Origin of the sequence: Bacillus sp. JJ634 (genome assembly GCF_036962285.1) — a bacterium.
GTDB classification, from domain to species: Bacteria; Bacillota; Bacilli; order Bacillales; family DSM-1321; genus Peribacillus; species Peribacillus asahii_A.
In genome coordinates, this window is record NZ_JBALMU010000098.1 from 1 (window position 1) to 48,828 (window position 48,828).

40 protein-coding genes, 2 pseudogenes and 1 riboswitch are annotated in these 48,828 nt (G+C 37.9%); of the genes and pseudogenes, 8 read left to right on the forward strand and 34 right to left on the reverse strand.

Annotation, left to right across the window (positions count from 1 at the left end; all coding sequences use genetic code 11):
• The first annotated feature begins 1 nt into the window (after position 1).
• On the forward strand, positions 2–1,552 hold the full coding sequence (locus tag V7068_RS14595) for an FMN-binding glutamate synthase family protein (RefSeq protein WP_499713389.1): 1,551 nt from the start codon (positions 2–4) through the stop codon (positions 1,550–1,552).
• Between the two features lie 130 nt (positions 1,553–1,682).
• Here the strand turns inward: V7068_RS14595 and V7068_RS14600 are convergent, their stop codons facing one another.
• The gene (locus V7068_RS14600) at positions 1,683–1,949 is read right to left on the reverse strand and encodes a YiaA/YiaB family inner membrane protein (RefSeq protein ID WP_119116400.1); all 267 of its coding nucleotides are present in this window, start codon (positions 1,947–1,949) and stop codon (positions 1,683–1,685) included.
• Positions 1,950–2,236: 287 nt separating this feature from the next.
• On the opposite strand from V7068_RS14600, the gene V7068_RS14605 reads away from it, so the two are divergent.
• From V7068_RS14605 to V7068_RS14620, 4 genes are all read left to right on the forward strand, one after another.
• The gene (locus V7068_RS14605) at positions 2,237–2,818 is read left to right on the forward strand and encodes an AEC family transporter (protein ID WP_499713390.1); all 582 of its coding nucleotides are present in this window, start codon (positions 2,237–2,239) and stop codon (positions 2,816–2,818) included.
• Between the two features lie 425 nt (positions 2,819–3,243).
• Positions 3,244–4,677 (forward strand): Ig-like domain-containing protein, encoded by a 1,434-nt coding sequence (locus V7068_RS14610; protein WP_499713391.1) that lies wholly within the window; start codon positions 3,244–3,246, stop codon positions 4,675–4,677.
• 149 nt (positions 4,678–4,826) lie between these two features.
• A complete protein-coding gene (locus V7068_RS14615) occupies positions 4,827–4,964 on the forward strand; it encodes a hypothetical protein (protein ID WP_164853163.1) in 138 nt (45 codons plus the stop codon).
• 701 nt (positions 4,965–5,665) lie between these two features.
• Positions 5,666–5,755: riboswitch (cyclic di-GMP riboswitch) on the forward strand.
• A gap of 436 nt (positions 5,756–6,191) precedes the next feature.
• Positions 6,192–6,362, forward strand: a complete 171-nt coding sequence (locus tag V7068_RS14620; protein WP_182480545.1) for a hypothetical protein — start codon at positions 6,192–6,194, stop codon at positions 6,360–6,362.
• A 154-nt stretch (positions 6,363–6,516) separates the two neighbouring features.
• Here the strand turns inward: V7068_RS14620 and gltD are convergent, their stop codons facing one another.
• Both gltD and gltB read right to left on the reverse strand, forming a co-directional pair.
• Positions 6,517–7,998 carry a glutamate synthase small subunit gene (gene gltD, locus V7068_RS14625; RefSeq protein WP_499713392.1) on the reverse strand — a complete coding sequence of 494 codons (1,482 nt, stop codon included), beginning with the start codon at positions 7,996–7,998 and terminating at the stop codon, positions 6,517–6,519.
• A gap of 16 nt (positions 7,999–8,014) precedes the next feature.
• Positions 8,015–12,568, reverse strand: coding sequence for a glutamate synthase large subunit (gene gltB / locus V7068_RS14630; RefSeq protein WP_499713393.1), 4,554 nt, complete (start codon positions 12,566–12,568; stop codon positions 8,015–8,017).
• Positions 12,569–12,841: 273 nt separating this feature from the next.
• On the opposite strand from gltB, the gene gltC reads away from it, so the two are divergent.
• Positions 12,842–13,744, forward strand: a complete 903-nt coding sequence (gltC, locus tag V7068_RS14635) for a glutamate biosynthesis transcriptional regulator GltC (RefSeq protein ID WP_499713394.1) — start codon at positions 12,842–12,844, stop codon at positions 13,742–13,744.
• 70 nt (positions 13,745–13,814) lie between these two features.
• On the opposite strand, the gene V7068_RS14640 is transcribed toward gltC, so the two are convergent.
• From V7068_RS14640 to V7068_RS14735, 20 genes are all read right to left on the reverse strand, one after another.
• Positions 13,815–14,999: an ABC transporter substrate-binding protein gene (locus V7068_RS14640; RefSeq protein ID WP_499713395.1), complete on the reverse strand. Its 1,185-nt coding sequence runs from the start codon at positions 14,997–14,999 to the stop codon at positions 13,815–13,817.
• 79 nt (positions 15,000–15,078) lie between these two features.
• Complete coding sequence (locus V7068_RS14645; RefSeq protein WP_402917830.1) at positions 15,079–15,786, reverse strand: ABC transporter ATP-binding protein; 708 nt, start codon at positions 15,784–15,786, stop codon at positions 15,079–15,081.
• Positions 15,779–16,543: an ABC transporter ATP-binding protein gene (locus V7068_RS14650; RefSeq protein ID WP_402917833.1), complete on the reverse strand. Its 765-nt coding sequence runs from the start codon at positions 16,541–16,543 to the stop codon at positions 15,779–15,781. Before V7068_RS14650 ends, V7068_RS14645 begins: the two co-directional genes overlap by 8 nt.
• A 3-nt stretch (positions 16,544–16,546) precedes the next feature.
• The gene (locus V7068_RS14655) at positions 16,547–17,560 is read right to left on the reverse strand and encodes a branched-chain amino acid ABC transporter permease (RefSeq protein ID WP_499713396.1); all 1,014 of its coding nucleotides are present in this window, start codon (positions 17,558–17,560) and stop codon (positions 16,547–16,549) included.
• Positions 17,557–18,423, reverse strand: a complete 867-nt coding sequence (locus V7068_RS14660) for a branched-chain amino acid ABC transporter permease (protein ID WP_127759865.1) — start codon at positions 18,421–18,423, stop codon at positions 17,557–17,559. The genes V7068_RS14655 and V7068_RS14660 overlap by 4 nt, the downstream gene beginning before the upstream one ends.
• A 31-nt stretch (positions 18,424–18,454) precedes the next feature.
• Positions 18,455–20,125, reverse strand: a complete 1,671-nt coding sequence (locus V7068_RS14665) for a long-chain fatty acid--CoA ligase (RefSeq protein WP_499713397.1) — start codon at positions 20,123–20,125, stop codon at positions 18,455–18,457.
• A gap of 74 nt (positions 20,126–20,199) precedes the next feature.
• Positions 20,200–20,628 carry an acyl-CoA thioesterase gene (locus V7068_RS14670; protein ID WP_499713398.1) on the reverse strand — a complete coding sequence of 143 codons (429 nt, stop codon included), beginning with the start codon at positions 20,626–20,628 and terminating at the stop codon, positions 20,200–20,202.
• A 34-nt stretch (positions 20,629–20,662) separates the two neighbouring features.
• The gene (locus V7068_RS14675) at positions 20,663–21,226 is read right to left on the reverse strand and encodes a TetR/AcrR family transcriptional regulator (RefSeq protein ID WP_499713399.1); all 564 of its coding nucleotides are present in this window, start codon (positions 21,224–21,226) and stop codon (positions 20,663–20,665) included.
• Positions 21,227–21,318: 92 nt separating this feature from the next.
• Complete coding sequence (locus V7068_RS14680) at positions 21,319–22,488, reverse strand: thiolase family protein (RefSeq protein WP_499713400.1); 1,170 nt, start codon at positions 22,486–22,488, stop codon at positions 21,319–21,321.
• 16 nt (positions 22,489–22,504) lie between these two features.
• Complete coding sequence (locus V7068_RS14685; protein ID WP_499713401.1) at positions 22,505–23,278, reverse strand: SDR family oxidoreductase; 774 nt, start codon at positions 23,276–23,278, stop codon at positions 22,505–22,507.
• A gap of 18 nt (positions 23,279–23,296) precedes the next feature.
• Positions 23,297–24,502 carry an acyl-CoA dehydrogenase family protein gene (locus V7068_RS14690; protein WP_499713418.1) on the reverse strand — a complete coding sequence of 402 codons (1,206 nt, stop codon included), beginning with the start codon at positions 24,500–24,502 and terminating at the stop codon, positions 23,297–23,299.
• Between the two features lie 160 nt (positions 24,503–24,662).
• Positions 24,663–25,070, reverse strand: a complete 408-nt coding sequence (locus V7068_RS14695) for a MaoC/PaaZ C-terminal domain-containing protein (protein WP_499713402.1) — start codon at positions 25,068–25,070, stop codon at positions 24,663–24,665.
• Positions 25,067–25,516: a MaoC family dehydratase N-terminal domain-containing protein gene (locus tag V7068_RS14700; RefSeq protein ID WP_499713403.1), complete on the reverse strand. Its 450-nt coding sequence runs from the start codon at positions 25,514–25,516 to the stop codon at positions 25,067–25,069. The genes V7068_RS14695 and V7068_RS14700 overlap by 4 nt, the downstream gene beginning before the upstream one ends.
• A 13-nt stretch (positions 25,517–25,529) precedes the next feature.
• Entirely contained in the window at positions 25,530–26,294 is a 765-nt protein-coding gene (fabG, locus tag V7068_RS14705) for a 3-oxoacyl-ACP reductase FabG (protein WP_127759858.1), read from the reverse strand.
• 20 nt (positions 26,295–26,314) lie between these two features.
• Complete coding sequence (locus V7068_RS14710) at positions 26,315–27,490, reverse strand: acyl-CoA dehydrogenase family protein (protein WP_252290311.1); 1,176 nt, start codon at positions 27,488–27,490, stop codon at positions 26,315–26,317.
• Between the two features lie 40 nt (positions 27,491–27,530).
• Positions 27,531–28,280 carry a 2-phosphosulfolactate phosphatase gene (locus V7068_RS14715; RefSeq protein WP_499713404.1) on the reverse strand — a complete coding sequence of 250 codons (750 nt, stop codon included), beginning with the start codon at positions 28,278–28,280 and terminating at the stop codon, positions 27,531–27,533.
• 12 nt (positions 28,281–28,292) lie between these two features.
• Entirely contained in the window at positions 28,293–29,360 is a 1,068-nt protein-coding gene (locus V7068_RS14720; protein WP_499713405.1) for a phosphotransferase family protein, read from the reverse strand.
• Positions 29,361–29,540: 180 nt separating this feature from the next.
• Complete coding sequence (locus V7068_RS14725) at positions 29,541–30,926, reverse strand: MATE family efflux transporter (RefSeq protein ID WP_499713406.1); 1,386 nt, start codon at positions 30,924–30,926, stop codon at positions 29,541–29,543.
• A gap of 271 nt (positions 30,927–31,197) precedes the next feature.
• On the reverse strand, positions 31,198–31,974 hold the full coding sequence (locus V7068_RS14730; RefSeq protein ID WP_499713407.1) for a 3-hydroxybutyrate dehydrogenase: 777 nt from the start codon (positions 31,972–31,974) through the stop codon (positions 31,198–31,200).
• A 294-nt stretch (positions 31,975–32,268) separates the two neighbouring features.
• A complete protein-coding gene (locus V7068_RS14735) occupies positions 32,269–32,862 on the reverse strand; it encodes a hypothetical protein (protein WP_499713408.1) in 594 nt (197 codons plus the stop codon).
• Positions 32,863–33,390: 528 nt separating this feature from the next.
• Here V7068_RS14735 and glsA point away from each other — a divergent pair.
• Positions 33,391–34,320, forward strand: coding sequence for a glutaminase A (gene glsA, locus V7068_RS14740; RefSeq protein WP_252283296.1), 930 nt, complete (start codon positions 33,391–33,393; stop codon positions 34,318–34,320).
• 571 nt (positions 34,321–34,891) lie between these two features.
• On the opposite strand, the gene V7068_RS14745 is transcribed toward glsA, so the two are convergent.
• The 10 genes and pseudogenes from V7068_RS14745 to V7068_RS14790 form a co-directional block, all read right to left on the reverse strand.
• Positions 34,892–34,981 (reverse strand): DUF1064 domain-containing protein, encoded by a 90-nt coding sequence (locus tag V7068_RS14745; protein ID WP_499713409.1) that lies wholly within the window; start codon positions 34,979–34,981, stop codon positions 34,892–34,894.
• Positions 34,982–35,123: 142 nt separating this feature from the next.
• Positions 35,124–37,019, reverse strand: a complete 1,896-nt coding sequence (mutL, locus tag V7068_RS14750; protein WP_499713410.1) for a DNA mismatch repair endonuclease MutL — start codon at positions 37,017–37,019, stop codon at positions 35,124–35,126.
• 19 nt (positions 37,020–37,038) lie between these two features.
• A complete protein-coding gene (gene mutS / locus V7068_RS14755) occupies positions 37,039–39,639 on the reverse strand; it encodes a DNA mismatch repair protein MutS (protein ID WP_499713419.1) in 2,601 nt (866 codons plus the stop codon).
• Between the two features lie 217 nt (positions 39,640–39,856).
• Positions 39,857–40,393, reverse strand: coding sequence for an outer spore coat protein CotE (cotE, locus tag V7068_RS14760; protein ID WP_499713411.1), 537 nt, complete (start codon positions 40,391–40,393; stop codon positions 39,857–39,859).
• 348 nt (positions 40,394–40,741) lie between these two features.
• Positions 40,742–41,170, reverse strand: coding sequence for a YlbF/YmcA family competence regulator (locus V7068_RS14765; RefSeq protein ID WP_499713412.1), 429 nt, complete (start codon positions 41,168–41,170; stop codon positions 40,742–40,744).
• A 1-nt stretch (position 41,171) separates the two neighbouring features.
• A pseudogene (locus V7068_RS14770) lies at positions 41,172–41,648 on the reverse strand (TRAM domain-containing protein); the annotation flags it as partial.
• A gap of 336 nt (positions 41,649–41,984) precedes the next feature.
• Positions 41,985–42,854, reverse strand: a pseudogene (locus V7068_RS14775) (DEAD/DEAH box helicase); the annotation flags it as partial.
• A complete protein-coding gene (locus tag V7068_RS14780) occupies positions 42,851–43,762 on the reverse strand; it encodes a HamA C-terminal domain-containing protein (protein ID WP_499713413.1) in 912 nt (303 codons plus the stop codon). The gene V7068_RS14780 and the pseudogene V7068_RS14775, both read right to left, overlap by 4 nt.
• A gap of 178 nt (positions 43,763–43,940) precedes the next feature.
• On the reverse strand, positions 43,941–45,152 hold the full coding sequence (locus tag V7068_RS14785) for a site-specific integrase (RefSeq protein ID WP_499713414.1): 1,212 nt from the start codon (positions 45,150–45,152) through the stop codon (positions 43,941–43,943).
• 89 nt (positions 45,153–45,241) lie between these two features.
• A complete protein-coding gene (locus V7068_RS14790; protein ID WP_499713415.1) occupies positions 45,242–45,535 on the reverse strand; it encodes a hypothetical protein in 294 nt (97 codons plus the stop codon).
• Positions 45,536–47,200: 1,665 nt separating this feature from the next.
• On the opposite strand from V7068_RS14790, the gene V7068_RS14795 reads away from it, so the two are divergent.
• On the forward strand, positions 47,201–48,307 hold the full coding sequence (locus tag V7068_RS14795; RefSeq protein WP_499713416.1) for a hypothetical protein: 1,107 nt from the start codon (positions 47,201–47,203) through the stop codon (positions 48,305–48,307).
• 261 nt (positions 48,308–48,568) lie between these two features.
• On the opposite strand, the gene V7068_RS14800 is transcribed toward V7068_RS14795, so the two are convergent.
• A partial coding sequence (locus V7068_RS14800; protein WP_499713417.1) for a CPCC family cysteine-rich protein occupies positions 48,569–48,828 on the reverse strand: 260 nt, incomplete at its 5' end.

The window sequence follows — 48,828 nt, forward strand, 5'->3', positions numbered from 1 at the left end:
TATTTTTATAGTGCTTGTTATTTTTCTAATTTATCTAATCTTATTTGACCGCAACCAAAAACGACACGCTATTTTAAGGAATTATCCTGTACTTGGTCGGGTCCGCTATTTTTTTGAGAAAATTGGCCCAGAAATGCGACAATATTGGTTTAACAGTGATACTGAAGGCAGACCATTTTCACGAGATGACTACGAACATATTGTCAAAAGCGCCAAATATAATCGCGATGTCATTGGGTTTGGTTCAAAGCGTGATTTTGACGAAGAAGGTTTTTTTGTTCGAAATGATATGTTTCCAAAATTAGCAGAAGAAATAAAAATGGATAAAGAAACAAGGGTTTTAACGAAACGATATATTTTATTAAAAGACCCGCTTCTTTCACAAAGGGAAGAAAAATGGGAAGATGAGGAGTCATCTGCTCATTTATTGCACGACGATGAAGCAATTGTCATTGGTCCAAATACAAGACATCCATTTATTTTAAAGGGTCTCATTGGTATGTCCGCAATGAGTTACGGTTCATTAGGACATCATGCAATCACTGCCTTATCAGAAGGTTTAGGGCTAGCAAAAGGAACATGGATGAATACAGGGGAAGGCGGACTCTCGCCCTACCATTTAAAAGGTGGAGTGGATATCATCATGCAGATTGGTCCCGCTATGTTTGGTATACGTGATAAAAACGGGAACATAGATTGGGATGAATTAAAAAGAAAAAGTGAAATTCCACAAGTAAAAGCATTTGAACTTAAACTAGCCCAAGGTGCTAAAACACGCGGTGGGCATATCGATGCTGAAAAAGTAACACCAGAAATCGCTGAGATTCGTAAAGTGGAGCCGTACAAATCAGTTGATAGCCCAAACCGCTTTCCTCAATTCGGAAATATAGCCTCCTTACTGGATTTCGTTGAAAAAATTCGGGAACATACAGGAAAGCCCGTTGGCATAAAGATTGTTGTCGGCGGAAATGATAGTGTGGAAGAACTAGCAAAGTATATGAAGGAAACCGGTAAAGGACCTGACTTTATTACAATTGATGGTGGTGAAGGCGGCACAGGCGCTTCTTATCAAGAACTAATTGATAGTGTAGGACTGCCAATTAAATCTGCTCTCCCTATCGTTGTATCTACTCTCGAAAAATACGGTGTACGTGATCGTGTAAAAATTATCGCCTCTGGTAAGCTATTTACTCCTGATCGAATCGCTATTGCTTTAGCGATGGGAGCAGACCTAGTAAACATTGCTCGCGGTTTTATGATTGCTGTTGGCTGTATTCAAACATTAAAATGTCAATCCAATGCCTGTCCTGTTGGAGTAGCAACGACTGATCCAGATTTGCAAAAAGCTCTTGTTATTGATGAGAAGAAGTATCGTGTAGTTAATTTTCTTGTTACATTAAGAAAAGGACTATTCCGTATTTCAGCAGCCGCTGGTTTAGATTCACCTGTTCATTTTGAGCCAAAACATATTATGTATAAAGATGATAAAGGAGTTGTTACTTCTTTAGAGCATATCCTTCATGATATCAAGCATCAAATCGGTGCAAGTTAACAAGCTCAAAGCTTCAACCAGTCTATTATCTAGGACATCGCTGTTCTATGATTTTCAATAAAATGAAATACCACAGCTCACTGAGGCTGCGGTATTTCATTTTTACTTTTATATTCCTCCATTTATATCACTAATCGTCTAACTTCATCGATTGATTTTGCCTTCTTTCCTGTTCTGCCATTATCTCGTTATCTTCAGCATTATCCCTCGTTACTTTTTGTGTCAAGATTGCACCTACTGCCACTAATATCATCACAGCAATATAATATCCTTTTTCATTTAACTGCAAACTGTCTTCATTATAAAGGCCAATACTGAATAAAAATACCCCTGCAAAAAAAGTGAAATAAGCTAATACTGTAAAAGCCGTTGTATTCCTTCGTCTGTATCTCTGCACGTCCATTTCCCCTAAACAGTCATTCTTAACTAAATTACTACTCATTGTGCCTCAATTATTCATTAAATCTGGGGAATTTGCCTAACAATCACTATAATAATTCTTGATGTACCATAGTATCAGATACGGAATGTCTTAATGCCTATTTAATACAGTCTAATTGGTTATTAGAAGTTTCTTTTCACCCTTAATTTTAGAAAATAGTTACAATATGGATTGGTTTATTCTCAATATAGTAGTATTTTTAATTGTATACTATTTTTCTATAATTAGAGGTGTCATACTGTATGAATCAGGAATTTCTATTTTTACTGCTATTAATCATAGTTGGCTATGTTTTCAAGCGATTAAATCTTTTAAAAGAGAAAGATGGAGAAGCGATGGGAAGGATTATTTTTAACATCACTCTCCCTGCTCTCATTATTGTTACTTTTGATACGGTGAGGATCGAGCCTTCCTTGCTGCTACTAACCGTCATTGTGTTAATTTATGGAATAATCTCACTTTGTCTCGCCTGGCTTGTCTTCAGAAAAGAGGAAAAGGAACTAAAAGGGACTTTATTGATGCTTGCTCCTGGCTATAATGTTGGAATTTTTGCCTTTCCACTTGTTCAAACCATTTGGGGAGCAGAAGGATTAGCCTATTTTGGGATGTTCGATGCTGGAAATGCATTCATCCTATTCGGAATCGTTTATATTATCGGAAGTTATTATTCAAAAGAGGGGCTAACGCTTAAGCCAAAGATCATCCTTAAAAAGTTTGGTACATCGATTCCACTAATGACTTATTTCATCGTTAGTATTTTAAACTACTGTCATCTGCATTTACCGTCTGCAGTCATTGATTTTGCTACTATTCATTCTATCTAAAGCGAATATGCCTTTGTCTTTCTTATTGCTAGGACTTTATTTAAATTTCAAGTTTGAAAAGCTGTACATCAAACCTATGATAAAATTTCTACTTTTCCGGTATGGTACAGGTCTGCTTTTTGGGCTTATTCTCTATTTTCTGCTTCCATTCAATGAAATGTTTAAATATACTATTCTAATCGGTCTTCTATTACCTATTGGAGCATCCATTTTACCATTTGCCCTTGAATTTAAATATAGCACCACACGTTTTATTGGTACGCTCACAAATGTGACCATTATCATTAGTATGCTGATTTTATATCTCTTTGCAAATTTTATACTTTAATCCTTATACATACTATTTCACATAAAATAATATCCTATTATGGTAGAATATAGTTTATGAGTAATGAAGATTAAGTAGATTGGAGAATCGGAGAATAATGAAACGATATTTATTAAAAGCAGGAGTACTTACTTGTTTAACGCTCGGCTTATTTTATGAAGAAGCTTCTGCGGAATCTACGCTAGCGTCTAAGTGTGAAGCGTACGGGGAAATCCAACCAAATCAAAACCCCTCTTTTCAACATATGAACTGCTTACTGACGAACGCAGCTTTAGAAGCCAATATTCCGCCTGAAGTTGTAAAAGCCATTGCGACACAGGAATCAGGTGGATGGCGACAATTTGATGAAAACGGCAAGCCTGTAATTTCTAATGATGGCGGAATCGGTCTTATGCAAATTACGAATCAAGCAAAGTATGATCAACAAAAGTTGCAAACTGACCTATCATACAATATCGAAGCAGGCATTGAAATTCTTAATAGTATGTATAAGCGTACAGATCTTCCCAAAATAAAAGGAGCAGACAAACAAGTTATTGAAAATTGGTATTTCCCTGTTATGGCTTACAATGGAATTAAGCCTGTAAACAGTCCGCTTGTGCAGCTTACTGGAGCAAAAAACCAAAATGCCTATCAAGAAAAAGTATTTCATCACATCGAAGAAGACGGTTTCTTAGGAGATACAACATTAGGGAAATTCCCTTTTAAAACGGATGACTTTGAATATGACCCTACTAGTAATAAAAATATTGTTTTCAGAAAAGTGGAATACAGCCTCACTGATGAAATCCATCCTTCTGCCTACTTTTTTAAAAAGGGAGATAAAGTTGTCGTAACAAAGAACAATGCTAACTTTCGGTTAAAACCTAGTACTCTCGCGACTTCACAAACAAAACTAAAGGAAAATACTACCTTAATCATCAACGGTACTTTCAAATATGATTTGTCCGCAACTAGTCAAAACCAATTTGTCTGGTATCCTGTTCAGACTGCAGACCAAAAATTAGCTGGATATATTCCATCTGCTTACATTACAAAAAAGCTAGATAAACCTTCTGTTAATACGATAGATGATAATGATACATATCTTTCCGGTAAAGCAGAAGCCAATGCCATCGTAGAGATAAAACGGAATAATAAAAAGTTTGAGCGCACACAAGCTAATGCCAACGGAAACTTCAAAGTCAAAATTGGTGTTCAAAAGGCTGGTACAAGCTTGACTGTAACGTTCAAGAATGAATTTAATGCAACAAGTTCTGCAACGACCGTCAAAGTAGTGGATAAAACACCACCTACCAAGCCAACGATCAGTACAATCAAAAAAACAACGAAAACCGTCACAGGCAAAACTGAAGCGTATGCAACAATTCAGTTAAAAGTAAAACAGAAAGTCATCGGAAGCCGGAAAGCGGATAAGTCGGGGAAATATACAATCAAAATCACACCGCAAAAATCCGGAACAACAGTAACCGCAACAGCAACGGATAAAGCGGGAAACAAAAGTAAACCAGCTACAAAAACAGTACAGTAAACGAAAGAGAAACGGCAGCAATTGTCGTTTCTCTTTCGTTTATTTTTTTCAATAAAAACGAAAACATATAATATTGACAGAATTTTAAATCTGTTATATATTATTAACAAATAAACATTAATTGTTATATAACAAAGGAGGAGAACAAAATGGAAATGTATCGCGAAGCATATGAATATTATAAAATGGCTTGTGAAAACTACGGAATGGAATCGGTGAATTTTCACCACTTTGTTAAACATTTAACAACAGAACAATTAAATGAATACAATAAGAAAGCTTACTAATTAAAAAGGACGTGATGACTACGGATCTCCACATAGAAGTCAAATAGAAACCCTGCCCGTTATATAGAAAAACAGGCAGGGTTTAATTATGTTTTAAAATAGTTTCTGCCTTTCACTAATCAAAACTTTAATCTGCAATAAAAAAAGACGATCAATTTCTTTTGAAGGGAATTGATCGTCTAAATGAGTAAAAAGAAAACAATCATCGCAACACGATTGCTTCCTATCTATACTATAAGGAGTTTGTCGTTTTTCGTCGATATGCAAATAATCATAGGAACTTAGTTGCACACTCTCATTAAACTGTACAATAATGTTACTCTTCCCCTATTGAATAAAGGATAATTATAAAAATCATCGAATTATTTATATGTATATACTTTCGAAAGGACTGTTGAATATGTACAAGTTTTTTGAATGTATAACATATATCTTTTTTGTTCTTTTAGGAATCATTACTCTACTGGAACTTACGTTTGACGTTAAGCTAATCGATAGCAATCAACCTCTATTCCTCCCTGTTCTAGCTATTTTTTCAATCCTATTTATCGTGACAGAAATTAATCGATTTACTGCAAAAAGAAATAATAAATTAGAATAGTATCACTCTTAGATGTTTTAACCATTTTCTCTTCTCCTATGATTAAAATTAGTATTTTTGTCACATTTATTTGTTCGAGTGTTATTTTTATATGTTATTATACCTATAAGGGCAAATTTTACGAAAGTAAAAGACGCAAAGCCACGGGCCTAAAGCAACAGATAGTTGTCATGGCAGCCGGGTTGCCAAGATATATTCTTGATTAAATTGAAGATTAAGAGTTTTTGGCTCCTTTTAAATTTGCCTAAATTTAGCAAACTAAGGAGAGAGTTATGTTTTATCCAACTGTATTAATTAACGAAACAAATGAAAGACACATTGTGAAGGACAAAAACTATTGTGTATGCGGCGCAAAATATAATGGTTTTTTCATGTTCACAAGAATCGACCTTAGAAAAATTAGGTTCAAACAAGATCAAGAAATCACTTGTCCAACATGTAAAGCACTCGCAAACCAGAAATGTTAGCCACATATTTTTAGTTCAGTTCATTTCTCCACGCATGTCTCTTTTGTAGCATTTGAATGCTCGTTGATTTTTTATCGTATGAAGTTCTTGAAATCGTAAAGACTAACTTAAGTAAACGTGTCTTGCTTAAGTTATCGATGAAAGAATGGAGTGGCAAATATGGAGAAAAAGAAAAAGCCTGTTGTAAATGAAGCAGAATTAACGATTCGTGCGAATTTGAACAATTTAGAGCCTGGGGATTCTGTTAAAGAGCATCGTACAGTAGAAACAGGAAACTTAATTTTGGCTGAAAAAGAAATCGGGCAGCAAAATCAAAATAATAATCTATAAAGTTTCCTTACCAACGAAGCTTCTCACGCTCTCCTCTTGAGCTAGTGGCTTCGTTTTTTACAGTTTCACCGCTGACAATACATAATAGAAAAAGCACCTTAATTTCGCTATTTGAAATTAAGGTGCTTTGAGTTTTTTTGTTATAACTTTATATTTAAGGTAAAACTGAACTTCCCATCAAATAACGATCTACTTCACGTGCTACTTCACGACCTTCATTGATTGCCCAAACGATTAAGCTTTGACCTCGTCTTGCATCACCTGCAGCAAAAACACCTTCAACGTTTGTTCTATACTCACCATAAGCTGCGGCAATTTTTTGATTTGTCGTTTCCACACCAAACTGCGTAAGAAGTGGTTGTTCTGTTCCTTCAAAACCGATAGCAATAAAAACAAATTGTGCTGGCCATACTTTTTCAGTTCCCGGAATTTCCTTGAAAATATATCCGCCGTTTTCGCCTTTTACTTTTTCCATTTGAATCGTATGAAGCTCTTTCACGTTTCCATTGTCATCTGCAACAATTTTCTTCGTTTGAATGGAATATTCACGTGGATCATTTCCAAATTTCGCTTCTGCCTCTTCATATGCATATTCAAGCGTAAAGACATTTGGATATGCAGGCCACATATTGTCAGATGTACGTGCTGTTGGCAATTTAGGATGTTTACCAAATTGAACTACACTGCGGCATTCTTGACGGAGAGCAGTAGCTACACAGTCAGCTCCTGTATCCCCTCCTCCAATTACAATAACATCTTGACCTTTTGTATCAATAAATTGGCCATCTGCAAAGTTAGAGTCTAGTAAACTCTTCGTTGTTGTTGTTAAATAATCCATTGCTAAATGAACACCTTTTGCTTCTCTACCTTCTATTACCAAATCACGCTGCTTTTGAGCACCAGTACAAAGAATTACGGCATCATACTGATCTTGAAGCTCTTTAGCTGTGATATCTTTTCCAACTTCTGTGTTTGTAATAAAGTCGATACCTTCTTGATTCAATAAACGAACTCTACGCTCAACCACTTCTTTTTCTAACTTCATGTTTGGAATACCGTATGTTAATAGCCCGCCAGCGCGATCTGAACGCTCATATACTGTTACTGTATGTCCGGCTTGATTTAATTGATCAGCACTTGCAAGCCCTGCAGGACCTGAACCGATAATCGCGATTTTTTTCCCTGTTCGTTTTGTTGGAATACGCGGGGTAATCCAACCATTTTCGAATCCTTTATCAATAATTGTTCGCTCAATGCTTTTAATCGTAACCGCTGGATCTGAAATACCAACTGTACAAGAGCCTTCACATGGAGCTGGACAAACACGACCTGTAAATTCAGGAAAATTATTCGTTTTTAGAAGACGATCTAACGCTTCCTTCCATCTTCCACGATACACTAAGTCGTTCCATTCAGGAATTAAATTATGAATAGGACAACCTGTTGTCACCCGATTGATTTCTGTTCCCATATGGCAGAAAGGAGTGGCGCAGTCCATGCACCGCGCTCCTTGCTGACTTAACATATCATCCGAAAAACAATTTGAATATTCTTTCCAATCATTTAACCGTGTGAGAGGATTTCGCTCTTCTGGTTTTTGACGAGTATATTCCATAAATCCTGTTGCTTTTCCCATGTTCCTCTCTCCTTTCCTATTGCATAACTGCTTCTAATTTTTTAACAGGTGCTTTTTTCTCTTGTGCAGCATTCGCTTGAAACGCACTCATAACCGCTTGTTCATCCGTTAAGCCTGCTTGCTTTTGTTCTTCAATACTTTTCATCATGCGCTTATAGTCTTTCGGGATAATTTTGACAAACTTCTCTGCAAGCTCTTCCCAATTTTCAAGAACATAAGCTGCTTTTGCACTGCCTGTGTAAATATAATGACTTAGTACCATTTCCCATACTTCACCAATATCATTCTCTGTTTCAAGTGACTCAAATTCAATCATTTCTGGATTGCATAAAGCTTTAAATGCCTCACGATCATCAGCTAGAACGTAAGCAATTCCACCAGACATACCTGCTCCAAAGTTTTTCCCTACTTCTCCTAAAATCACGACACGTCCACCAGTCATATACTCTAGACCATGATCTCCAATTCCTTCAACAACAACATTTACACCGCTGTTTCGAACAGCAAAACGCTCACCCGCACGCCCATTAATATAAGCTTCACCACTTGTTGCCCCAATTAAAGCAACATTTCCAGCAATAACATTGTCAGACGCTTCAAATGAAGATTCAGCTGGTGCCTTAACAATTAACTTTCCACCAGATAATCCTTTTCCAAGATAGTCATTCACATCACCTGTTAAATGAAGTGACATACCATTCGGGATAAAAGCACCAAAGCTTTGACCAGCCGAACCTGTAAAACGAAGGGTAATTGTTTCTTCAGGTAAACCTTCTTCCCCGTAGCGTTTAGAAATTTCACTACCAACAATTGTTCCTACAACACGATTTACATTCGTAATCGGCAACGTAATATCAACTGGGATTTGATTATCTAAAGCCGGCTGTACTGCTGGCAAAATTTCTTTCATATCTAATGATTCATCAATTTTATGATTTTGAGGCGTTTGGAATGTACGAATCCCTTCCGGTTGATATAAAAGAGTAGACAAGTCTAGATGCTTCGCTTTCCAATGTGCTTTAGCACGTTCACTTACTTGTAAAACATCTGTACGTCCAACCATTTCCTCTACTGTTCTAAATCCTAGTTCCGCCATTAACTCACGTACTTCTTCTGCAACGAAGCGCATATAGTTAACAACATGATCTGCATTTCCTGTGAATTTCGCACGAAGCTCAGGATTTTGTGTTGCCACCCCAACAGGACATGTATCTTTATGACATACACGCATCATTACACAGCCTAAAACAACAAGCGGCGCTGTCGCAAAACCAAATTCTTCTGCTCCAAGAATAGCAGCCATAACAACATCTTTACCTGTCATCAGCTTTCCGTCCGTTTCTAATACAACACGGTCACGTAAGCCATTTAACATCAATGTTTGATGAGCTTCTGCAAGTCCAAGCTCCCAAGGTAATCCTGTATGCTTAATACTTGTTTTTGGTGATGCTCCTGTACCACCGTCATATCCACTAATAACAATTACATCTGCAGCACCTTTTGCAACACCCGCTGCGATCGTTCCTACACCTGCTTTTGATACAAGCTTAACGCTAATTCGTGCATCACGATTCGCATTTTTTAAATCATGAATTAATTGTGCTAAATCTTCAATCGAATAAATATCGTGATGCGGCGGTGGAGAAATCAATCCAACACCTGGTGTCGATCCACGTACTTCCGCTACCCATGGATATACTTTTTGTCCTGGAAGCTGTCCGCCTTCCCCTGGTTTTGCACCTTGTGCCATTTTAATTTGCAGCTCATCCGCATTTACTAAATAGTGGCTTTTTACACCAAAACGGCCTGAAGCAATTTGCTTAATTGCACTTCGACGATTGTCTCCATTCTTATCTAAAGCGTAACGTTTTGGATCTTCTCCGCCCTCACCGCAGTTGCTTCTTGCACCTAAACGATTCATCGCAATCGCTAATGTTTCATGTGCTTCTTGGCTTAGTGAACCAAATGACATGGCACCGGATTTAAAGCGGCGAACAATTGAATCCACAGACTCCACTTCTTCAAGCGCTAATTTCGGACGCGTTGAATCAAATGAGAATAGATTACGTAAGAATCCAATTCTTTCTTCATTCGCAGCTTGAGAATATTTTTTATATAATGCATAGTCATTATTGCGGCTTGCCCATTGAAGCGTATGAATCGTTTCTGGATTAAACGCATGATGCTCACCATGCTTTCTCCATTGGAAGTCACTTCCAGTTTCTAACGTATCATCGTATGAATCAGCATAAGCTGCGTTATGACGAATCAGTGCTTCTTCAGCAATCGTTTCTAATCCAATTCCATCGATTTGTGAAGCTGTTCCAGTGAAATAGCGCTCAATGACATCAGAGCCAATTCCAACTGCTTCAAAAATTTGAGCTCCACGATAACTTTGTACTGTCGAAATCCCCATTTTAGACATTACTTTTACAACGCCTTCAGTCACGCCGTACACATATTTTCCAACTGCTTCTTCATAGCTAACCGTTAAGCTTCCATCTAAAGCAGCTTGTTTATATGTCGCATAAGCAAGGTATGGAACAATTGCATCGACCCCATAACCAATCAGTGCCGCAAAATGATGAACTTCTCTTGCTTCCCCTGTTTCGATAATGATGCTCGCTTTACTGCGATTTCCTTGACGAATTAACTCTTGATGCAGTGCGCTCACAGCAAGTAAAGCTGGAATAGCTGCTTCTTGTTTATTCGTATTACGATCAGAAAGGATTAACAAACTTACTCCTTCTTCAATCGCTTGTTTAGCTTTTTGGAACATATTGTTTAAAGAAAATTCTAAATCCTCCGAAAATAATGTATCGATGATGATACTTTTAAATTCTGGATAAGCATTCTCTTTTAATTGTGTTAACTGACCATTTGTTAAAATAGGCGTTTTAAGTTGAACTCGATGACAGTTTTCTTCAGTCGGGTGAAGTAAATTCCCTTCTGCACCTAAGAATGTCATAGTAGACGTCACAATTTGTTCACGAATCGAATCAATTGGAGGATTCGTTACTTGAGCAAATGACTGTTTAAAGTAATTAAACAGAGATTGCGGACGATCTGATAAAACAGCAAGTGGCGTATCGTTCCCCATTGATCCCAGCGGATCTTTTCCTTCTGTTATAAAAGGAAGCAAATATTTTTGAACATCTTCATATGTGTAGCCAAATGCTTTTTGACGAACAACCAAATCTTCCATCGGCTCTTCTTCGCCCACTTCATTGTTCAGTTGTACAAGTTGTTCATCTAACCATTGTTGATAAGGATAAGCCGCTGCCATTTCGTTTTTAATCTCTTCATCCGAAATAATGCGTCCTTCTTCTAAATCAATTAATAGCATTTTTCCTGGACTTAAACGCTCTTTATATAATACATTCTCAGGCTCAACGTCGATTACACCGACTTCTGAAGAGAAAATAATATAATCATCTTTTGTTACATAATAACGAGCTGGACGTAGACCATTTCGATCTAAAATCGCCCCAATTTGTTTCCCATCTGTAAAGGAAATCGCTGTTGGACCATCCCAAGGCTCCATCAGGCAGCTATGATACTCATAAAAAGCTTTCTTTTCTTTTGGCATATGAGGATTTTCTGACCATGGCTCTGGAATTAACATCATAGCGGCATGTGCAGGTTTCCGACCAGCTAAGACAAAAAATTCTAAAGCGTTATCTAGAATAGAAGAATCACTTCCATCTTTATTTAAAATCGGAAGTACTTTCGCTAAATCCTCACCAAAAACTTCTGACACAAACTGCTGCTCACGTGCTTTCATCCAGTTAATATTGCCTCGAAGCGTGTTGATTTCTCCATTATGAATCAGGTAGCGATTTGGATGTGCTCTTTCCCAGCTTGGGAATGTATTTGTACTAAAACGAGAATGTACTAAAGCAAATGCTGAAACAAAAGACTCATCTTGTAAATCTAGATAAAACGCATCGACTTGCTCTGGTGTTAGTAGTCCTTTATAAACAATCGTTCTAGTGGAAAGACTTGCAAAGTAAAAACGTAGTTCACGTTCTTCCGCCCAATGTTCTGCTTGTTTACGAATGATATATAATTTACGTTCAAATGCTAATTCCTCTTCAATGTCTTTGCTTGCACCAATAAATATTTGACGAATAGTCGGACAAGTTGCTTTTCCGCCTTCTCCAAGGTGTTTAGGATCAACAGGCACCGTTCTCCATCCAAGAACTGTTTGTCCTTCTTGTTCAATTAGTTGATTCACTTGATTTTCAATTTCTTTTTGTTCACCTTCATCGTTCGAGAAAAATAGCATTCCAACCCCGTAACGTCCTTTTTCAGGCAGGTTCATTTCTGGACATACTTGTCGGAAATAATGGTCTGGAATTTGTACCATTAATCCAGCTCCATCCCCTGTAAGTGGATCACTTCCTTGTCCACCTCGATGATCTAATTGGCAAAGCATATTCAGTCCTTTTTTCACAATTTCATGTGTTGCTTGTCCTTTTAAATGAGCGTATAAGCCGATCCCACATGCATCATGTTCAAATTCAGGACGGTAGAGACCTTGCGCTTTTGGTATTTGATTATAAGTCATGATTTATCTCCCCCGTTTCATTTTCTGATCTTAATTAATATTTTAAGTTTTCAAAACGATATAAACAATATATCATTTAGATAGAAACCATCTATTTTGTGAATGAATTAGCAAAAATATGTATATATTCTATCGTTTTCATACTCTAATTAGTTGAAGTGAAGGGTTTTTATCCCTCTTTATCCATTTTAGAATGCGATATTGATATAAATGATCCCTTAATGAGATTGTTTATATCTTATATAGATATAAAGGAAAAGTGAGGAAAATAATATGGAACTACGACAATTACGTTATTTTATAGAAGTTGCTGAACGAGAGCATGTCACATCTGCTGCAGAACATCTGCATGTAGCTCAATCAGCCATCAGCCTTCAGATTACGAAGCTCGAAGCAGAACTCGGTGTAACATTGTTTGAACGAGTGGGAAGAAATATTAAATTAACAGAAATCGGAAAGATTTTTTTAACGCATGCGAAATCAGCGATTAAAGCAATTGATTATGCCAAAGAAAAAATTGACGAATACTTATCTCCAGAAAGCGGGACCATTAAAATCGGCTATCCGACAAGCCTTGCTAATCACTTGCTGCCAACGGTTATTTCCGCTTTCAAATCGAATCAGCCAAACGTTTCTTACCATCTACGACAAGGTTCCTATGCCTTTTTAATTGAGGCTGTTAAAAATGGTGATATCGGTTTAGCACTTCTTGGCCCTGTCCCAACAAACGAACTCGATTTGGAAACGCATATTTTATTCTCAGAGGGTATTTCCGCTTTAGTTCCTTCTAGCCATCCTTTAGCTGAAAGAGAAAGCCTAGCACTTAGCGATTTAAGAAATGATGACTTCGTATTATTCCCAAAAGGTTATGTTCTTCACCAGATTGCCTTTAATGCATGTGAACAAGCAGGCTTCATACCGCATATTACAGCGGAGGGAGAGGATATGGATGCGATAAAAGGGCTCGTTTCAGCCGGCATTGGCGTTAGCCTTTTACCTGATGGAACGCTCTATAATACAACTCCTCCCTCTACAGTAAAAATAAAAATCGATGCACCGCGAGTAAAACGAACCGTTGGAATCATTACTTCTAAACATAGAGAACTAGCACCAACCGAAAAAGTATTTTATGAGTTTGTCAAAAAATTCTTCTCCATGCTGGAGCAGTATCAGTAATCAAAAATCAAAAAAGAGATGTAAAAGTAATGGAACCTCATTACTTTTACATCTCTTGCTTTTTTATCCTTTATTCAGCTTCCATTTCCTTGACTTCTCCATCTTCAACGACACCAAAGTGTAATTCATAATCAAATGAACCTGCTTCTGTAATCTTCGGAACAAGGTATGTTTTTCTTTCTTCTGGAATGGCATCCAATCCATCTTGGACATGTTCATATATTTTTTTCGGATCATCTACAGTTCCTGCTGCTTTCATTGCTTCAACAAATGCATGTAAACCTATATAATGAATACCTGCTTCTGATCCTGGATTTTCTTTGTATTTAGCATTATATTTTTCTTTAAAACTTGGAACCCCTGGTGCTTTCGAATAAATAAGAGGTAATACGCCTACTGCACCTTCTAGTACTTCATAGGAACCTGTTATTTTTTCCATTTCATTTAGTTTTGCTTGATCCATGACGATGAATCCACCTTTAAAGCCAAGTTCTCGTGCTTGTTTAGCTACTTTGGCCGTTGGCTCGGACGCACCACCGATAAAAAGAACATCTGGTTTCTTCTTCAGCGCATTCGTAATCACTGTAAAGAAATCTGTATCTTTCGCAAAGTTAATCGAAGACTCATAGACAACCTCTCCACCTTGTTTCTTCCAATAAGGTAATAAAGTTTCTGTCCAATCTTTTCCGTACTGTGAACTAGTTGGCAATGCCGCGATTTTGTTGCCAAATCGCTCCATCGCATAGTTTGTAAACGGCTCTACATATCCATCATATTTAGGGGGAATTTGTACAGTTAATTTGTTGCCCCCTTCTGTTACACTTGGTTCAGATGTATAAGCACCAATAATAAAGTTATCGACTTCATTAAATACTTGCAGAGCTAATACTCCGCCGCTATGTGGTGTAAAAATAATCGGTGTCTTATGCTCTTGAACTAATCGTTTTGCATTGGAGGCCGTTTCATTAGGGAGATATTTATCATCTAATGGCACAAGATTAATCGTATATGTCTTCCCATTCACTTCAAATCCGCCTTCATCGTTAATTTCTTCAGCAGCCATTTTTAAACCATTTAATGTTCGTTCTCCATAAAAAGCAGCAGCCCCACTAAGCGGACCACTATACCCAATATTGACGACCCCTTTTTTGCCGTCTTTTCCAGATGAACCACCTGTTGTTGAGTCACTGCACGCCGTTACAAATACTAACATAACGATTACACTGAGTAAAAACAAACCTTTAAATCGTTTCATAAGCTTCTCCCTCCATAACGATTAGTTGATTGCGGACTAACAGAGATGAACATTCCCTACTGATAGAAACTCCACCTTATTAAGCACCGATGTAAGCTTTACGTATACGATCATTCGCAAGCAGCTGTTCTCGCGTTCCCTCTGTTACAATCGAACCACTTTCAAATACATAACCTTTTGAAGCAATTTTTAAAGCCGCATTCGCATTTTGTTCCGCAAGTAAAATCGTCATGCCTTCCTGATTGATTTGCTGAATAACAGCAAACATTTGCTCAACAATAAGCGGCGCTAATCCAACAGAAGGTTCATCCAGCATCATTAGCTTTGGCTTAGACATTAATGCACGTCCAATTGCGAGCATTTGTTGCTGGCCCCCACTTAATGATCCCGCTGCGTCATGGCGCTTTTCATGAAGGATTGGAAATAATTCATATACATGTTCCAGCGACTGTTTAATTTGTTGTTTTTTTCTCCGATGAATATAGGCACCCATTTGCAAGTTTTCTTGTACACTCATCGCAGAAAATAAATTCCTTCCTTCCGAGCATTGAACGATACCAGCTTGTACAATTTTATCAGCAGAAAGCTTCAGGATAGAACAGCCTTGAAAAAGAATATCTCCTTGATGCGGTTTACTTAAGCCGCTTATCGCCCGAAATGACGTACTTTTTCCAGCTCCATTCGCTCCTAGCAAAACAACAATCTCACCGGACTTCACCTCGATATTCACATTTGAAATCGCTGTGAATTCGCCATATTTAATCGAAACATCTTGTAGTCTAAGCAATCGCACTCCCTCCTAGATACGCTTTGATGACCGCTTCATTATTTTTAATCTCATCTGGCGTTCCTTCTGCAATTTTTTCACCATAATTCAATACCATAATCTTCTGAGCTAATTTCATCACCATTTGCATTTTATGTTCAATCAGACAAACAGTTAAACCATAATCGACCATCTTCTGCATTAACTCGGCTAGTCCCTCTGTTTCATCTGGATTCACTCCCGCTGCCGGTTCATCAAGAAAGATAATTTCCGGGTCTGTTGCGAGAGCTAAAGCAAAGGCCACTCTTTTTTTCTCTTCTTGCGAGATATTAGTAATCATTTTATGTGTAATATTTTGTAACCCAACAAAGGTAAGCACTTCCATCGCTTTTTCCCTGCATTGCTTCTCCTCACGCTTCAAGCGCTTTGTTCTAAAAATGGCATCGAACAAATTCGACTCTGTTCGTAAACGATGACCAACCATAACGTTATCTAAAACGGTTGCTTGTTCGAAAAGATTCGTTGTTTGAAACGTTCGTGATATCCCTAATTTAGCAATTTGATTAGCTGGCAGTGTCGTAATATCAGTCCCCTTAAATATTACTTGTCCAGATGTCGGAGGATGAAAACCACTAATCAAGTTAAAGAAAGTTGATTTCCCCGCTCCATTCGGACCAATAATCGCATTAATTTTCCCTTTTTCAATCGAAAAATCAACATTATTCACCGCTACTAACCCACCAAATCTCTTCGTTAACTGTTTTGTTTCTAAATACATGGCTCATCCCTCCTCTATTTGTTTTTTCGTTGGTGTCAATGACTCATTAACGATGGGAACTTTCCTCTTTTTTGCTTGCGCTCTAGTCTTTAGACTGATGAAAGCCCCCACAATGCCCCGTGGATAAAAAATAATAATGAGCGTTAAAAGAGGACCGAATATAAGCATGCGATATTCTTGTAAAAATTGTAGCTGTTGTGAAACCCAAACAATGACAATCGCTCCAGCAACCGGTCCGGCAATGGTACCAATCCCACCTACTAAAAGATACATAAGCAAATCAAACATTACAGACGTATAAGCAATTTCCGGACCAATAAACCGAATCACTGAGGCATACAAGGCCCCAGACATACCTGCAAAAAAAGTAGACAATACAAACGCAAGCAATTTATTTTTCATCGTTGAAACCCCAATTGTTGTCGCTAACTGCTCACTATTTCGAATAGCAATAAATGTTCTTCCCGTTAAAGAATGAACAATTCGATAAATAATCAACAGAGAAAGAAGCATGAAAAACAACACTAAATAATATTGGGAATGTACACTATCAAAAGCAATCGGTCCTATATTCGCTGGTGTAGGGATGCCAATTAAGCCACGAACTCCCCCTGTTAGCCCTTCCCACTTATCAATAACCAAATAAATAATATAACCGACACATAATGTGTAAATAGCGAAAAAGTGTTCCTTTGTTCGTAAAGCAATTAAGCCAACCAATAATCCGATTAGCGAAGTAATCCCTAATGTTAAAACAAAGGCGATCCAATAATTCATTTCAGCCTTAACAGTCAGCAGACCTAGAGAATAAGCCCCAATAGCAAAGAAACCAGCATGTGCTAACGATAAATAGCCTGTATAGCCAGCAAGTATATTTAAACCAGATACGGCAATAACCCATATAAAAGCCGTTGTCATTAAATATAGAAAATAGTCGTTTGGCACAACAGCTGGAAAGATAAGAGAAAGAAGGACAAAGAAAATGATACTGTTTCTTTTGTTGAAGATTGAAGTCATGTATGTCCCCCCTTAACAAATAATCCCGTTGGTTTGATCGTTAAAATCAGCACGAGAAGTATGAAGGCAATAATATCTTTATAATCATTCGAAATATAGGTTGCACCTAAGCTTTCGCTAAATCCTAAAATATAACCACCTAGAATGGCTCCAGGAATACTGCCCATCCCACCCAAAATGATAATGACAAAAGCCTTTAGGATTACTAAGTGCCCCATACCTGGAAAAACAAGATTAATTGGTGAGGCCAGTGAGGAAGCAAGTGCTGCCAGCCCACCTGAGATAAGAAATGTCAGCATCGCCACTTTTGTTGTATTAATCCCAACTAAATTCGCTCCTTCTCGATTTTGCGACATTGCAATAATCGTTGCTCCTGTGAACGTCTTTTTTAAGAACAAATTTAGAGCAATCATAATAACGATTGCAGCGACAATAATTAACAAACGTTGCATTGTAAAGGTTAAGCCGAAAATCGAAACCACTTGGTTATATGGTGTAGGCATCGTTAAATAATCCCCACCCCATACTAATTGGGCAAAGGATTCAAGAAACAAGAGAATTCCAATTGCAGCGATTTTATCATGTAATGGAGGAGCGTTTCTTAGTGGATGAAACACAAACCGCTCCATTAACACACCAAGCAGACCTACAGCCACAACAGCAATAAGAATCGCTAGCCAATAATGAAAGCCGAACTTCGTCATCATCGTAAAGGTCATATACCCGCCCATCATATATAAGGCCCCATGTGCAAAATTAGGAATGTGCAAAATACCATATACTAACGTTAAGCCTAATGCGACCAAACTGTAAACGCTTCCAATGGTTAGCCCATTAAATAACTGTTGTATAAGAATATCCACTTGTTCTCCTCCTTTTCCACCCATCATCTCATTAGGCGTTTTCTAATTTGGACAACTCATCTTCTTGAAGCTTTCTCCAAAGAATTTTGCCGCTGCTTGTAGTCGGAAAACTTTGCTTGAACTCAATAATTCGAGGATATTTATACGCAGCCATATGCTCTTTTGCCCATTGTTTAATTTCACCCTCACTAATTCTACCAACATATTCATCTTGTAAAATGACGAAAGCCTTCACCGTTTCTCCTCTTCTTGCATCCGGGACACCGACAACACATGCTTGTTTAACAGCTGGATGTTTATAAAGAAACGATTCAATTTCGGTCGGCCATACTTTATAGCCGGACGCATTAATCATTCGTTTTACACGATCAACAATGAAAAAGTACCCTTCCTCGTCATAACGACCGATATCCCCTGTTCTAAAAAAGGACTTGCCATCCAGCTCAATAAAAGCGTGTTTATTTTCTTCTTCACGGTTATAATAGCCAGTCATAATTTGTGGTCCATGTGTAACGATTTCTCCTACTTCATTTGCACCAAGCTCTTTCCCCGTCGCAGGATCGATAATTCTTGAATCCACATCGAAAGTTGGCACACCTAAACATTGGAGCTTTGGTCGATCTGGCGGATTAACATGTGTCTGGGCAATCGTTTCAGATAGTCCATACCCTTCTACAAATCGAATACCCGTTAACTCCAACAATTTTTGACCTATCGCTTCTGGTAAAGTTGCACCACCGCCTGAAATAGAGAGGAAAGAAACTACATCTTCAGCCCTCAAATTTGGATTCGATAAAAAATCGACCAACATCGTACTAATCGTCACCCAATGCGTACATTTATACAATCGAATGAATTCAAGCGCATGCTCACGATCCCATCTCGTCATAATGACAATCGTACTTCCCGTATAAATAGGCGTATGCATACTTTGAACCATTCCTGTTACGTGAAAGAGAGGAAGCGTCATTAAATGAACTGTATTGGGTGTTGGTCTGGAAAAATGAAATGAACCGAGAATATTGGCTTGAACCGTTTTATTCGGATGCATACACCCTTTTGGCAAACCTGTGGTGCCAGACGTATAAGGGATTACCGCTAAACTATTCGCATCTACTGTATGAGCAGTTGGTACATAATTAGCTGCAATGGCATCCTGCCAGTAAACATGCTGATTTCCCTCAAAGCTTTTTCGCGGCTCTGCTACTTCTTTTGGCAAACGAATCACTTCGTTAGCCGTGAGATAATCTGAATAAGCTGCAATAACAAGATTGTTTAATGTTGTAGATTGTAATAAAGGAGCTACTTGATCATAGAGTTCTTGACCGATGATGGCCGTTTGAATCTCACAATCTTTTATATAAAATTCAAGCTCTGAAGCCGTTAACATAGGGTTAATCGGAACAACAACGGCATCTGCACGATTAATAGCATAGTACGCAGCAATAAACTGAGGAGAATTTTGCATAAATAGCAATACTTTCTCACCCTTTTGCACTTCAAATGCTTGTTGCAAAAAACCCGCTAAAGCAATTACTTCATCATGCAATGTTTTATAGGTTATGGTAGTTCCATAAAAAATTAACGCCGTTTTATCTGGATATCTTTTAGTAGTAACAGAGAGGTTATCGTACAGAGAAGTTTGTGGCAAGGTTAATGAGGTCGGAATTCTTGGCCAAAATTTGTAATGATTAGTAAGCATCTTCATCGCTCCCTTTTCATGAAATGATGCAGCAAATCTAAAGAAAGAACCCCTATATAGTGTATTCCATATCGTTACGTGCTCGGATTAATAAACTGATTATTGGATTCATATTGTTTAAGTCCCTCATATAACGCATCGGGTACGGCTACAGATTGTTTATTTTGATGATTAAAACAGACGACAACTGATTGTGCCTTCGCAACGAGGCCTCGGGTCGCTCGATCAATAATTTGATGCTGCAGTGTATAGCTTTTCGTCCCAATTTTACTGACAGTTGTCTCAACCTGTAATATTTGGCCAAAGAATACCTCTTGTAAAAAATCACAATAACAAGAGGCTAAAACAAAACTCATCTGCTGTTCACCGCTACCAAAGCCTACTGCATCAAAGAACTGTGACCTTGCATCATCTAGATAAATGTAATAACTCGTATTACTTACATGTCCAGAAGCATTCGTCTCGGACATGCGAATATGAATATCGATAATATGTGAATTCATAAAAACCTCACCTCCTTACTAAGGAAATCTCTATTTACCGTTTAATGCCGTTTAAGATGACATCTAAATAAAGTTTCGCTAATTCTTCAACAGATACTTCACCTTCAGGATTATACCAATAGTAACCCCAATTCGTAATTCCCAGCATACCTAGAGTGATTAAATTCAGATGTACATTTTCTTTAAATTCCCCATTCTTCATGCCATCTTCCAAAATTTTTTGATAATTCAGACGGAAGCGATCGCGCATTTGTTTAATTTCTTCTATATGCTCCTCCTTGATATTTCTTATTTCTCGAAAAAAGATACGCGCTTCATTTCGTTCTCTTTCAATTCGGTCGAGAAGCATATAGATAATATCATGTAATTTCTCTGTATTTGTTTTCATTGGATGATGAATGATTTCTTCTTGATGCTGCACAAGATTTTCAATATAAGCTAAGCAAATAGCTTTTAATAATTCTTCTTTGCTAGAATAATAATAATAGAATGTTCCCTTCGTTACACCAAGTGAATCAACGATATCTTGAATAGAAGTTTCTCGATATCCTTTTTGGTCAAAAAGAGTGAGGCTTGTTTGAAGTATTTTATCTTTCATACGTATTTGTCCTCTCATTTAGCAGAATTTTTTACCATTATAACATACAAATATAAGGCTCTACTTTCTACTAAATAACGTACGAATTCACGCTATTCTCTTTCAATAATCGTCGCAATCCCCTGACCGCCGCCAATACATGCTGTAATTAATGCATACTTCCCTTGGCTTCTCCTTAATTCATAGATAGCCTTAGTTGCTAGAATAGCTCCTGTTGCTCCTAGTGGATGACCATGAGCAATCGCTCCTCCATTGACATTGACTTTCTCCGGGTTCATCTGAAGCTCTCGATCACAGGCAATAACTTGCGCTGCAAACGCCTCATTAATTTCGATTAAATCGATATCATCCAGTACTAATTTTGATTTTTCAAGTACCTTTTGTGTAGCCGGAACAGGACCAATTCCCATAATATTCGGATCCACGCCTGCTACAGCATATTCACGAATCGTTGCAAGCGGGTTAAGACCTAAATGTTCAGCTTTTTCTCGAGACATGATAACAAGCGCTGAAGCCGCATCATTTAAACCCGAACTACTTCCGGCTGTGACCGAACCACCTTCAAGAAAAGCGGGAGAAAGTTTTGCTAAAGCGTCTAGTGTCGTTTGCGGTCTTGGATGTTCATCACGATTAAAAATAGTCAGCTCTCCCTTCCTATTCGGAATCCCAATGGCCACAATTTGCTCATCAAAGCGTCCTTCCTGCATAGCCGCTGCCATTCGTTGCTGACTACGAAGAGAAAAAGCGTCTTGTTCTTCTCTCGTAATCTCGTATTTCTTCACAAGATTTTCAGCTGTAATGCCCATAGGCGGATCTCCTATCTCTTTCGGTGAAAGCTGTGATTTACGAAAAGCAGGCGGAGCAGCACTATAGGCCTTTGTTGGTCGATTCATCAAGTATGGAGCTTGGCTCATGCTTTCTGTACCACCAGCGATATAAATATCTCCATCTCCTGCGCGAATCGCTTGCGCTGCCAAATTGATGGCATTAAGACCGGAACCACACTGGCGATCAACTGTAATACCTGGTAGTTCAAGCGAAAGCCCAGCTTGCAAAGCCGTTAGTCGTGCAATATTCCCTCCACCGCTCAATACATTTCCCAAAATGACATCATCAATCATATCTGGAGTAATATTCGCTCGTTTAATTGCTTCTTTCAGTACCTCTGCCCCAAAAACATGGGCTGGAACCGTTGCAAGCGCACCTCCTTGACGACCAATAGCTGTACGGACAGCTGATACAATAACCGCATCTCTCTTCATTTTTTCCCTCCTCCTTTTAGGTAGCATTTGTACCGCCATCTACGACAAGAATTTCACCAGTAATAAAATCAGAAGCTTTAGAAGCTAGAAATACAGCGGCTCCTTTTAAATCATTTTCTGTACCAAATTTTCGAAGTGGTGTTCCTTCTAAAAATTGTTCGGAGCCCTTTTCCATCGTTACTTTAGACATTTGCGTTGGAAAAAATCCTGGGGCAATAGCATTTACATAAATCCCGCGCGGTCCCCATTTCACTGCTAAATCTTTCGTAAATGTAATGACGGCACCTTTACTAGAATTATAGCCAATCGTATCCATCAACTTTGGATTGCTTCCTTTTAATCCGGCTACAGAAGCGATATTAATAATCTTTCCATATTGTTGCTCTAACATCACTTTTCCAACAGCTTGTGACATTAAGAATGTTCCAGTAACATTTGTATTCATTACTTTTTGCCAAGCAGAAAGCGGCATTTCTTCCACGGGAGCTCCCCATGTTGCTCCGCTATTATTGACTAAAATGTCAATTCGTCCAAACTTCTCAAGCGTTTTTGCAACAAGATTTTCAATGTCTTCAGGATTCGTAATATCACATTTCAACGCCAGTGATTCTACCCCCATTTTTTTCAAGTGTTCACTTACTTCCATACAGGCCGCTTCTTTTCGCGAACAAACAACAACATTTGCTCCTGCCTCAGCAAAACCTTCTGCTATTTGCTTTCCGAGTCCGCGACCACCACCAGTTACGACTGCTACTTGTCCTGTTAAATCAAACAATTCTTTTACATGCATCTTTCGTTCCTCCTTTATTTAACGGTATTTTTGCAGTTCATATTTGGCTATTGCTCTACGATGAACTTCATCTGGACCATCTGCTAATCGTAATGTTCGAATATTGGCGTAGCTTGCTGCTAAAGTGAAATCATCACTTACACCAGCACCACCTAGTGCTTGAATTGCACGATCAATTACCTTTAAAGCCATATTGGGAGCGACGACTTTAATCATTGCAATTTCTGCTTTGGCCTCTTTATTTCCAACTGTATCCATCATATAAGCCGCTTTCAATGTAAGAAGTCTCGCTTGTTCAATTTCAATCCTGGATTCGGCAATCCACTCTTGAATAACACCTTGCTCAGCTAGTTTCTTACCGAAAGCCTGTCGATTTTCTACTCGTTTACATAGTTCTTCTAACGCTCTTTCGGCGGCACCAATTGTTCGCATACAATGATGAATCCGGCCAGGTCCTAATCGACCTTGAGCAATGGCAAATCCTTTCCCCTCATCCCAAATCATATTGGAGGCAGGCACCCTTACATTTTTATACTCAATTTCTGCATGACCATGTGGAGCATGATCATAACCGAAAACAGGTAACATTCGTTTAATCGTTACTCCTTCTGTATCTAAAGGTACAAGAATCATTGACTGCTGCTCATATTTATTCGCTTTCGTATCACTTTTACCCATAACAATCGCAATTTTGCAGCGCGAATCTCCTGCACCCGATGACCACCATTTTGTTCCGTTAATGACATATTCATCACCCTCACGAACAATACTCGTGCGAATATTCGTCGCATCTGAAGAAGCGACATCAGGCTCTGTCATCGAAAAACAAGAACGAATTTCACCATTTAGTAAGGGATGGAGCCATTGTTGCTTCTGTTCTTCTGTCCCATAGCGGACGAGCACTTCCATATTTCCTGTATCAGGGGCCGCACAGTTGAACACTTCAGACCCAATGCTAGAGCGACCCATTATTTCACAAAGAGGGGCATATTCCAAATTCGTTAATCCTGCCCCATATTCACTGTCAGGTAAAAATAAATTCCATAAGCCTTGATCTTTCGCTTTTTGTTTTAGCTCTTCCATAATCGGGGGCGTTTTAGCAAAACGATTATGCGGATCTAATTGTTCCTTATATAATCGTTCATTGGGATACACATAATCGTCCATAAAACGCAATAGTTTTTGTTCGTATTGCTTCACCTTATCTGAATATGTGAAATTCATCATAAACACACCCTTTTATGATTTTTAATTAATACTAACTAGTCAGTATGTTAGTTCATGTTTTATTTCAATTGACTAGTCTTATGCTTATCTATCTGTCTATAATCTATTATGTAACTGTGATGGCTCTTTGTTAGAGAACCATCACTTTTGTATCCGTTTACAATTCATACAGAGCATACATCACTTCTCCTGCTATCACATCTTCTCCATGTTGATTGACAGCTCTAACTTGGAACCGCAATGCTTGTGGTGATTTTTCAGCTAACGTAGCCTGTAAGCGAATCACATCATGTAGAAATACCATACCTTTAAATCGAATCGAGAAGGTTTCAATAAATCCTTCCTCATAATATGAGGTGAATAACTTGGATAAATTGCCCATGGTCCACATACCGTGAGCAATGACCCCTGGTAACCCCGTCGCTTTCGCTTCTTCATCAATCGTATGAATCGGATTGTAATCTCCAGAAGCTCCTGCATATTTAATTAAATCTAACCGTGATACAGGCTCTAATTGGATATCGGCTAACGTTTCCCCGACTTCTAATTGTTGAAGTAACGTCATACAGAAATCTCCTTTCGAACCGTTTCTGTAATAATAACCACTTGCTTAGCTTTAAATAGAAATTCACCATTACGGTCTTCACCGGTATTGTGTAACACTAAAAAGCCCATTTTTCCGTTTTTCCCAGATTTCTCGTAATAATCCATAATCTCTGTATAGCAATATACTTCTTCCTCTACTAATAACGGGCGTTTGAACGTATATGTTTGTTCACCATGAATTAATCCTTTTGCTGGAAGGTTTAATCCATCAATCGTTCCATAGTCGAACACTCGTGAAAAAGTGGGCGGGGCAATATTTTGTTTGTACCGAGATTTTCTTCCTGTTTCCTCATCTATATAAATAGGATGAAGATCTCCAATCGCAGCAGCAAACTTCTTTACCGCTCCTCTTTCAACTCGATTTTTCACTTTATCCGAGCATGCACCAATAAATGATTGAAACATCTATATCCCTCCCTTATGTTTTTGGTCCCCCAGCTACATAAATCACTTGGCCATTCACAAAAGAGGATTTTTCATCTGCAAAGAAAGCGACAGCGTTAGCAATATCAGCTGGTCGGCCACTTCGACCAACCGGAATATTAGCCACACTTGCTGAAACGAGTTCATCAAAGGAAATACCAATCCGGCTTGCGGTTTCTTTTGTCATATCTGACTCAATGAAACCAGGTGCAACAGCATTAGCTGTAATCCCGAATTTACCTAATTCTATTGCTAACGTTTTCGTAAATCCTTGTAAACCCGCTTTTGCCGTTGCATAGTTTGCTTGTCCACGGTTACCAAGTGCAGAAGTAGAAGAGATATTAATAATTCGGCCATATTTATTTTGAACCATATACTCTTGAACAGCTTGAGTCGCATTAAATGCGCCTTTTAAATGAACATCCATAACGGTTTGCCAATCAGAATCAGTCATTTTAAATAATAGATTGTCGCGAATAACACCCGCATTATTCACTAAAATATCAACCGAACCATATAAGTCATATACTTCTTTGACAGCCGCTTTCACTTGCTCTGAATCTACGACATTCGCAACCTTCGCATAAATCGTATAGCCTTTTTCTTTAAACTCATTCGCAGTGGACATTAACGCCTCTTCATTCACATCAATGACAGCTACAATTGCTCCTTCTTCAGCAAATTGCTCAAGCACTGCTTTCCCAATTCCCCTGCTGCCTCCTGTAATAAAAGCGACTTTCCCTTCAAATCGTTTACTCATCTGAACTCTCCCCCTTTGTTTTAGACGTACTGACCTACTTTCACATGACCTTTTAATAAATTTCTTGAAATAACAAGACGTTGAATTTCATCTGTTCCGTCATATATTCTCCACAATCTCGCTTCACGGTACCAACGTTCAATTGGCAATTCCTTTGTATACCCCATGCCTCCATGAATTTGCAGTACGCGGTCTACGACTCGATTTCCCATATTCGCCCCATATAATTTGGCCATCGAAGCTAAATGACGATTATCCTCTCCTTGGTCCAACGTAAACGCTGCATTTAAAACTAACCATTTAGCCGCTTCAATCTCAACTGCCGAATCAGCAATTTTCCATTGAATTGCTTGTCGATCAGCAATTGGTTTACCGAATGTATATCTTTCTTGTGAATAATCAATAGCCATTTGTAACAGTCGTTCTGCTGTTCCAACCGCACGGGCCCCTACAATCCAGCGAGCAAAACCAATCCATTCTAAACCTAATTTGTAGCCGCCATGCAATTCACCTAAAATATTCTCTTCAGGTACTCGTACATTATCAAATACTAAACCAGCAGGTCCCCAGTCGCCCATTGTATGAATATATTCCGATTTCCAGCCCATATCGCGATCTACAATAAAACAGGTTACTCCATCGCGTCCTGTTTTCGCGTGTTTTTCTTTATCTGTAATCGCAATAACCATAACAAAATCTGCTTCATTCCCACCTGTGATAAACGTTTTTTCTCCGTTCAATACCCACTCATTTCCATCTTTAACAGCCGTCATCTTAATCCCTCTTGTATCGGATCCTGCATCTGGTTCTGTCATCGCAAAGCATGATTTTTTCTCTCCATTAATCGTTGGAAGTAAATACTTTTTCTTTTGTTCTGCGTTGGCATAATATAAAATATTATCCGCCGAACCTCCAAATGTGAAAGGGACAAATGTTTTCGATACTTCCATATAAACAAGCGCCATCATCATTTGTCCAAGATCCGCCCCGCCATATTCCTCGGGTGTATTAATTCCCCAAAAACCAGCTTCTTTCGCCTTTAATTGAAGCTCTTTTAATTTCTCAGGAGCTAAGGAAGGTTTCCCTTCTCTTTCATTTCGAAGTACATCATTTTCTAATGGAATAAGCTCCTTTTCAACAAATTTTCGAATCGTCTTTTGAACCATCTTTTGTTCATCTGATAAACGTAAATACATATGATCAGCTCCTATTTTTTATTTTTCTCAAGAGATAGGCTTACTTCACAATATGTTGTTCTTCTGCGATGACTCTAAAATCATTGGTAAGAACCGGAACAGTAGGGATTATTCCCTCGCTTGCCACAAAGTTTATTTCATCTTGCAGCCCGTATTGTTTCAACAGTTTTCCTACTCGAGATTGATTCAACAATGAGCTCCCATTCTTAGGCGAATGTGTATAAAAAGCTAAGGCAGCCTGTGCAGCATCGGAAAGCTCCCACTTCATTTGTTTTTGTTGAAGGAGCTCATATAGAAAATAACCCGCTCCATAAAAATCTTCTAAACAAAATTCATTTGATGAGCCAGAGCAGACGACAATAATTGTTTCATCATGTAACGCAGCAGCAAGTCTATTGGCGACGGCTTGCCCATTTAACAAAGAACAAATGTACACCTTTTTTGCGGATGAACTTTTTCGAATGGCAACGGTTCCATTTGTTGTTGATAGGATCAGCGACTTTTGAAAAAGTGACGATTGCAGCTGCAAAGGATGTGGACCTAGAAAACCGTCAATCACTTTCCCTTCATATTCCCCTGCTAAAATGCAGCTATCATCTTTTCGTTTATTTGCTTCGAATAGCGCCTGTTCCGCATTTAATACCGGAATCACTTCTTTTGCTCCATGATAGAGGGCTGATGTAATCATTGATGTAGCTAGCAGTACATCAAATACAACAGCAATTTTATTGTCGGCCATTTTCGCACAATCAATTTCTTCTTTTTTCATTAATAAGTGAATTTTTGTCAAACGTGCACCCCCTTATTCTTCAGTAGAAATATTAATGGCATGTTGAATAATACTGTTCACAGTTCGATGAAGATGCTCGAATCTCGGATCATTCGTTTGTCCTTTATAGTAGCGATAAAAAATCTGCTGACAAATGACGGCTAATTTGAAATACGCAAATGTTAAGTAAAAATGAATATTGCTTACATCTCGTCCACTCTTCTTCGCATATAATTCGATAAATTCATGACGAGTGAGAAAACCATCTTGAACCGTAATCGGCGTTTTTCCCAATCCTTGAATTAATAAATCCGGATCATCTGCCTGTGTCCAATAGCTCATCGCTGCACCAAGATCCGCTAAAGGATCACCAACTGTGGACATTTCCCAATCAAATAAACCAATCATTGAAGTTAAATCTTCGGAAAACATCGCATTATTAAATTTATAATCGTAATGGATAATCGTAGCAGTAGAAGGGGTTGGAATTTCTTTAACAAGCCATTTTTGAAGCTGTTCAACTCCTTTAATATCATGAGTTTTAGCTCGTTCATATCGAGCAATCCAGCCATGTACTTGTCGTTCCATAAACCCATTAGGTCGGCTAATTTCAATAAGGTGTGTTGTTGTGTAATCAATATTGTGAAGGGTAACTAGTTGATCTACCATCATCTTAGATAGCGATTGACGTAGTTTGGCAGTAGATTGAATATGTGACGGAAATTGTGAATCAATTACAATGCCTTTTTTTCGTTCCATAATAAAAAATGGGCTACCGACAATTGAATCATCTACAGAAAAGAGGTAAGGTTTTGGAGCTAATGAATAAATCGGATGAATTTCAGACAAAATTCGAAATTCTCTCCCCATATCATGGGCCTTCGGAGCAACTGGACCTTTAGGCGGCCGACGTAAAACGGCTTCCCACTCTCCTATTTTTAAACAGTATGTAAGATTCGATAGTCCTGTTCCAAACTGTTCAATTATTAAAGTTTCATCCGGCAGTTTATCTAGATGTTTTCTCAAGAAGGTTTCCAGTACATGAGCGTTTAATTCTTCGCCCTTTCGTACTGGCTTTGTATCGATGATTTTATGACTCATCCATTTTCCCTCCTATTCTATTTGAATCCGCTTTCATTAACTAACTAACCGGTTGGTATGTTATAGATTTATTGTACAATAGATACATGAAAAATTTCAAGTGTTTTCCATTTTTATTTTTTCGCACAATAAAAATGACTCAAAAGGAATACACCTCTTGAGTCATCGCTTTTTACATCTTTATGCCGCTTCCGAACTTTCAGGCTTTACAAGAGAATGCTTTTCCCAAGTGCGGCTCTTCCAGCGAAAAGACATAATAATAGCCCGCGTCCATTCATCCGCTGCAATTGCTAGCCAAATTCCTACTAATCCAAGATTCAACTGAAACACAAGAAAATACCCTAATGGCAGACTCATGCCGACCATTGAGATTAAACCAATATATACAGGATATTTTGCATCTCCAGCTGCTCTTAGCGAATTAATAATGACAATATTAAGAGTCCGTCCTGTTTCTAACAAAATGCTGAGAATTAAAACACTCGCTCCCATACGAATAATCTCAGGATCGTCTGAAAATAAACGCATAAATTGTTCACGAAACACAATGACGATGACTACCATGACAAGAGTTACCCCACTTGCCCATTTTGCACTTTTCCATACTCTAATGTACGCTTCATTCTGCCGATTTCCACCAACTAAATGACCGACAATAATCGCCGTTCCCATGCCAATAGCTAAAGCAAATAAATAGATAAACATCGATATGTTCATCGCATACTGTCTAGCCGCTAAGGAACTAGCTCCTAAATACGTTACATAATATAAAAACACAACTTGACAACTCTGATACATAATTTGTTCAAAGGCAGAAGGTACACCGATTTTTAAGATTTTTCGAATATACTCCCAGGACAATGAAACATAATAAGCGAGCTTTACACGCACTTCCATTACGCGATACAACAGCCAGAAAAACACAAATATAGCAAGAAAACGACTCACGACAGAAGAAATCGCCGCTCCTTGAACGCCCCATTCAGGAAAACCAAATTTCCCAAATATCAGTACGTAATTACCGATAATATGAAAAATATTCATACCAAGCGATACAAACATCGCTTGTTTTGTAAAACCATGCACCCGAATAATAGAAGCTAAGGAATTAATTATTGCTTGAAGGAAAATCGCTCCGCCAACAATCGTTAAATAACTTTCCGCATAATACAAAATGTCACCAGACAAATGCAATGCACGCATCATCCTGCCGCTGAAAAAAATAAATACAGCACTCAAACATAAACCAACAAGTAGATTAAGCACAATAGCTAAAGCAGAAATCTTGGCAACTTCCAGCATTCTACGCGAGCCGATATACTGAGCAACAACAATCGCAGCCCCATTCCCAATCACTTCTAAAATTAAAATAGCAATATGCAAATATTGATTAGCTGCACCGACCCCAGACACCGCATTATCTGATATCGCACTCAACATGAACGTATCGACAATTCCCATTAACATAAATAGAAAGAGTTCTAAAAAGATAGGCCATGTAAGGAAAAACAAATGATATTCTTTAGAGGTTTGTCCCTCTTTTTTTGCGTCTATGGAGTTACCCATAAGCTGTCACCTTCTTACAATTACTTCTCTATTTTTAAGACAAATGGTATCATACCACAAATTTACACTCGTCATATGAATTTTTATTTAAATGAATTTTCCGAAAATAGTTCATTAACAACTCTAAGTCAATAAATGTAGAGATTAATCATGATTTATAGCACATATTAAAAAGCACCTTCTCTGCAAAAGAAAAGGCGCTTCCTATCTAATTAGCTCTCTTTCATATTCATTTATTGTCCATGAATCCGATTACATTTTCGCTTAATCATTATTGTGCTGTATATCCTCCATCTAGTACAACCGCTTGACCCGTAACCCCTTTCGCCTTATCACTTGCTAAAAACATGGCATAATCTGCTATCTCCTGAACCGATAGCAACCGTTTTTGAGGAATCAGTGGATATAAAACCTCTTCAATAGCTTTCTCTAATGAGACATTGCGATTATGGGCTAAATCTGTCAACTGATTTCGAACGAGCGGTGTATCCACATAACCAGGACATAGAGCGTTAACAGTAATACCATAATTCGCCACCTCTAGCGCTGCAACTTTCGTTAATCCAATTACCCCATGCTTAGCACTATTATAGGCTGCTTTCCCAGCAAATCCGACAAGTCCATTAATCGATGCCATATTAATAATTCTTCCTGATTTCTGTTGTTTCATAATGGGAAATGCGTGCTTCATTGCGATAAAAGGAGCCGTCAGCATCACTTGAACAAGCAATTCAAATTTTTCAGTAGGGAATTCTTCAATTAAATCAATATGCTGTAATCCAGCATTATTGATTAATACATCCAACTGTCCATACGTCTCAATTGTTTGATGAATGGCTTGCTGTAATTCCGTTTCCTTTGTCACATCACACTTTAATCCTAAACAATCGTATCCCTCATCTACTAACGCTGCTATACTTTGCTTTACCTTTTTCTCATCTAAATCGGTAAATACCACTTTCGCGCCGCTTTTTGCAAATGCTATGCCGATTTCATTCCCAATACCACTTGCTGCTCCAGTAATAAACACAACCTTACCTTCTACCATATTAGCTCCTCCCATAAAACAAATTTTTATTATTTTATGACATTTACCAGATTCCTAGAAGAAAAAATGGTCAAGCTTAACAATAACTAGATTATTTACATGTTCTACTCATTTATATTTCTTTCAATTCTGCTATTATTTCAATGGCTCCGTTAAATAATATTATTAATCAAACGCGTTATATAACAAAACCATTGAAATCAATCACCCTAATCTAAAACGTTAAAAAGCCAATATTAAGAATATTGACTTTTTAACGTTTTAGAACTATACACTTCAATAAGTAATACTTAATTAAACTGCTGATTCTTTAGTTGTTGTATTACCTGTAGTGTTTGTTTTTTTATTTTCTTCTTTTGGAGTAGAAGCCTGTTCGGCTAAATCTTTTACTCGTTGGATTTCAGCCTTAGCTAAATTCTGAAGTTCTTTAGACTTTGCTGCTAATGCATCGAACTCAGCAGTATTTCCCTTATATTTTTTCTTATAAGAAGCTAACTGTTTATCAATAGCACGAAGTTTATTAATGTCTGCTTTTAGTTTTCCTTTATAACTATTGTATTTTTTAGATGCTGATTTTTTGCTCAAATTTTTATCAACTATTGCATCTTCAGTAACACCAAAATATAAATTAATAGATTTAGTAATGTTTGTAATGGAAGACTCTACACTAGTTAGACGCTTTTCAACTGTTTTACCAACTTTAGATTTCACAACAGTCTTTTGCTGTTTTTCCTTTTTCTTAGATGATTTATCTTCTTTCTGAACTTTATTTGTTTGCTCTGTTTTTTTACTGTCTAAACTCTGTGCATTTGCAAATGAAGCTGTACTAAAAGCTAGGGAGACAACTAATGCGCCTGCTAAAACCTTTGAAGACCATTTTATTTTCATAATCTCTTCCTCCTATTGTTAACACTATAGTCGGTTTAATCTGTTCAATTAAATTTCTACAGCGTTTCCTTTTTGTTGTATAGTCTCCTTCAAAAGGAATCATCAACAACAATTACCTACAATATTAATTTTTTGGGATTTAAAATAAACGAGCAAAAAGACTTATTTGTAGAAGCTTGGCAGTTTTTAAACCATAATGCCTACTATTAAACTTGCTGCACATTCTAGTTATGTAATGATGAATCTCATACACTTCATTTATGTAAATGGTCATCACCAACTAGATATTATTGGAACATTTGTAATTGTAGTGGGCAGCAATCACCATTTTATTCCTGATTCTTCTCATGTCTATTTAACTAATCAAAACCTATACTGCTAGTTTGTCAGTGTTAGTCCATTCATCAAAAAACACCGAAAGACCCTTATAAAGTAAGGGCTCTTCGATTATTTTTTATCCACAATATTATTTAACACAGCCTTTAATATCAACAAAGCATTTGGCTCATACTACTAATGGTGATAAATATGCTATGTCAATCAAATGATGAATTAAAAGCCTTAGTAACAGAGGCGAAGACATGTACAAAAAACGGTAAGGTTGCAGATTATATTCCCGCTCTTGGAAAAGCAAATCCAAACGATTTATCCATTGCCATTCACTATCCTGACGGGCGATGTATCTCAGCAGGAGATATCGAAAAAAGGATTACCCTCCAAAGTATCTCAAAAGTGATTAGCTTGGCCCTCGTTTTGATGGACAGGGGATCGAACTATGTGTTTGAGCGTGTTGGAATGGAGCCGACTGGAGACCCTTTCAATTCAATTGCTAAATTAGAAACAATGGCTCCCGGAAAACCATTAAATCCTATGATCAATGCGGGAGCACTTGTCGTGACCCATATGATTAAAGGGAACACTGTTACAGAGAGATTCCAGCGACTTTTATCCTTTATTCAGGAAATGACAAATGATTCAACAATGAGTTATTGTGAGGAAGTTGCACGTTCCGAATTCGAAACGGCTCATTTAAACCGAGCATTATGTTATTTTTTAAAACAGCATAACATTCTGGATGAGGATGTAGAACAACTAATGGATTTATATACGAAGCAATGTGCCATTGAAATGAACTGTTTGGATTTGGCCCGAATCGGAGTGGTGTTTGCGATGGATGGAGTCCATCCTCTAAGCGGTAAACAAATCATGCCTGCAGACGTAGCTCGTATTTGTAAAACATTTATGGTCACATGCGGAATGTATAATGCTTCTGGAGAATTTGCCATCAAAATTGGGATTCCTTCGAAAAGTGGTGTATCCGGCGGAATAATGGGCGCTGTTCCAGGAAGGTTTGGCATTGGAATTTTCGGACCTGCTTTAGATGAAAAAGGAAACAGTATTGCAGGAATAAAATTATTGGAGCTGTTATCAAAGAACTATAGTTTGAGCATGTTTTAAAAGGAGTTTATATGGTCACCCTATTAAGACCATATAAACAACCTTTGCTGCACACACTATTACCGATGTGCAGCTCTAAATATATGGATTAGGTAAATGATACATCATTAAGAATAATTTATTTAGCGACCGTCGTTTGCCAACAGGGAGTTTTATTGGGGTAAGTAAATGAATTATCTAAGAAAGAGATGCTTCTCCTTTGTGTACATATTTATTTTACTATATTTACAATTCCTTAATACCTACTTCATATATCAGTAGTAAACTTCTATTACACTCACTTTAATAGGAGGTGCATTTCTTATCAGGTAATTCTGCTCAAAATTTTCTATTATAACGACTCCATGTATATCTCAAAATATTTTGAGGAGGAATGCGTCTATGGAAATTTTATTTAACACATTATTCGTAATGGGGATAATAACAGCATTTACCTTTATTTTTTATTCAACCTTCTTTAGTGTTAAGTAAGTGAGGGGGGTTTTCTACCCTTTATAGTAACTCTCCATTCACTAATCATATAAAATCTCCTATCCACAAATCTCCGTTCTATGTTTCAACTTAAATTCTGCTATCGGTGGAGCCCCTTTATGTCGATGACTTCCATAGATTCATCCAAGTTATAGACCTCAAAACCTGCTGCATACTCAATCTTGCGCAACGTTCCCCTACTCCATAAGATTCGTAAGAGAGAAATTTTTCAAAAGCACTTCAAAAAGAAATCTCCAAGTAAGAAATGTGGTCAATCTACCAAAAAAGCACTGAATAATCCTTATATAGCAAGGGTTATTCAGTGCTAGAAATTACATCACCCGTTTAAACATCTTCTCCATGTCATATGACGAATAGTGAATAATAATCGGACGACCATGCGGGCATGTAAATGGGTCGGTCGTATGCCGTAATTCATCTAATAAGGCTTGGATCTCATCAGTGCGCAAATGGCGGTTCGCTTTAATCGATGCCTTACAGCTCATTAAAATCGCCGCTTCTTCACGTAGTTTTTTAACATCGACTTTTTTCATATGAAGCAATTGCTCAATCATTTCTTCCAAAATTTCTTGTTCAATGCCTTTAGGGAACCATTGCGGATGGGACCGAACAATAAAGGCATTATGGCCGAATTCTTCAAGAAAGACACCGACTTTTTCAAGTTCATCTTTATATTCATTAATTCGGATATATTCGTCTGTTGAGAATTCTAATGTGATTGGAACAAGCATCTCTTGCAATTCTTTTTCAACACGACCAACTTTTTCTTTAAAATATTCATATTTAATCCGCTCTTGAGCGGCATGTTGATCAATAATATACAACCCTTTATCGTTTTGCGCAAAAATATACGTACCATGCATTTGCCCGATTGGATACATCGGTGGTACGCGCGGTTGCTCCGATTGAACATAGGCCGGCTCTTCCCCTGTTTCAATCAAAACCTTCTCGATAGACTCTGACATGTCCAATGTACTTTCGCGAACTTCTTGAGGCTCAGTGCGTTCAAATGCAGGTACAAAGGTTTGGATTGGTTCGAAATTCATGTTCATACTCGGAGCTTCTTTTTTCGCTAATAAATCTTTTATAAGCGCTGGTTCTGGCTTTGCTTCCATGACAGGTACAGGGTGCTTTGTTTCCACGATATGATCCAAATCAAGGATGGTTTGTTCACTTTTTGGCTGCTGTTTCACCTGTGGTGTAAAGCCGCTTGGAATAAGCGATAAACCTGTAAAAGCTGCTTTAATGGTCTCTGAAACAACCGTAAATAATTCCTGTTCTTTACTTAAGCGAACTTCCATTTTCGAAGGGTGAACATTTACATCGACTAAAATCGGATCCATCTCAACCGACAACAGCGCAATTGGGAATCGGCCAATTGGCAGCAACGTATGATACCCTTCTAAAATCGCCTTCACTAAACCATAGTTTTTGATGAAACGTCCATTAATCATCGTGGAAATATAATTTCTTGAAGCGCGCGTAATTTCCGGTAAAGCGATGTAGCCTGTCACTTTATAATCGAGTGTCTTTGCTTCAATCGGAATCATCTTTCTAGCGATATTCATTCCATAAATGGCAGCCAGCACTTGACGTACATCACCATTCCCGTTTGTATGCAGAATTTTTTTCTCGTTATGTGACAAACGAATTGACACTTCGGGATGCGCCAATGCCAGACGGTTCACAACATCGGTAATATTCCCAAGCTCTGTGTGAACCGTTTTCATATATTTCAGGCGAGCTGGTGTGTTGAAAAAAAGATCTGAAACGGTAATATCCGTTCCTTTGCGGCTAGAGGTCGCTTCAAGCTGCTTCACTACTCCACCTTCTAAGACAATCTTTGTCCCTGCCCCATCGCCCGTACTCGTTTTTAACGTAAATTGCGAAACGGAGGCAATACTCGGCATCGCCTCACCACGAAAACCGAGCGTGCGAATTCGAAATAAATCATTTTCATCTTTAATTTTACTTGTAGCATGTCTCTTAAACGCATTTTCTACATCTTCAGGAAGAATGCCATCTCCATTATCAATAAGACGAATCGATTCAAGCCCGGCCTCTTTTACTTCGATTTCGACAATGGTGCTGTTTGCATCGATGGCATTTTCAAGCAATTCCTTGACAACCGAGGCTGGGCGTTCCACAACTTCTCCTGCTGCAATTTTATTCGAAAGTGCCTCATCAAGCTGAACGATTTTCCCCATACATTTCGCCTCGTTTCTTTTACTTTAATTTCTTTTGCAATTTATATAAAACATTCAACGCTTCAAGTGGTGTCATATCAAGAATCTCAAGTTGTTGTAATTGTTCAAGCACTTTCTTTTCTTTCGTAGAAGAGACTTTTTTCTCGGAAGGTACCGATTCTTCTCCAAAAAAAGAAAGTTGAGCAATATCAGCCTCCGTCACAACGGATGGTGCTTCTTTTACAACGGTGGTTTGACTTCCTTCGCTTTCGAGTTGCGACAAAATCGCGGAAGCACGGTCAATGAGCGGCTGTGGGAGCTCAGCCAGCTTCGCCACATGAATCCCGTAACTTTTGTCCGCCGCGCCTTCCTTAATTTTATGCAAAAAGACTACACTTCCATTTTGTTCAATCGCACTTACATGAATATTTTGTAGTCGTGACAGCTCTTCTGCTAATACCGTTAATTCGTGATAGTGAGTCGAGAATAACGTCTTTGCTCCGATTTTCTCATGAATATATTCAATAATTGCTTGGGCAAGCGCCATCCCATCATACGTAGATGTTCCACGCCCAATTTCATCGAATAAAATTAAACTGTTTTCGGTTGCATTCATAATGGCATTCCGCGCTTCTAACATTTCGACCATAAACGTACTTTGTCCAGAAATCAAATCATCGGCAGCACCAATTCGAGTAAACACTTTATCAAAAATTGGAAGAACTGCCTCACTTGCCGATACAAAACAGCCGATTTGCGCTAATATGGCGGTTAAAGCAACTTGCCGCATATACGTACTTTTCCCGGACATGTTCGGTCCCGTAATAAGGAGGAGCTCTCGTTCACCGTTCATATAACAATCATTCGGCACATATTCTTGGGCTTGTAATACTTTTTCCACGACAGGGTGACGCCCCTCTTTCAAATGGATTGTACGGTCATTTGAAAAAACAGGCTTCACATAATGACGTTCTTCACTAATTGTCGCAAAGCATTGAAGCACATCTAACTCACTTACCGCTTTAGCTAACGCTTGTAAGCGAGGAATATACTCTTTCACTTGTTCACGAATGTGTAAGAACAGTTCATATTCAAGTCCAATAATTTTTTCCTCTGCTTGCAGAATTAATGCTTCTTTTTCCTTCAATTCTGGTGTAATAAAGCGTTCAGCATTTGTCAGCGTCTGCTTTCGCTCATAACGACCTTCCTCAAGCAAATGCAAGTTTGCACGCGTTACTTCAATATAATATCCAAACACACGATTATAGCCAATTTTTAATGATTTAATGCCTGTACGTTCCCGTTCCTCACGCTCTAAATTCGCAATCCACGTTTTCCCGTTGCGACTAGCATCACGATACATATCAAGCTCCGCATTGTAGCCATCTTGAATAATATTGCCTTCTTTGATTGACAACGGTGGATTTTCAACAATCGACATTTCTAGTAAATCAGTCACTTCCTCACACGGATCGAGTCGTTCAGCTAGTGTTGAAATTTCAGAAGAATCTCCCAATGAACGAACAATTTCACGAATGATAGGCAACTGCTGAAGCGAACGCTTTAATTGCATTAAGTCACGCGCATTCACATTTCCAAAGGCTACTCGACCAGCTAAACGTTCCAAGTCGTATACTTCTTTAAAGCGGTCACGTAAATCTTGGCGTTCAAAGTATTGATTTTTTAAAGTTTCCACGATATGTTGACGGCGTTCAATTTGCTTTTGATTAATGAGCGGTCGGTCAATCCATTGCTTCAATAAACGTCCGCCCATCGCGGTCTTTGTTTCATCTAATAACCAAAGTAAAGAGCCTTTCTTCCCTGTCGATCGGATCGTTTCCGTTAACTCTAAATTCCGCTTTGAATAATAATCTATTTTCATATACTGCGACGTTTCATAAGCTTGTACAGACTGCAAATGATCGAGGGAACGTTTTTGTGTGCGATATAAGTAATTGAATAATCTTGTTACAGCCAACTTTTGTTTTTCCTGCTTTAAATCACGCAGTAACGATGTAAACTGCTCCGTTTGTTCTGTATGGTCTTCAAGCGAAATTGCCTTTGCACCACGCTCTTGCAACTTTTTCTTCCAATCTTCCGGAAAATCACTTGCCATCACAACTTCGGTCGCACCAAGAATCGCAAATTCGTTTAGCACTTCATCAAAGCTGCCTTCTATAAGAGTGACCTTATTTTCTCCAGTTGAAAGATCCGTATAGGCAAAGCCAAATGTTCCATCCGCAAAGTCTGTCACCGTCGCAATAAAGTTGTTTTCTTTCTCATTCAAGCCTTTTCCATCCATTTTTGTTCCAGGCGTAATAAGCTGAACAACTTCACGACGAACGACTCCTTTCGCTTGCTTCGGATCCTCCGTTTGCTCACAAATGGCTACTTTATAGCCACGCTCTACTAATATATCAATATAATTAGCCGCAGAATGATGAGGAATCCCGCACATTGGAATGCGATCGGCACTTCCACCATCACGGCTCGTTAACGTAATTTCCAATTCCTGAGACGCTTTAATAGCATCGTCGAAGAACATTTCGTAAAAATCGCCTAATCGAAAAAATAAAAAGGCATCTTGATACTCTGCCTTAATTGTTAAATATTGTTGTACCATCGGCGTATATCCAGCCATTGTTTCAAAACCTTTCCAAACTGTAGTAAAATCGTACATACGTATCACCATTATAACACATCTCCATTTAGATTCAGGCATCTAGAGATATGAAAGGTTTACCGATTCGTATGATTGCCCTAAAACAATGGATATTCCAAATCCCTCTGATTCTCTTACTTTCCGGCCATATAAAACAAACCGGATGAAAAGAATGTCCATCCGGGTAAAGAATATCTTATTCGTCTTCGAACTCATCAAGAAAATCTGGATCTAAGTCTTCAAAATCATCGTCATCATCGATGTCCCACTCATCCTCACAGCGTCCATTCGGGCTTACAGCGACACAAATCTTTGTTTCACCGATCACTTCCACGAAAAATTCCCGTTCCACGTGAACAATAATTTTTTGTCCACATGGAGAAATGCACGCTTCTAAACAGTTCGGCTGTTGAACCGCTGTTGCAACAATGTCTTGGTCACCGTAGCAATCTGGATCCCGGTATCTGATGGAAACAACGTCGGTATAACGTACTTTTTCTGTAACAACTTCTGTTTTCGTATTGTGGTTATGAGAATACCAAACATTAATTTCATAGCTGCCATGAATTTCTACTTTCTTGCCGACTTTTCTTGCTTCATATTTATGATTAATGATCCAACAACCTAGAATGCTAGTAGGATGATGAGCCGGGCTAATGGTGTGAGAGGACTTTGTAAATTTACGTCCCTTTGCCACCACCGCTTTTGTAATAATCTCTCTATATTGTGACATGCTAGCGAACCCTCCTCATACAGTTTCCATTCATCGTATGCGTGGTAAAAGTCTAGTGTGCAAATTAATTTATAACATGGAAAACTGCGTTTATTTTGTAAATCTAGGTTATTTTATGATAGCCGTATGGGATATGTGTCACGAATGGGCGGATGAGGAGTGCTTGAAAAAACTGAAGCATAATACAAAGGCAGAGAGAGCTTCTCCCTGTTTCAAAGCAGAAGCTTGCTTATCCGGCGAAAAGTTACCTAGCTACTTGTTTTGTTATCTACCCAATAAAAAAAGCGCATAGGTTTTCATGAAAAACCCATGCACTTTTTTATTTTTGAAGTAAAGATTAATGACTCATTAAGAACAACTTCCACCGCCGGCTTGAACTTGTGAACCTGTTTCACCGCGTAAGACATCCCCGTTTGTTGACTCAATAATCAAATCTGTCACTTTATTCGACACTTGGGATGCGACCATTTGCAGTAAATCATTCACATCGACTTGAGATTGTTTAAATTGCTGAACAATCGGAAGCTCATCCAATTGCTTTTCTAATTCTTCAATTTTCGCTTGCACTTGGTTATAGGCTTTTTCTTTTCCATAATGCTGAAAATTCACTGCTTGTTTTTGCAAGCTTTTAATGCTTGCAATCATTTCACGAACCTTCTGATTTTCATTAATTTTTTCCTCAGCCTGCTTAAAAAAATCCACTTCTTCTGTCTTAGCAATCATCTCTGCTAGTTCAGCTGCTTTTGTTAAAATGTCGTCTTTTGTATATTTCGTCATTTTACTTCACCTCAATTGCTGCTCCTTCTTCAACCAACTCTCCATTTAATGACCATGTTCTCGTTTCAGTGATTTTCACCTTCACAATTTGGCCGACAATAGATTTCGGTCCTCTGAAGTTCACCAGCTTATTTTTAGTTGTATAACCAGCTAAAACATCAGGGTTATTCTTACTTTCCCCTTCCACAAGCACTTCTACGACCTTGCCTTTATATGCATGCATTTTCTCTGCTGAAAATTCATTCACAACTGCGTTTAATCGTTGTAGTCGCTCTTTCTTTACTTCCATCGGTACATTATCCTTCATCTTTGCAGCTGGAGTGCCTTCTCGTGGTGAATAAATGTATGTGTAAGCAGCATCGAAGCCCACTTCACGATATAGAGATAATGTTTCTTCAAACTGCTCTTCTGTTTCATTTGGGTAGCCAACGATTAAGTCTGTTGTTAAAGACGCAGTCGGAATTGCTTCTTTAATTTTTTCATTTTCTTTCTGGGAAGATAAATCAACGCCGAACCGTTCACTGAATTGAATGGCTTTTTCGACCGTATGCCTTATTGAATTGCAGTAAATTAAATTCGATTTATCCTTTGATAATGAATTTACCAAACTTAAACTGTCTTTTCCCTCAAGTATTTCTGGTTGATAGGTTTTCGATTCGTATTCGGTATAATGAATCGCTTTGCCTTCTAATAAATCAATATAAAACAATTGCTGTGCAACAGGAGACTCGTTTGAATAAAAAATTTGCTCTTTATTTCGATTAAAAAGCTGCAAAAAAACCTCTGGATTTGTTACATTTGGTGATGCAAAAAGAATTTGAATATGCCTATTAACATACATTGCTCTTTCGATTGCTGTATATAGCGTTACACTTCTTTTATCCTGTCCCTGCGCTAATTTATGGGCTTCATCAATAAACAAGGTGTCAACAACGGGATATGATTCATCTGATAAGTATGCTAACAGTCTTTCAGGTGTTAATATCATAATTAAATTGGAATCACTGATATCAATTCCTTCGAGATTTCCAGTTGTGATGATGGTATATCCATGCTCTTCAATCAATGCATTTAATTCTGTTTTTATTTCAACTGCGAATTGGTGAATCAACGCTCTCGTCGGAACAATAATGGCAATATTGGGCTTATTGTTCTTTTTGATTAAATCGGCAATAGCGATTTTCATTATAAATGATTTTCCCATTGAAGTAGGACCTGAGAAGCTAAAAGAGTCTGAAGCTTGAAGCTTTTTATATAGTCGAAATTGGTGGTCCGTAAGATAAATTCCTTCAAAATCATCAATTTTATGAAATGCCTTTTTAATTTCTCTTTCAATTTCGCGGTCTAATGGAAGTTGCGCGTTGTATTCCAGTAATTCAAGAGCTGGAAAGTTCCCTAGTTTATTCAAAACGGCTGTAGAAACCATTTTATAAAAGGAATTTCCTTCATAAAAGGGATGAAGTAGAGCAATAATTTTATAAGATAGATTCCTGTGTTTGGCTTCTTGTGAATTAGATAAAATATCACAAAACCTTAAAATATGAATTAATTCCTTTTCACTGAGTAGATTCATATTTTGTTCCTGAAATATGGTTTTAAATAACAAATCGTTTGCCCTGCTATATAGTTCTTTAAAATATTTATCTTCATAAGCATCAGCAGCTAGTCTCTCAAGTATCTTCATTTGCTTTCACCTTTTAGCTTTCTTATTACTGCCTTTCGAGTTGTGCTCATTTCACTGAATGGGATACAATAAATATAAAAGTTATAGCCGTACAATTCATACTTATCAATTAATTTTTCGATATAAGGAAATTCCTTTTTCACTGTTTCATTAATGATTCTGCGGATTTCTAAATTAAACTCCCGATTTGACAACTTTTTTTTCAAATCCTTGTCCATTTCAAAATCAAATCCCACAAAAATGCCAAAAGCTTTATCCGTTTGAATTTCATCTTCTCTTGCCGTAGGGAATATAATTTTCTTCAATTCTACATATGCACCTTCATCGTCTATCTCTTGGTGAAAATGAGTATCAATCAACTGCATTTCATATTCCACATTATTTTTTGCGTGCGTTAAAAAGCTGTTAATAGACTCGAATGCCTTTTGTAATCCAGCCCGAATGGTTTTGTACATTTTGGATTCTCCGAAAACGATTTGATACTCTTGCTCATTTAATTCTAACAAATGTATACCATCCGCACCTTTTACATAGTCATTATGAGATGTTTTTAAATTCATTTTAGTTAATAATTTCGGAGCACCTAAGTGGGTTTCCAATAGACAGTACAGAAGCAGTTCCCCAAATTCACCTTCATTCGACTGATAATCCCGAAAGCGCTCCTGTGCAGCTAGATTCAATTCGCCAAACCTTTGTTCATCTATAAATTGTTGATATTCTTTGTTCGAAAGACAAAATGTCAAAATAGAATTTGATAATTCTCGCAACAGCGGTGTCATATCAAACTGATTATTTGTTAATTTAAGGATATGCAAATTTAGTTTGCATTTTTGCTCGACCAATACATGGTCCTTAATATCGTGGTAAAAGTGGTCTAGAAAGGACTTTCGCACTTGTGTTTTTAGCATGTTTTATAACACCTCTAGGCTCATTATACCAGAATATGTTGAATGAATATTGTAAAAATTTCATTTTCTGGATGGTGATATAAAATCATTTATTCCTTACTTTTTCCCTTGAAAAAATCCCCTATTTCCTGTTATCGACATCGAGCCTCACCTGAAAAAATGCCCATAAAGGGCATTTTTAATGCCTTCTTCTTGTTTTATAAAACGGTTCATCAGGAATAATGTACGACTGACATAGCGTGTCGGTTCTACTGTGTCCCATTTGAAGCATGCAATATAAACGTCTGCACTGTTCCCAGGTAAAATCTTTCATCGGTTTACCCGTTTTTAATCGAGAATAATTTAGTCTTACTTTTTCGTTATGAATTCTTCTTAAAATCCCTTCTTTATTCGACCCTTGCATATTGACATACTCTTGAATTTTGCCCCAAATTGCCTCTTTTTTCATATAACTTGTGGAATCATAAAGTCTTTGGGCAAAAACCCGTCTCGTTGAGTGGCTCGTGTACCTTGATGTCACTTTTCCGTTTTCATCACGCTCGATGAGACCTGCTGCTTCTGCGATTTTTTTATAGGTATTTTGCATGTATTTGGAGGCATCTTCTTTGCTCATTTGCTTTCCGTCTTTATCAAACAACGGGAAAAGTGGAGAACCGTCAGCTTTATCTTTGGTTAATTGGTAGTAGAATTGTTTTTGTTGGACTTGCATGGGGACTGTTCTGGAGAAATTGTTTTTATCTTTATCGTAGAATTTCGTCATTTTTTCTAAATCGATATCTCCGGCCTTTAAATTGATTTCTGCTGTAATTCTGCCGCCTGTTATGCCTTGAGAGATGATGGCGTTTTTAATCGTTTCATAGTTTCTGTCGGTTTTAGGGATGACTTTATCAATCGTATTCAATAGTTTTCTGTATTCAATGTCCGTTGCCTTCATGGATGTTTTTTCATCATTGGATTGAAGGGCACCGCGCTCATAATTTTCATACAGTCTTCCTTTTCTTTCTTCAATGGACCCTTTATACCCTACACGAACTTTATCGACTCCTTGATTTTTCCACACTCCATGGTCACGGACTAAATCTTGCAATTTGCCAAAGGCATGAGTGGTAGCTTCGATGTATCCTCCTGAAACGGGTTTCTCGCCATTTCCATCAAATCGCTTGTACAGCCAATCATAATGTTTATCAACCATTTTTGCTGTCCAAAACTTTGGATTGTAAGCATCACGGCTTTTTTTATCCGTACCTTCTTCTTTGATTTTGTCTAATGTATTGAAGAAATTTGAGATACATCCTACATATTTTTTCGCAGCAGTTGGAGCAAGCTCTCCTAATTTTACGGCTTTTTCAAATGCCTGTTCGACCATCGCCAAACCATGTTCTCTTTTCATTGCAGCATCACCCCCAGTTGCCTTTTAAATGTGAAAAGAGTCTTTTGTCCGAATGGTTCGCGCCATGCGAACCATTCGCTATATATTTCTCATTGTAATGCGCCGGACGAATGTGTGGTGGAAAAATGGGAAAAAAATATTCGCGCCGTTTTGTTTGGTTGGGGCATCGAGCCCCAACCAAACAACTGACATGCTGTCAGCTGGACCATAAGTATGAACGAATCTTTGGGCATGACAAAGTACAGTTGTTCGTCTGAATTTTCAGCAGTTTCCTTCTGAGTCCGATTCGATAAAATCTTCTCTTGCGACATGCCCACTTCGTGGGACATGTCGCTGCGCTCGATTTTACCGAACGGACGAAGGAAACTGCAAACTCCCTCCATGGCTGTCTCCGCCTTTCCCTCCCGCGCAAGCGCGGAAGGAAAAGCCGAAGCCAACCATTACAGGAGCGTTTCTCCGAAAATCGTTTTGTCTTTCCATCGCTTCGTGCAAGCACGAACCTGCTGGAAATCCAAACCGTTTTCTCCGAAACAAAACCATACGAGCGTAAATAGCTATTTATCCATGAATCCATGCTACCACATGACTTCGGTGAAGGATTTTGTTCTCCGCCACAGCTTTTCTGCACATATCAAGAAACAAATTTCTTATGAGAACTTCGTTCTCTTTTATTTCCTCATATGTACAGAATCCCCTTCAGACAGTGATGCTTCACCGAGTTGCAGATGCTTCGTCCTCCTCCAAGACCCCTACCTTGGATTCGTCCACACATTCGAGAGTTTTATACACTGTATAAAACGACTGCGCCCTCACGCCTCGAACACTCTTCTTCCTTTCGGTAACTGTATGACAAGCATACAGCAAGAAGCAGTCTGCCTACACCGTGCCACCGGTGTAGATACCATATCCCAGCAGGACTTAGGTATGTTGGGTTTAATCGCGCCTTTTACGGAACTTGACGGTTTATTCACTGCCCAAGTGACTTGCTAATGGTACACACTTCAAACATGGATAAAATCACTAAATACTACAACTGCATTACACATGAATCATGAACTTGTAAAATTTCCAAAAGCTTTAGCAACAGACAACACATGATTTTTTCTTTTTTTCTTTTCCCGTTTTTTCATCTTTATCATGGCTCTTACCGTTCGAGTTCGCATTTCTACTAGAATAAGAACGCCAAATCTTCGATTTGAAACAGGATTTCCTTGTCTCCTTTCATTTTCCAAAGTAATTGTAAAAGTCAATTTCTAAGTTTCCATCCTATTTTTCCTCCTTTTTTCAATGTTTTTTGATGACAGTATTAGGGAAACTTTTCTGCGCAATGTTTCATTTTAATTCCTCCGCATAATTTATTTTCATCTTGATTCAGGCGGTGAATGAGCCTGTTTTCCATTGACTAAAGTGACAGTGCAACCTTACTTATGATTTGCCTTTCTATGTCCTACAACGAATGGCATATAACATGGAAAAAACACCATGTTTCAATGGTTCTTTGGAATGCTCCATTCTATGAATGTTGCAGGACGGTTATGCAGGTCCAGAAATTATCGTTGGATAAAATCTGTTTCTGTTTATTGTCCTATTTTTTTGTTGGTTACTGCTTATACATCCAGAAAGGGATGCGAATGTTTTTGGAAATCCAAAAACGAAAGTAAATATGTTTTCATCTTATATGGTTGTTCAAATGAACAACGATTGCCACGAAATCATGACAATAGAGAAATAGCGTTTTATTATCCAAGTGGATAATTTTCACCATGAAATCATGATGAAAAGTAAAATATGTTTTATTGCCCAAGTGGACAAGGTTTATCACGAAGTCGTGATAAAAGAGTGTAAAGTATGTGCCCAAGTGTGCACGATTCCATCCAAATGGATGAGGTTCAAGACAAATGTCATGAACAAAAAATATGAGTTTCCTCATATTTATCATACTCTGGAATGGATTTTTTTGTAAAAAAACACGGATTTTAACGCGGATTTACTGTTTTGCGAGTAGACTATTAAAAGAGCTATTAAAAGTCATTTAAAGGAGGGATTTGATGAGCCAAGAATTTTTTGATTTAGTCCAATTATTCGAAGAGAGGTATTTTTGTGATGATTTAGAGTTTAGATATATAGATATTAATGAAATAACAGAAACGAAAAGAAAACTGCATCAAAAAGACGAAGAAGAAACGGAAATCTTGAAAAAGTCTACAGAGAAAAGACGATTCGACCATGAAGAATTGAAGTTTGAAGAAGGGCAAAAAGAAAACTTAGAAAATGGATTTCTAAACATACCGAAATTTTATGAAGAACCTGTAGATTTGCCTCTTTACGGGACAAAATATATCCGTTCTTATGTAGAATATTACGCAGGAGATTTGGCGAAAGTCGTGTGTGAGATTGGATATTGGAGATTAAAACCGAACGATTTGCAGCACCGAGATTATGTGTCAACCAAAAAGAATGCGATTTATATTTCGTATTACCACGAAGAAAAACGATGGTCTTTGTTATCAAAGGATGTATGGGAAAAACGAAGAGAAGAATTGGAGCGAGATTTGGATAATCCTTTGCTGCGTGCAATCGAATCGGAATTTTATGATGTGTTAATGAAAACGATTGATAATCGAAAATTATACTATGAGCATGAGCTTAGAGATGAAGCAGAAGCATTTGTCTATGATTTGAAAGACTTAGGGTGGTACATAGAAAACGTCCCGTTATTGTGGGCATCGATGAAATTATACAATAAAGAGATGTATCATAAAATTTTAGACCGTATGGATGAAGTATATAAAGGGTCTCTTCCTGAGTTAGAAAGGTATATTGACAGCTATCCTTATGAGGATGCTTACCCGAATTTTCTTCCGCATAGCGAAGAATCTAAAAAATTAGAAAACGATACCTATCTTCTGCTAGCATCTGGTTTTGAAGTGGTAGGCGGACGAGTTTTTCCAAATCTTCAGCGTATGTATAAAGAAAGACAAGAAACCAATTATTATGCAAATGTGGATGAATTAAACGGCTACAAAGAAATAGCAAAGCTGTTACACGAAGAAAACAAAAAGAAAAAAGGAAAAGATGCGGATACCTTTGTGGAGTTTAAAGAAGTTAAAACCGTTTACGATAGCAAAAAGCACACCAATAATAAGAGAAATTAAGCCACCTTGCGGTGGTTTTTTCTTTTCTCATTAAAAAATATTCAAAAAGAAGAACTACACAAAGCCAACATTCAAGACAACAATCACCACCTCCAAAACCACCAAACAAGTAAGAAAAAAATCTCTTCTTATATAATGGCTCTGTTAAACAATAATGTTGATTTTTGAGCAAAAGAAAAAGGACCTCATAAGAGCCCTTTTAGTGATTCCTTGTTGAACTAACGCTACCCGTTAGTTGAAGAACAATCATTCAATAACGATTTATAATGGTTTCCAATTAGGGTCTTTTACATCTTTCTTATTTGGTTTTCTAACAAATTTAAGACTACCTTTAGTAGAAGCTCCATATTTTATAAAATTTTGTTGTGCCTGTCTTAAGGAAACTTCATTTGCACCTCCTTCATAATCAGGGTCATCGAATTGAACTCCATCATCTTCCCAAAAACAAATTTCGCAAATAGCATATGTATCTGGTGGTTCTTCATCTAATGTTTTATAACCACAACAAGGGCAAGTATATT

What these genes read in the sequence shown, in the direction of transcription:
- V7068_RS14605 (WP_499713390.1), top strand. Translation starts at nt 2,237, where the DNA reads ATGAATCAGGAATTTCTATTTTTACTGCTATTAATCATAGTTGGCTAT.
- V7068_RS14610 (WP_499713391.1), top strand. Translation starts at nt 3,244, where the DNA reads ATGAAACGATATTTATTAAAAGCAGGAGTACTTACTTGTTTAACGCTC.
- V7068_RS14615 (WP_164853163.1), top strand. Translation starts at nt 4,827, where the DNA reads ATGGAAATGTATCGCGAAGCATATGAATATTATAAAATGGCTTGTGAA.
- V7068_RS14620 (WP_182480545.1), top strand. Translation starts at nt 6,192, where the DNA reads ATGGAGAAAAAGAAAAAGCCTGTTGTAAATGAAGCAGAATTAACGATT.
- gltD (WP_499713392.1), bottom strand. Translation starts at nt 7,998, where the DNA reads ATGGGAAAAGCAACAGGATTTATGGAATATACTCGTCAAAAACCAGAA.
- gltB (WP_499713393.1), bottom strand. Translation starts at nt 12,568, where the DNA reads ATGACTTATAATCAAATACCAAAAGCGCAAGGTCTCTACCGTCCTGAA.
- gltC (WP_499713394.1), top strand. Translation starts at nt 12,842, where the DNA reads ATGGAACTACGACAATTACGTTATTTTATAGAAGTTGCTGAACGAGAG.
- V7068_RS14640 (WP_499713395.1), bottom strand. Translation starts at nt 14,999, where the DNA reads ATGAAACGATTTAAAGGTTTGTTTTTACTCAGTGTAATCGTTATGTTA.
- V7068_RS14650 (WP_402917833.1), bottom strand. Translation starts at nt 16,543, where the DNA reads ATGTATTTAGAAACAAAACAGTTAACGAAGAGATTTGGTGGGTTAGTA.
- V7068_RS14655 (WP_499713396.1), bottom strand. Translation starts at nt 17,560, where the DNA reads ATGACTTCAATCTTCAACAAAAGAAACAGTATCATTTTCTTTGTCCTT.
- V7068_RS14665 (WP_499713397.1), bottom strand. Translation starts at nt 20,125, where the DNA reads ATGCTTACTAATCATTACAAATTTTGGCCAAGAATTCCGACCTCATTA.
- V7068_RS14670 (WP_499713398.1), bottom strand. Translation starts at nt 20,628, where the DNA reads ATGAATTCACATATTATCGATATTCATATTCGCATGTCCGAGACGAAT.
- V7068_RS14675 (WP_499713399.1), bottom strand. Translation starts at nt 21,226, where the DNA reads ATGAAAGATAAAATACTTCAAACAAGCCTCACTCTTTTTGACCAAAAA.
- V7068_RS14680 (WP_499713400.1), bottom strand. Translation starts at nt 22,488, where the DNA reads ATGAAGAGAGATGCGGTTATTGTATCAGCTGTCCGTACAGCTATTGGT.
- V7068_RS14685 (WP_499713401.1), bottom strand. Translation starts at nt 23,278, where the DNA reads ATGCATGTAAAAGAATTGTTTGATTTAACAGGACAAGTAGCAGTCGTA.
- V7068_RS14690 (WP_499713418.1), bottom strand. Translation starts at nt 24,502, where the DNA reads ATGAATTTCACATATTCAGATAAGGTGAAGCAATACGAACAAAAACTA.
- V7068_RS14695 (WP_499713402.1), bottom strand. Translation starts at nt 25,070, where the DNA reads ATGACGTTACTTCAACAATTAGAAGTCGGGGAAACGTTAGCCGATATC.
- V7068_RS14700 (WP_499713403.1), bottom strand. Translation starts at nt 25,516, where the DNA reads ATGTTTCAATCATTTATTGGTGCATGCTCGGATAAAGTGAAAAATCGA.
- fabG (WP_127759858.1), bottom strand. Translation starts at nt 26,294, where the DNA reads ATGAGTAAACGATTTGAAGGGAAAGTCGCTTTTATTACAGGAGGCAGC.
- V7068_RS14710 (WP_252290311.1), bottom strand. Translation starts at nt 27,490, where the DNA reads ATGTATTTACGTTTATCAGATGAACAAAAGATGGTTCAAAAGACGATT.
- V7068_RS14720 (WP_499713405.1), bottom strand. Translation starts at nt 29,360, where the DNA reads ATGAGTCATAAAATCATCGATACAAAGCCAGTACGAAAGGGCGAAGAA.
- V7068_RS14725 (WP_499713406.1), bottom strand. Translation starts at nt 30,926, where the DNA reads ATGGGTAACTCCATAGACGCAAAAAAAGAGGGACAAACCTCTAAAGAA.
- V7068_RS14730 (WP_499713407.1), bottom strand. Translation starts at nt 31,974, where the DNA reads ATGGTAGAAGGTAAGGTTGTGTTTATTACTGGAGCAGCAAGTGGTATT.
- V7068_RS14735 (WP_499713408.1), bottom strand. Translation starts at nt 32,862, where the DNA reads ATGAAAATAAAATGGTCTTCAAAGGTTTTAGCAGGCGCATTAGTTGTC.
- glsA (WP_252283296.1), top strand. Translation starts at nt 33,391, where the DNA reads ATGCTATGTCAATCAAATGATGAATTAAAAGCCTTAGTAACAGAGGCG.
- mutL (WP_499713410.1), bottom strand. Translation starts at nt 37,019, where the DNA reads ATGGGGAAAATCGTTCAGCTTGATGAGGCACTTTCGAATAAAATTGCA.
- mutS (WP_499713419.1), bottom strand. Translation starts at nt 39,639, where the DNA reads ATGGCTGGATATACGCCGATGGTACAACAATATTTAACAATTAAGGCA.
- cotE (WP_499713411.1), bottom strand. Translation starts at nt 40,393, where the DNA reads ATGTCACAATATAGAGAGATTATTACAAAAGCGGTGGTGGCAAAGGGA.
- V7068_RS14765 (WP_499713412.1), bottom strand. Translation starts at nt 41,170, where the DNA reads ATGACGAAATATACAAAAGACGACATTTTAACAAAAGCAGCTGAACTA.
- V7068_RS14780 (WP_499713413.1), bottom strand. Translation starts at nt 43,762, where the DNA reads ATGCTAAAAACACAAGTGCGAAAGTCCTTTCTAGACCACTTTTACCAC.
- V7068_RS14785 (WP_499713414.1), bottom strand. Translation starts at nt 45,152, where the DNA reads ATGAAAAGAGAACATGGTTTGGCGATGGTCGAACAGGCATTTGAAAAA.
- V7068_RS14790 (WP_499713415.1), bottom strand. Translation starts at nt 45,535, where the DNA reads ATGGAGGGAGTTTGCAGTTTCCTTCGTCCGTTCGGTAAAATCGAGCGC.
- V7068_RS14795 (WP_499713416.1), top strand. Translation starts at nt 47,201, where the DNA reads ATGAGCCAAGAATTTTTTGATTTAGTCCAATTATTCGAAGAGAGGTAT.